The sequence below is a fragment of the Rhodanobacter terrae genome, from assembly GCF_042657005.1.
Taxonomy (GTDB): domain Bacteria; phylum Pseudomonadota; class Gammaproteobacteria; order Xanthomonadales; family Rhodanobacteraceae; genus Rhodanobacter; species Rhodanobacter terrae.
This window is the reverse complement of the sequence record NZ_JBHSNG010000028.1, coordinates 1-57,088: the sequence shown is the minus strand read 5'-3', so window position 1 is coordinate 57,088 and position 57,088 is coordinate 1. Positions and strand designations below refer to the sequence as shown.

Below are 57,088 nucleotides of genomic sequence, written 5' to 3'. Positions count from 1 at the left end.
GACGACGACATTCAAGCGATTGAAGACAAGCTCAACCAGCGGCCTCGAAAGCGTTTAGACTTCCGTACGCCACAACACGTTTTCGATGTCTCCCTCAACCGTGGTGCACTTCGTAGTTGAATCCGCCAGGCAAAGATGTAGAAGGTCTTGAGCATTATATTGACCCACAAAGCTGTTATCGCCATGAAAATGGCCTTGTTGGCTGGATACATAGATGCGGAGTTTTGCATGAATGGTATTCGTATCTTATATGTATTTCAGTTCCCGATAGCGACAGAATCAACATACCGGCCTACAGGATATTCCACCCTTTAACTTTAAGACCTTTAACACGTGTGATGTTGAGAAAATCGGTCTTGAAGTCTGACAAATCTCAATTACCATTTGGTAAAGGGTTTCTATTCGCAGAAGCACAGGGGAAAAGGAATGACTATAAATCCCCACCAGCCTTCGTAGACTTTGGTATAGACATAGATTGCACTACGAAGGAAGAACGCAAAGAAGAACGCAAGCAAGAGCCCAAGAAACAAGCATCACAGATTGAAACGCAAAAGACCTCAAGCTGGAAACGTAAGCTTTTTGGCTGGATAGACAATATCTGAGCCTCGCTGATTAATTTACAGGGGGCTACATGCCAGACCTAACTCAAGAAATGTCGCTTTGGTATGGTGGGAACACCCATGCCTGTGTTTCTATCGACGAAACTTTTCCCTCACAGGAATGGTCCTGCGGGCAAATAGTTCCACCCAGCGATGATGCTCTTTATCACCTCAACCATGGGAGCTTATGGGCTTGTGTACGAACTGAGCATGAATCACTTCATATAAGTTGTGACCCGGTGCAGAAGCTCTACACGCCAAACTTTTTCCTAGATAACTGGGTATTTTTTTTGCCGTTGCGCTAGTCATAGCGTACATCGGTTACAAAAAATATTATAAGCGCCTTCCGAGTTAATCAACGAATTTCAATGGCCGAAACTGAACGAGTTGCGTCGTCCCAGTGCGAGCTGTGCTATTACCGCGGCATCGAGCATGCGATCGCGCACCGGTTGACCCGCTTCGAGCCCGGCGCGCAGGGCGAGCACAAGCTGGCGCGTGGTTTCCTGCCGGTACGTACGCACTCGCGGCATTATCTGGCCAACCCCGATTTCCGCGCCGCCGTGGCCGCGGCGCTTGCCAGCGAAGCGCAAGCGGTCGACGCTTATGTCGACGAGCTGCGGAGCCATAGCCCGTACGCTGATCACGGCCTTCATCAAGACAATGCCGAGCAGCACGGCGATACCGCGCGATGATCCGCCTGCCGCTACTGGATCCCGATGCCTGGGATCGCTTCCCTGACCCGCGCGGCGCGCTGACCGAGCCGAACGGCCTGCTGGCGTTCGGCGGCGACCTGTCCCCACGGCGTCTGCTTGCCGCTTATGCCCACGGCATCTTTCCATGGTTCGGCGAGGGCGAACCGATCCTGTGGTGGTCGCCCGATCCGCGTTGCGTGTTCCGTACCGAAGCGGTGCGGATCAATCGCAGCCTGCGCCGCCAGCTGGCCGGCCGGCATTGGCGGCTGACCGCCGATCATGCGTTCGATGCGGTCATCCGCGCCTGCGCCGCGCCGCGCGCCGACGACTCGGGCACCTGGCTGGTGCCGGCGATGATCGACGCCTACGTGCAATTGCATCGACAAGGCCATGCACACAGCGTGGAAGTGTGGGATGGCGAGCGGCTGGTGGGTGGCATCTACGGCGTCGCGGTCGGCCGATTGTTCTGCGGCGAATCGATGTTCAGCGCCGAGAGCGGCGGCTCCAAGCTCGCGCTTGCCGCGCTCGCCCGATTGCTGCACGACATGGATTTCCCGCTGCTCGATGCCCAGGTCAGCAATGCACATACACTCGGCCTGGGCGCGATCGAGATACCGCGCACGCAGTTTCTGCAACAGGTCGCCGAGCTCGGCCAACGTGCCGGACTCGTCGGCAGCTGGAGCGCGTTCACGCCACGCTTGATTCAGCCTTGCGCGTCCGATTGACGACCGTCGGATTCAGTCGGCTGCAGCGCGGCCCAGCGCCTTGATGTCATCGTAGTGCTCCAGGAACAGCGCCACCAGGTCCGGATCGAGCTGGCTGCCGGCGACCTGGCGCAAATAGTCCAGCACTTCATGCTCGGGCCACGCCGGCTTGTAGACCCGCGGCGAGATCAGCGCATCCCATACATCGACCACGCTGAAGATCCGTGCCGCCAGCGGAATGTCCTCGCCGCGCAGGCCTTGCGGATACCCGGCGCCATCCCAACGCTCATGATGGCTGTGCGGAATATCGCCGGCCTCGCGCAGGAAATCGACCTGCTGCAACAGTTCATAACCGAGTTTCGGATGCTGGCGCATCACCGCCATCTCTTCGTCGTCCAGCTTGCCGGGCTTGATCAGCACCGAATCCGGCAACGCCAGCTTGCCGATGTCGTGCAGCAAGGCACCGAACGTGAGATGACGCAGCGCCTCGCCTTCCACGCCGGCCCGCCGGGCGAGGCCGGCGGACATGCGCATCACCCGGTCGGAATGGTCGCCGGTTTCCTTGTGGCGGATGTCCATCGCCGACACCAGCACGCGTAGCGTCTGCTTGTGGCCTTCGCGCAAGGTATGGTTGGCCAGCCGCAAGCGGCGCAGATCACGGCCTATCATCCAGTACAGCAATACACCGGTAATCAGTACGAACAGGCCACCTTTGATGCTCTGCAGGAAGGTGAGCTGGACCTGGCCGCGCACCATCGCGTTCAGTGCACGATCGGAAAACCATATCCATAACCCGGACAGCAGCACGTAGGAAGCGGCCGTGCGGAATTGGGGGCTGATCGTCAAGTCAAGGCTCCGGCGAGAACGTCCCGCGCACGACATGCGCACTCCGCGTCTTGCGTGCAGTCGGCAGCGGGAAACATGAGTCTGCGCGACTGTATGACAGAAACCTCAGCCGGCCCGCGCCACGTACTTGCGCGCCACGTAATCGTCCAGGATGCCGACGAATTCGTTCGCGATATTGTCGCCACGCAAGGTCATCGCCTTCTCGCCGTCGATGAACACCGGCGCTGCCGGCGCCTCGCCGTTGCCGGGAAGCGAAATGCCGATGTTGGCGTGCTTGGATTCACCCGGCCCGTTGACGATGCAGCCCATCACCGCCAGCGTGAGGTTTTCCACGCCGTCGTACTTGATGCGCCAGACCGGCATCTGCTCGCGCACGTGTTCCTGCACGGTCTTCGCCAGCTCCTGGAAGAACTCGCTGGTGGTGCGGCCGCAACCGGGACATGCAGTGACCAGCGGTGTGAACGAGCGCAAGCCCATCGTCTGCAGCAGCTCCTGCGCCACGATAACCTCGCCGGTACGCGACGCGCCCGGCTCGGGCGTGAGCGAGATGCGGATGGTGTCGCCGATGCCTTCCTGCAACAGCACCGCCAGCGCGGCGCTGGAGGCGGTGATGCCCTTGGAACCCATGCCCGCCTCGGTGAGGCCCAGGTGCAAGGCATAGTCGCAGCGCGCGGCGAGGTCGCGATACACCGCGATCAGCTCCTGCACACCGGAGACTTTGCACGACAGGATGATGCGATCGCGCGCCAGCCCGATCTTCTCGGCCAGCGCGGCCGAATCCAGCGCCGAGCGGATCAGCGCCTCGCGCGCCACGTGCGAGGCATCCCAGGGGTCGGCACGCAGCGCGTTCTGGTCCATCAGCGCGGTGACCATGCTCTGGTCCAGCGAGCCCCAGTTCGCACCGATGCGTACCGGCTTGCCGTAGCGCAGCGCCATCTCGATGATCGCGCCGAACTGGCTGTCTTTCTTCTTGCCGAAGCCGACATTGCCGGGATTGATGCGGTACTTCGCCAGCGCCTCGGCGCAGGCCGGCTCGCGCTCCAGCAGCTGGTGGCCGTTGTAGTGGAAGTCGCCGATGATCGGCACGTCCACGCCCATCATCGCCAGTCGCTCGGCAATGCGCGGCACAGCGGCGGCAGCTGCGGGGGTGTTCACCGTGATGCGCACCAGTTCGGAGCCGGCACGGGCCAGCTCGGCGATCTGCCTGGCGGTGCCGGCCGGGTCTTCGGTGTCGGTGTTGGTCATCGATTGCACCACCACCGGCGCCCCCCCGCCCACGCGCACCTTGCCGATCTGCACGGCCACGCTGGGCCGACGTAGCGCCGGCTCGGCCGGGCGCGGTTTGTGCGAAACAAGCTCACTCATGACATCAACCGGAAAACAGGTCGCGACGATGCGCGACGACACCGCCAAGAATACCCGATCGGGCTTGCAGGCCTGTGGCAAATCGGCGCAGTCGCGACCCGGAAGCCGATGACCCGTGGCTGTCGCCGCCGGCCCGACCGGCGCCGGAACTGCGGCGACGCGGTGGCATAGCCGACCGATCACCCAATTCGCACCAACCGTGCCGAACGGGCGAATTGTCGCAGCAAATTGATCGAAGTCATGGCGGAGCATTGGTTTCACGCCAATACTGGGGAGATTGATTCGGGGAACCGCATGCCAAATACCGAGTACTACAACGACAAGGTCGTCCGCCAGTTCCTGCTGGCTGCGGCCGTATGGGGCATCATCGGCATGTCGGTAGGCGTGTACATCGCCGCCGAGCTGATGTGGCCGGCGCTCAATTTCGACCTTCCTTGGATCACGTTCAGCCGGTTGCGTCCCGATCACACGTTCGGCGTGATCTTCGCATTCGGCGGCTCGGCGCTGATGGGCACGTGTTACTACGTGGTGCAGCGCACCGGGCACGCGCGGCTGGCGCTGGGCAAGCTGGCCGGCTTCACGTTCTGGGGCTGGCAGCTGATCTGCGTACTGGCCATGGTGTCGATGCCGCTGGGCATGACCACCAGCAAGGAATACGCCGAGCCGGAATGGTGGATCGCCCTGCTGACCGCCGTGGTGTGGGTGAGCTTCGGCGTGGTGTTCTTCGCCAGCCTCGCACGGCGGCGCATCAAGCACATCTACGTGGCGAACTGGTACTACGGTGCGTTCATCATCGCGGTGGGCCTGCTGCACATCGTCAACCACTTGTCGCTGCCGGTGTCGTGGACCAAGTCGTACCCGATCTATTCGGGCGTGGTCGATGCGATGGTGGAATGGTGGTACGGCCACAATGCGGTGGCGTTCTTCCTCACCGCCGGCTTCCTCGGCATGATGTATTACTTCGTGCCCCGGCAGGCGCAGCAGCCGCTGTGGAGCTACCGCTTCTCCATCGTCAATTTCTGGGCGTTGATCTCGGTCTACATGTGGGCCGGCGCGCACCACCTGATGTACACCGCGCTGCCGGACTGGGTGCAGTCGGTCGGCATGGCGTTCTCGCTGGTGTTGCTGATGCCCAGCCTGGGCTCGGCGGCCAACGGCCTGCTCACCTTCAACGGCTCGTGGTGGCGGCTCAAGACCGACCCCGCCGCCAAGTTCATGGTGATGTCGCTGGTGTTCTACGCGGCCGCCACCTTCGAAGGCTCGATGATGGCGGTCAAGACGGTGAACTCGCTGTCGCACTACACCGACTGGACGATCGCCCACGTGCATTCGGGCTCGCTGGGCTGGGTCGCGATGATCACCATCGGTTCGCTGTACGCGATGGCGCCGCGTGCGCTGGGCCGTCCGGAAATGCACTCGCGCGCGGCGATGGAGTGGCATTTCTGGCTGCACATGGCGGGCACCCTGCTCTATGTGGGCTCGATGTGGACGGCCGGCGTCACCGAAGGTCTGATGTGGCGCGCCACCCAGCCCGACGGCGCGCTCACCTACAGCTTCCTGGACAGCCTGATCGCGATCAAGCCGATGTACCTGATCCGCTGGATGGGTGGCGTGAGCATCCTCTCGGGCATGTGGGTGATGGCGTGGAACCTGTGGCACACCGCCGCGGATGCGCGGGCGCGGCTGATCAAGCCGATTCCGGTGCCCATCCCCGAACCGGTACTGCACCAGGTACCCGCTCCGCTGCCTGCCGGCGTCAGCTGATGCGCTCGTCCATGATCGCCACTCCGGTCAACTTCCTGTTTGGTGGGCGCAACCCGATCCCGCAAATCCAAAGGCGGCCATCCATGGCCGAACTCTTCAAGTAGATCTCATACCATGGCCTACAAGCATTTCGAAGCGATCGAGAAACACGCCGGCCTGCTCGGCATCCTGATCGCGATCATGGTCTCGCTGGGCGGACTGGCCGAGATCACGCCGCTGTTCATGGAGGCGCATTCGCTGAAGGCGCCGCCGGGGGTGCATCCGTACGATCCGCTGCGGCTGATCGGCAAGGACGTCTATGTGCGCGAGGGCTGCTATCTGTGCCACTCGCAGATGATCCGCGCGCTGCGTTTCGAGACCCAGCGCTACGGTCACTTCTCGACGGCGGCCGAGTCGGTCTACGACCGTCCGTTCCAGTGGGGCTCCAAGCGCACCGGGCCGGATCTGGCCCGGGTCGGCGGCAAGTATTCCGACGACTGGCATCGCATGCATCTGATGAACCCGCGCCAGGTCGTGCCGCAGTCGAACATGCCCGGCTACCCCTGGCTGGCGCACGACACTATCGACGCCGCCGACGTGCAGGCGCGCATGCGCACACTGCGCCGGCTGGGCGATCCGTACACCGACGCCGATATCGCCGCGGCACCTGCCGCCTTGGCGGGCAAGACCGAAATGGACGCGCTGATCGCCTATCTGCAAGGCCTGGGTATCCGCAACGAGCCCAATCCGCCGGCCGGCGCGCCCACCGCTCCAAGCGATGCGCCGGCCAGCACCGGAGGCACGCCATGACGCCGATGAATCCGATCTGGGGTTACATCGCCGGCGGGTTCATCCTGCTGATGATGTTCAGCTTCATCGGCATCTGGATCTGGGCCTGGCGCAAACGGCACAAGCCCACCTTCAACCGCATGGCGCGGCTGCCACTGGAAGACGAGCCCGATACGGAAGCAGACACGAAGGAGAACCGCCCATGAGCAGCGGATGGTCGTTATGGGTGATGTTCCTGGTGGTGCTCAACATGAGCATCACGCTGTTCCTGTTCTTGTGGGGGCCGCGCGCGAAGATACCTACCTTGCCCGACGGCACCAGCGGTCACGTATGGGCCCACGGCGTGCTGCGCGAGGGCGTGCGCAAGTTGCCGCGCTGGTGGCTGCTGTTCTCGGCCAGCATGTTCGCGGCTGCGTTCGTCTATCTGTTCCTGTTCCCAGGCTTCGGCAATCACAAGGGTGCGCTGGGCTGGACTTCGCACGGCGAACTGGCCAAAGCGGTCGCCGCGAACCAGGAGAAGCTCGATCCACTGGTGGCGCGCTTCCGGCTGTACCCGGTCGAGCAACTGGCCGGCGATCCGCAAGCCCTGCAGATGGGCAAGGTCCTGTTCCAGGACAACTGCGCCGCCTGCCACCAGCGCAGCGGCAAGGGCAACATGGTGCTGGGCGCGCCCGATCTCACCGACAACGACTGGCTGTACGGCGGCAGCGGCAAGGACATCGTCACCTCGATCCACGACGGCCGTGCCGGCGTGATGCCGCCGTGGGCCAGCCTGGGCGAGGACAACGTCGACAACCTTGTGCAGTACGTGCTGAGCCTGTCCGGCTCGCCGCACGACCGGGCCAAGGCGGTCGCCGGCAAGCCATTGTTCGCCACCTGCGCGGCCTGCCACGGCACCGACGGCAAGGGCAGCCATGCGATCGGCGCACCGAACCTCACGGATCACATCTGGCTGCATGGCGGTACCGTGGCGGATATCCACAAGACAGTTCACGACGGTCGCCAAGGCCACATGCCGGCGTGGAGCCCGCGGCTGACCGACGACCAGATCCGCATCGTCGCCGCTTACGTCTATCACCTGTCGCATCCCGCCGATGCCAGCAGCCAGTGACATCGCCGCCCGCACCGCATCGGCCTGGTATCGCCAGCCGGTGCTGTGGCTGGGCATCGCGGTCTTCGTCGGGTCGATAGCCGGTTGCGTGTGGATGATCGTGCTCGGCGTGCGCTACGCCGACACGCCCGTGCAAACCTCGCATACCGTCTTCGGCGTCCCGGCCAGCGCACACAGCAGTCCGCAGCGTCCGCCAGACGGTCCGCCGCGATGAGCGTCTACGGGGCCAGCTCCTATGCGGCCAGCACCTATGCAGCATGGGCCCATCCGCAACTCGCGGCGCAGGTATTGCGCAGCCGCCGCGACGGTTGCAGCGAGATCGCCTTGCGCGTCGAATCGCTGGACGACCCCCGCCTGCTGCTGTGGCTGGAGCAGCGGATTCGCGCGCTGCCCGGCGTGCGGCGCGTCGCCGTCGATCGTGCGGCCCGGCGCGTGAGGGTAGTGTGGGACGTGCAGCGCACGTCGCTGCCCAGCCTGCTGGACAACTTCGCCGCTGCGCACTGCCCGGCGCAGCCACTGCAGCACGACAGCATCGACGATGCCCGCTCGCACGAGCAGCACGATGCGCTGAAGCGGCTGCTGGTCGCCGGCATGTGCGCGATGCAAGTGATGACATACGCATTCGTGATCTACATCGGCGTTGTCGATTTCGTCGACTTCAGCACGCGCGACCTGTTCCGCTGGCTCGGCCTGATCACCACCGTGCCCGTGGTGTTCTACTCGGCCCAGCCATTTTTCGCCGGCGCCTTGCGCGAACTGCGCGAACGCCGGCTCGGCATCCACCTGCCGGTGGCGCTGGCGGTAGCTCTGGTGTTTCTCGCCAGCGCGTTCAACACGCTGCGCGGCAGCGGCGAGATCTATTTCGATTCGGTGAGCATGTTCGTGTTCCTGCTGCTCGGCAGCCGCTATCTGGAACTGCGCTCGCGCCATCGCAGCGGCGCGCTGGGCGATGCGGTGATCGACGCATCGCCCCTGCTGGCCGAACGTCGTCGCGCCGACGGCGAACTGGAAACGGTCCCTGCGATCGCGTTGCTGCCCGGCGACCTGGTGCATATCGCCGAAGGCGGCACCGTGCCGGCGGACGGCGTGCTGGAAAGCGCGCGCGTGCAAGTGGACGAGGCGCTGCTGTCGGGCGAGTCGCGCCTGCTGTGCCGCGTACGCGGCGAGCGGCTGGTCGCCGGCAGCGTGCTGTTGTCCGGCCCGGTCGAGCTATGCGTGGAGCGAAGCGGCGCGGCCACCACCGTGGCGCGACTGGGCGCGCTGGCCACGCGCGCCCGACAGGCCCGCAGCCTGCTGGGCGGCAACGATCGCGAGATCGGCCGGTTCGTCGGCCGCGTGTTGCTGCTGACCGCACTCACCGCGCTGGGCTGGCTGCTGGTCGATCCCGCGCGCGCGTTCGAGGCCGCCGTGGCGGTGCTGGTGGTGGCCTGTCCTTGCGCGTTCGCGCTGACCCGCCCGGCCACGCTGACCCGCGCACTCGGCGTGCTCGCCGGTCGCGGCGTACTGGTCACCGACGGCGCCGCACTCGCCATACTGGCGCAGGTCGACTACGCGTTGTTCGACAAGACCGGCACGCTGAGCGTGCCGCAACTGGACCGTCGCGCCGTCGAGCCCCTGCGTGGCGACACACCGGACAACCTGCTGCAGCTGGCTGCCGCGCTGGCCCACGAAAGCTCGCATCCGCTGGCCCGCGCCCTCGCCGATGCCGCCCGCCAGAACGCGCTGCCGCTGCGTGCGCAGTCGGTGCAGGTCAGCGCCGGCGCCGGCATCAGTGGCGAGGTCGACGGTCGCTCGCTGCGTCTGGGCCGCGCCGACTTCGCGCTCGCACCCAGCGGCCAGCCTGTGCCGGCAAACGCAGCGGGCGCGCTGCTGCTGGCCGACGCGCAAGGCGCCATCGCGGCGTTCCATCTGGACGAGCAACCGCGCGCCGATGCCCGCCGTGTGCTCGATGCGCTTCGCGCCGACGGCGTCATGCCCGCGATCGCCAGCGGCGACGATGAAGCACGCGTGGCCGCTATCGCCAGCCGCCTCGGCATCGACGACTGGCATGCACGCCAGTCGCCAGTCGACAAGCTCGAACGGCTGCAGGCTGCGCGCTGCGACGGCCACCTCACGCTGGCCGTCGGCGACGGCAGCAACGACGCGCCACTGCTGGCCGGCGCCGACGTCTCCGCGGCGCTGACCTCCGGCACCGAACTGGCGCAGGCGCACGCCGACCTGCTGTTGCTCGATGGACGTCTGGACGGTCTGATCGATGCCCGCGCGATCGCCCGCCAAGTACAGCGAGTGATGGCGCAGAGCCGACGCTGGTCGTTGCTGTACAACCTGTGCGCCGTGCCGTTTGCCGCGTTTGGCTTCGTGCCGCCATGGCTGGCCGGCATCGGCATGTCGCTGAGCTCGCTGGTAGTGGTGCTGAACGCGCTGCGAGTCGGTCGCCACGAGACATCCGGCCGCCCCGATCCGGCCAGCCCCGCAAAACGGGCACGCGAGCTGCGCGCATGAACATCCTGCTGATGCTGATCCCGGTCACCGCTTTGCTGCTGCTGGTCGCGGTGGCGCTGTTCTTCTGGGCCGTCAACCACCAGCAGTTCGACGACCTGGACAGCCCCGCGATCCTGCCGCTGCTGGATGATCCGCCGCCGGAAGAGTCCGCCCCGAAGCCCCCCGAAGAAACCGCCCCACCCGCGCAGGACATCGTATAGGCCACCGCGCACGTAGGAGCCCGCTCGCGGGCGATGCTCTTGCCTTGATGTCCCGTTGGCTAGGGAGATTCATAGCAACGGCATCGCCCGCGAGCGGGCTCCTACCTGATTACCTGGCAGCAGTTCGACGACCTGGACAGCCCCGCGATCCTGCCGCTGCTGGATGATCCGCCGCCGGAAGAGTCCGCCCCGAAGCCCCCCGAAGAAACCGCCCCACCCGCGCAGGACATCGTATAGGCCGCCGCGCACGTAGGAGCCCGCTCGCGGGCGATGCTCTTGCCTTGATGTCCCGTTGGCTAGGGAGATTCATAGCAAAAGCATCGCCCGCGAGCGGGCTCCTACATTTGCTTGCGGCGCAGCGCGGCCTGCAGCAGGCGGCGCTGCAGGCGATCGGCCAGCTTGGTCGGGTGCGCCAGCCCCATCCGCGCCTGCGCCTCGGCTTCGTCGGCGGCCATCGCACCGGGTCGGCAAATCGCCCGCAACAGCCGCCATCGGCCGCGCCAGTGGCTGCTGCAGGCTTTCAGCCAGTTCAGCGCCGGCAGCAGGCGCTGCTCGATCTCGGTGAAATCGCTGCCGAACGGAAATTGCGGCAGCAGGCCTTTCTGCTGGAACGGCGCCAGCGCCTCGTGCAGGTAGCGCGGAGCATGCCGGCGCCAGGCGTCGGGTATCACGAAGTCCGCGGCCAGCTTGCCGTGCGCCTTCGCCTCCGCGCACAGCGCGTCGAGAAAACGCGCGTCGCTGATCGACAGCATCGCCTCGACGCACTCGCTGTCGCTCTTGCCGCGCAGGTCGGCGACACCGTATTCCGTCACGTAGATGTCGCGCAGGTGGCGCGGAATGGTGGTCTGGCCGTAGTTCCAGCGGATATTGCTTTCTATGCCGCCGCGCACCTGCCGGGTCGCGCGCAGCAGTAGTACCGAGCGGCCTTCCGGGAGCTCGTGCGCCATGGCCACGAAGTTGTACTGGCCGCCGACACCGCTGACGACTTCACCATCGTCCAGCGTGTCGGACACCGCGGCACCGAGCAGGGTCGCCATCATGCAGGTGTTGAAGAAACGCGCGCCGCGCCGCTGCAACGTCGCCAGCACCTGATGATCGCCGTACAGATGGTTGACGTTGGAGACCGGGCCCATGTCGATCGCATCCGGATCGGCTGCTTCGGTGGCGTCCAGCCACGCATACAGTTCGCGCGAACCTAGAAAGAACGCGCCGCGCAGGTAATGTCCGCCGGGCACGTCGGCGGCCAGCCGGCCGGCCGCCGAGGCGCGTTCCAGCGCGAGATTGTCCCAGCTGCGTCGCTTCAGGATGCCGGCGCGCTGCAGGTGCATGAAGCCGTCCATCACCATCTCGCTGGCGCCATACAAGCCGGCCTGGAACGCGGTCAGGCCACCCAGCCATCCGGCCAGCGCATGCGTCGCGCCGCGCCGATCCAGCGCCACCAGCGCGCGCCGCCACACGGTGTTGTCCTGCTGGCGCAACAGCAGCGCCTTGACCAGTGCATCGGACAACGCGCCGATGCCGATCTGCAGGCAGCCGCCGTCCCTGACCAGCGCACTGGCATGCAGGCCCAGCGCGTATTCGGCAAGATCGATCGGCTGCCGCGGCAGCGCGAACAGCGGGGGCGTGGTTTCCGGACACAGCTCCACGTCGAAATAGTCTTCGGCAACTTCGGCGTGGCCGCTCAGGTACGGCAGGTCCGGATGCACCACCGCTACGCACAACGGCCGCTGCTTGCCGGCGAGCTGTACCTGGCGCAGGAAATCCAGGGTCAGGTCCGGATTGCACGACAAGCTGTAGTGCGCCCCGTCCGGCCCCTCGCGGCGCGCCACCAGTTGCACCAGCAGGTTGATGTCCTGCACCACCAGATCACGGGCGACGTGGGTGTAGTTCTGGCTGATGTAACTGCGCTGCGCACAGGCCGAATGCAGCAGCGCGCCTGACTGCAGGTAGAACTCGTGCACTTCGACGTTCGAGGGCAACGCTCCGCGCGCCTGATCCAGCGCGTACTGCGGATCGACCTGATCGGCGCCGAAGTGGCGCTCGAGGAACGGCCCGAGAAATCGCCACTCCAGTCCCGGCGCCGGTTGCGGCCGGGTCAGCGACAGCGCGGTGTACAGGCGCATCGAACGGAGCGGGTCGGCCGCGGTGTTCCGGTACAGCGCATTGAGCAGCCCATGCGGCTTGCCCAGCCCCAGCGGGGCGGCAACGCGCAGATCCGCTCCCAGTTCGTCGGCGAGGTAGCGCGCGCATGCATCGGTATCGGTGTAGCGGTGCTCGATCTGCATGTGCCGGATCATGCCAGAAGCTTGCCAACGACAACGCACACACGATGTCATCGCCTAAACTGGCGACATGCCCATGCCACCGATCCATTCCACGCCGATCCGCCTGCTGGCGGAGCAGGCGTTGAGCCGTGCCGCCGGCGCACCCCTGCTCAACGGCAACGCGGTGGAACTGATGATCGACGCGGCCGCGCATTACGACGCCTGGCTGACGGCGATCCGGGGTGCGCGGCAGCGCGTGCTGCTGGAGAACTACATCATCCGCAACGACGAGGTCGGCCTCGCCTTCCGCGATGCCCTGGTCGAGCGAGCGCAAAGCGGCGTGTTTGTGGCCGTGGTGGTGGACTGGGTCGGCTGCCTGGGCCAGTCGCGCAACTCCTTCTGGGCACCATTGCGCGCGGCCGGCGGAGAAGTGCGCGTATTCAATCCACCGTCGCTGGGGCAACCGTTCGGCTGGATCAGCCGCGACCATCGCAAGCTGTTGGTGGTCGATGGCGTACACGGCTTCCTGTCCGGCGTATGCATCAGCGCGAAATGGCTGGGCGACCCCACCCGCAACGTGCCGCCGTGGCGCGACACCGGCGTGGCGCTGCACGGTCCCGTGGTGGCGGAGCTGGAGGCGGCGTTCGCGCAAAGCTGGCACGAGACCGGTGCCGCGCTGCGGCAGTTTGTACCCCCGCCGGAACCCGTCACGACCGCCGGCGACGTCTCCCTGCGCCTGATCGCCACCCAGCCGGCCACGGCCGGCATGTACCGGCTCGATCAGTTGATCGCATCGATGGCACGCAAGACGCTGTGGCTGACCGACGCCTATTTCGTGGGCCTCATGCCATACGTGCAGGCACTGGTGGCGGCCGCCCGCGACGGCGTGGACGTGCGCCTGCTGGTGCCCGGCAGCAACGACATCCCCGCAGTGGCCAGCATGTCGCGTTCGGGCTATCGGCCGCTGCTGAAAGCCGGCATCCGCGTGTTCGAGTGGAACGGCTCGATGCTGCACGCCAAGACCGCGGTCGCCGATGGGCAGTGGGCGCGAGTCGGTTCGTCCAACCTCAACATCGCCAGTTGGTTGAGCAATCGCGAACTCGACGTGGCGGTCGAGGACGCCGGCTTCGCCGGCCAGCTTGCCGCGCAGTACGAACGCGATCTGGGCAACGCCACCGAAATCGTGCTGGCGGCACCCCGCCGCCGTGGCAGCAGCGAGCGCGTACGCAGCAGCGAAGCCCGCCCGCCCCGGATTCACCGCGCCGGCGGCAGCTCCGGCCGTGCCGCCGCCGGCGCCTTGCGCATCGCCAACAGAGTCGGCGCGGCATTGACCAACCGACGCGTGCTCGGCGACAGCTCCAGCAGCCCGCTGTTCGTCGGCACGCTGGTGCTGCTCGCGCTGGCGGTCGTCGCGATCCTGTGGCCGGCGTGGGTGGGCTGGCCGTTGGGGGTGCTGTGCGGCTGGTTCGCACTCAATCTCGGCATCCGTGCCTGGCGCCTGCGCAAACGACCCGCCGACGACGGCGACTGAGCGCGAAGCCCGCTTGAAGTGCTCCCTGCATTCCCTGCCTCAAGCGGATGTTTTTTCACGACTTGATACTTTCGCCATGCTAGGCTCGCTCCCCTTATGCATGCGCCATTCGACGACACGCCACGCCACGTCCTGACCCCCAGCTCGCTCAACCGGCTGGTGCGCGACCTGCTGGGCGACGCGCTGCCGCAGGTATGGATCGAGGGCGAGTTGTCGAACGTGGCGAAGCCCGCCTCCGGCCATCTGTACTTCACCTTGAAGGACAGCGGCGCCCAGGTGCGCTGCGCGATGTTCAAGCTGAAGGCCTCCGCGTTGCGCTTCCGCCCGGTCGACGGCATGCAGGTGCTGTTGCGCGCCAAGGTCGGCCTGTACGAGCCGCGCGGCGAATTCCAGCTGGTCACCGAATACATGGAGCCGGCCGGCGAAGGTGCACTGCAGCGCGAGTTCGAACAACTCAAGGCAAGGCTCGATGCCGAAGGCCTGTTCGCGCAGGCCCGCAAGCGCGCCCTGCCCCGTTACGCGCGCCGCATCGGAGTGATCACCTCGGCCACCGGCGCCGCCGTGCGCGACGTGCTGAGCGTGCTGGCGCGGCGCTGGCCGCTGGCCGATGTCGAGGTGTTGCCGGTGCCGGTGCAGGGCCGCGAAGCGCCGCCGGCGATCGTCGCCATGTTACGCAAGGCTTCGTCCAGTGGCCGCTACGACGCGCTGCTGCTGACCCGCGGCGGCGGCTCGCTGGAAGATTTGTGGGCGTTCAACGACGAAGCGGTGGCGCGGGCGATCCATGCCAGCACCGTGCCGGTGGTCTCGGCCGTCGGCCACGAAATCGACTTCAGCATCGCCGACTTCGTCGCCGACCTGCGCGCGCCGACGCCATCGGCCGCGGCCGAATTGCTGGTGCCCGATGCGGTGGCGATCGACCGTCATCTGCAGCAGCTGCAGCAGCGCATGCTGACCTTGCAGCAGCGGTTGCTGCAGGCGCACGCCCAACGCGTCGATCATCTGCTGGCGCGGCTGCAGACACAGCGGCCGCAGGCGCGCTTGCAACGTGACCGCGAACGGCTGATGCATCTGCAGCGGCGCCTCACTGCGGTGCTGCGCGAACAGAGCCAGCTCCGCCATGTCCGCCTGGAACGGTTGCATGCACGCCTGCTGGCGCAGCATCCGCGGGCGCGCCTGCCACTGCTGGCGCGCAGGCTGGCCGAACAGGATCAGCGCCTGCGCCGTGCCCTTGCGCACATCCTGGAACGGCGGCAGACCCGTCTGCGCCATACCGGCCACGCGCTGCATGCGGTGAGCCCGCTGGCCACGCTCGAACGCGGCTACGCCATCCTGCTCGATGTCGAGGGCAAGGTCGTGCGTTCGGTCAGGGACGTAGCGGTCAACATGAAGTTGCGCGCGCGTCTCGCCGATGGCGAACTCGCCTTGCGTGTCGAGGCGAATGGAAGCAAGTCGCCCCCAGATTGAGAGACCAGCCTGGCGCAGAACAGCGCTTCGGGTCAGGCAACCTCCGTGAGCTGGACACCCGCGCGTTACAATCTTCCCCCGCAACCCTGCCCGTCTTTCCCTCATCCCATGCGCAATCCCCTGCAAGAACAACTGCTCAAGGCCGGCCTGGTCAACAAGGCCAAGGCGGCGCAGGCAGTGCGCGAGCAGGCGAAGCAGCGCAAGGGCAACGCGCCTGCGCCGCCGGCTGCCGGGCAGGTGGACGCACAGCGGTTGCAGGCCGAGAAAGCGGAGCGGGATCGCGCGCTGGCCGCCGAACGCAACGCCCAGCTGCGCGCGAACGAGCAGCATGCCCAGATTCGCCAGATCGTCGAGGCACACAAGGTGAAGCGCGAGGGCGAGATCGCCTATCGCTTCACCGACGGCGACACGATCCGCGACGTGCTGGTCAACCAGGCGCTGCGCGTCCAACTGGCCAGCGGCACGCTGGTGATCGTGCGTCACGACCAGGGTTACGAATTGCTGCCGCGCGGCGCGGCCGACAAGGTCTACGAACGCGACGCGGCGATGATCGTGCTCGATCACGGCCGCGCAAAAACCGGCAGCGGCAACGACGCAGACGACGAGTACTACAAGCAGTTCGAAGTGCCTGACGACCTGATCTGGTAGCGCGTCAGCGTTTCAATTCCAGCAAGTCCCAACCATTGCCGTACAGATCCTCGAACACGGCGACCGTGCCGTAGGCCTCGTGGCGCGGTTGCTCGCGGAAGTTCACGCCGTGGGCGCGCAAGCGCTCCCAGTCGCGCTGGAAGTCGTCGGTATGGAGCAGCAGGAATACACGGCCGCCGGTCTGGTTGCCGATGCGCGAGGCCTGCTCGTCGCCCTTCGCCTTGGCCAGCAGCAGGCGGGTTTCGGTCGAACCAGGCGGCGCCAGCCAGACCCAGCGCTTACCGCCGCCCATGTCGGCGTCCTCGATCGATTCGAAGCCGAGTGCGCGCCGTGCCAACGGCGGCACGGCGATTCCAACTGGGCGGCGGTGAGGCCGCTGGCTTGTTTGCAGGTCATGCCGCGCTCTGGAAGATTCGGCCCGTATTGTCTGGCATGCCGTCACGGCTGTCTGCCCTTGACAGCATCCCGTGCTGCAACATGGTTTCAAACCCGCAGGGACATCATGCCGCAGCCCGTCGTACAGTTTGTTATTGCAAATGGATGCTGCATTGCACACAATACGCAAAAGTACGGAGGTCTTCATGATTCCCGCCATCGACTTCTACGCCCCGTCCCGCTTTGCCCCGTTGCCGCCGCGCAGCAGCGAGCGTTTTGCGCGCCCCCGCGTGGCGCCGGCGGCCAACGGCGAACAAGTGCGTACACAGAACGATCGCGAGTTGCTGCTGCGCCCGATCGAGCCCGGTGACGTGGCCGCCATGCAACGCTGCTTCATCCGACTGTCGCCGGAAGACATCCGCCGTCGCTTCCTGCACGCCATGTCCGAACTGCCCGCGCCGATGGCGCAGCGGCTGTGCCGGATCGACCCGGCATTCGAAACCGCCTATGTGCTGATGGATGAGTCGGTGCAGCCGGCGGAGATGCGCGGTGTAGGCCGGATCTATGTCGACGAGGCTGCCGACGCGGCCGAGTTTTCGGTATTGGTGGAACATGACTGGTGCCGCCTCGGCCTCGGCGCACTGCTGATGCAGCGGCTGGTCGAAGACTGCCGCCGACGCGGCCTGGCCGAACTGTGGGGCTACGTGCTGCAGGAGAACCGGCCGATGCTGGACTTTTGCCACGAGCTGGGCTTCGTCCAGCGGACGATACGGGACGATCCGGGCACCGCGCTGATCACGCTGAAGCTCTGATCGCGCCGCTTGTAACGCTACAGCCCCAGCCTGCCGGGGCTGCCGCGTTACACTTGCCCGCTTTCCCCGGCGCGGCTCGATTGGCGGCGCCCTGAACACGCGTCCCTATGCCCAGCCTGATCAAGCACCCGCCCCTGCCGACCACCCCCAAGCAACGCCGTTACTGGACGCCGCCCCACGGCTCCGCACGGGCACTGCTGATCGCGGAAGCAGCGCGCACGCACGATGGCCTGCTGGTGGCGGTGGCCCGCGATACCCAGCGTGCGCAGGCGCTGGAGGCCGAGCTGAATATCTTCGGCGGCAACCTGCCCGTACTGCATTTCCCGGACTGGGAAACGCTGCCCTACGACGTATTCAGTCCGCATCCGGAAATCGTCTCGCAACGCATCGCCACGCTGTACCAGTTGCCCGGCGTGAAACGGGGCGTTCTGGTAGTGCCGGTGGCGACGCTGATGCAGCGGATCGCACCGCGCTCGCACATCACCGGCTCCGGCCTGGTGCTGGCCAGGCGCCAGAAGCTGGATCTGCTCGCCGAACAACGCCGACTCGAGGCCTCCGGTTATCGCCACGTACCGCAGGTGGCCGAGCCGGGCGACTTCGCGGTGCGCGGCGCGTTGCTCGACATCTTTCCGATGGGCACCGCCGAGCCGTACCGCATCGAGCTGTTCGACGACGAAGTGGAATCGATCCGCAGCTTCGATCCGGAAACCCAGCGCTCGCAGCAGCAGGTGGAGAAGATCGAGCTGCTGCCCGCACGCGAGTTCCCGCTCACCGACGAGGCGGCGAAAGAGTTTCGCGGCAACCTGCGCGAGCGCTTCCCGATCGACGTGCGCCGCTGCCCGTTGTATCAGGACATGAAGGAAGGCGTCACGCCTGGCGGCATCGAGTATTACCTGCCGCTGTTCTTCCGGCAAACGGCCACCTTGTTCGACTACCTCGCCGACAACGCGCTGTTCGTGCTCGGCGAGGGTGCCGGCGATGCAGCCGACCAGTTCTGGACGCAGACCGCCGAACGCTACGACCAGCGCGCGCACGACATCGAACGCCCGGTGCTGCCGCCGGCCGAGCTGTACCTGCCGCCCGAACATTTGCGCGAACAGCTCAACAAGCGGCTGCGCGTGGAAGTGGTCGATGCCGGCCATGAGCACGCGGTCGCCGCCGGTACCCAGCCGGCGCCGGAACTGCCGCTCAACCGCAAGGGCGAGGAGCCGGGTACGTCGTTGCGGCATTTCCTCGCCAGCTATCCAGGGCGCGTGCTGATTGCGGCAGATTCGGCGGGACGACGCGAGGCGTTGATCGAAACGCTGGCCGGTGGCGGGATGAAACCGGACAACGTGGACGGCTGGACCGCCTTCCTCGCTGCGGATGCGCAACGCTTCGCCATCACCATCGCTGGCCTTGAACAGGGCTTCGCACTCACCAAACCTGCCATCACCGTGCTCACCGAGCGCGAGCTCTACGGTGAGCGCGTGCGCAGCGAACGCGACCGCAAGCGTCGTCGCGGCACCGCACGCGACCCGGAAGCGATCATCCGCGATCTCACCGAGCTCACCCCCGGTGCGCCTATCGTGCATGTCGATCACGGCGTGGGCCGCTACCAGGGCCTGGTCTCGATGGACGTGGGCGGCATGGACGGCGAGTTCCTCGTCATCGAATACGCCAAGGGCGACAAGCTGTACGTACCGGTGGCCCAGCTCGGCCTGGTCGGCCGCTACTCGGGCACCGCGCCGGAACTGGCGCCGCTGCATTCGCTCGGCGGCGATGCGTGGGAACGTGCGCGCAAGAAAGCTGCCGAAAAAGTGCGCGACGTCGCCGCCGAATTGCTGGCGATCTATGCACAGCGTCAGGCGCGCGGCGGCGAGTCGATGCCGATCGATCGGCAATTGGTGGAGGAGTTCGGCAGCACCTTCCCGTTCGAGGAAACACCCGACCAGGAAACCGCGATCGAAGCCGTGCTCGCCGACCTGGCCGCACCGCGGGCGATGGACCGGGTGATCTGCGGTGACGTCGGCTTCGGCAAGACCGAAGTCGCGCTGCGCGCCGCGTTTGCCACCGCCACCGCGGGCAAGCAGGTCGCCGTGCTGGTACCGACCACCTTGCTGGCCCAGCAGCATTACCGCAATTTCGCCGACCGTTTCGCCGACTGGCCGGTGCGCGTCGACGTGCTGTCGCGCTTCAAGTCGGCCAAGGAAGTGAACGAGGCGCTGAAGCGGCTCGCCGACGGCCAGATCGACGTGATCGTGGGCACCCACAAGCTGCTGCAGCCGGATATCAAGTTCAAGAACCTCGGCCTGGTCATCGTCGACGAGGAGCAGCGCTTCGGCGTGCGTCAGAAGGAGCAGCTGAAGAAACTGCGGGCCGAAGTCGACCTGCTGACCATGACCGCCACGCCGATCCCGCGCACGTTGAACATGGCGATGGCCGGCCTGCGCGACCTGTCGCTGATCGCCACGCCGCCGGCGCACCGCACCGCCGTGCGCACCTTCATCTCGGCGTGGGATCCGGCGACGATCCGCGAAGCCTTGCAGCGCGAGCTGTCGCGCGGTGGCCAGGTGTACTTCCTGCACAACGAGGTGCAGAGCATCGAGCGCACCGTGCGCGAGCTGGAGGAACTGGTGCCCGGCGCGCGCATCCGCATCGCCCACGGCCAGATGCCGGAGCGCGAGCTGGAAGGCGTGATGGCGGATTTCCACCGCCAGCGCTTCAACGTGCTGGTGTGCACGACCATCATCGAAACTGGCATCGACATCCCGACCGCCAACACCATCATCATCAACCGCGCCGACCGTTTCGGGCTGGCGCAGCTGCATCAGCTGCGCGGCCGCGTGGGCCGCTCGCATCACCGCGCCTATGCGTATCTCGTCGTGCCCGATCGCAGGTCGATCACCGCCGATGCGCAGAAACGCCTGGAAGCGCTCGCTTCACTGGAAGAACTCGGCGCCGGATTCACCCTGGCCACGCACGACCTGGAAATCCGCGGCGCGGGCGAGCTGCTGGGCGACGAGCAGTCCGGCCAGATCCAGGAGATCGGTTTCGGCCTCTATACCGAACTGCTGGATCGCGCGGTGCGCGCACTGAAATCCGGCAAGATCCCGGATTTCGACCTCAGCACCGAACACGAGACCGAAGTCGAACTGCACCTACCCGCGCTGATCCCCGACGACTACCTTCCCGACGTGCACGCGCGTCTGACCTTGTACAAGCGCATCGCCAGCGCGCGCAGCGAGGACGACCTGCGCGACCTGCAGGTGGAAATGATCGACCGATTCGGCCTGCTTCCGGACAGCGCCAAGCACTTGTTTGCCGTGGCCGGCCTGAAACTGATGGCCACTCCGCTGGGCATCCGCAAACTCGACTTCGGCGCCAACGGCGGCCGCATCCTGTTCCGCGCGACTTACCAGGGAAATCCGCCCGACGTCGACCCGATGCTGATCATCAAGCTGATCCAGCAGCTGCCGCGCGTCTACAAGCTCGACGGCCAGGACAAGCTGAAGATCACGCTGGACCTGCCCGGCGCGACCGAACGCATCCGCAGCGCGCAGGAAGTGCTGATACTGCTGGGTGCCCGCCGGCCTGGCTGAGTCGGCCGGGCCCGGCCGGCATGGGCGAGCCGTCGCGAGTGACCTTCCGCGTCCGGATTGAACCACCCCGGCCGCACCGGGCGAGCAGGAACCTACATTCATCGGATGCAGTACCGGCCATAGGATGCAGTACCGGCTTCACGAATGAGCAACGCCGGGGCTTCGACGCCGCGCGCGTCGGCGCTGGCACGTCGCGTGCTTGACATGATTGCAAGAGATGGGGCAGGTTTGGAAGTTGCCATCCAACCCTGCACGGACTCCCTGGCCCGATGCCGCGCAGGCATGAAGCCATCTGTTCGTGGATGCGGATGATCCAGCAAAAAGTGCGCGTCATTCATTTGCAATCTCGACCGAGGTTGACAGAACGGAGCGATGCAGATGAGGAAGCTGATCACATTACCGGGATCGGACCGCCGCTGGCGGTCATGGTGCGGTCTTGTGCTCGGCCTGCTGTGGCTGGGCCCGGGTGTGGCCCATGCGGCTACTCCGCTGAACGGCGCCTGGCGCGAAGTCCGCGCCGATGACACCCCGCAAGCCGTGCTGGCCGAATACCGGGCAGGCCGGCTGAAGAGTTTCGACCCGTCCCTGTTGCAGCGGTTTCCGCGCAGCATTGCCGGCAGCTGGGTGGTCATCGCATCACAGCCGCCCTGGGACAATGGCGAGCGGGTGCTGACGATCTACCCGCCTCCGTTGAGTACCGCCACCGTCATCGCCAACGGCGAAACGCAGTCGCTGGCGCTGGATGATTTCAGTGTGGCGGCCCACGGCCACGGCCGGCTGGCCTGGCGGGTGCCGGCCACCTTGCCGGGATCGGCACCGATCCTGCTCCGGTTCGAACCGTCCCCCAGGCTGAGTGCGCCGGTGCGGTTCCAACTGCAGCCCTGGAACGAATATCTGCAGCAGGATGCGCAATGGCTGGTGTTCGCCAGCGCCTGCTTCGCGGTGATGCTGGCGATGGTGCTGATGGCGCTGTGCTTCGCGTTGATGCTGCGCGACGTCACCTACGCGTGGTACGCCGGTTACATCTTCTGCTACATGTTCATTCAGGGCATCCAGACCGGCTTCCTGTTCCACCCGCTGGAATGGAGCTGGCTGTCCGGCATGGCGCCGCTGGCTGGGCCGGTGGCCGTGGCGCTGTCGGTGGCGTTTGCCTCGTTGTTCATGATGCGGTTCTGCGAACTGCAGCGTTACGCGCCGCTGCTGCGGGTGCCGATCGTGGCGCTGGCGGTCGGCATGATCCAGCTGGTGCTGATGCGCTGCAGCCAGATCGCACTGCTGGTAGAGGTGGCGCAAATCCTGCTCAACCCGCTGCTGATGATCGGTGCGGTGCTGCTGCTGGTGGCCGCCATTGTCGCCGCCGCGCGCGGTTCGCGCCAGGCGTGGTTCTTTCTGGCCGGCTGGACGCCGCTGCTGCTGCTGACCGCGATGACCAGCGCCCAGGTCAACGGCGCGCTGCCACAGCTGGACTGGCTCAACGACGCGAGCCTCGCTGGCGGCGCGTTCGAGGCGATCGTGCTGTCGCTGGGCCTCGCCGATCGTGCGCTGGTGCTGCGTCACGACCGTGACATCGTGCAGGCGCTGGCCGATCACGATGCACTAACCAACGTGCTCAACCGCCGCGCCTGGACCGAACGTGCCAGCAGCTTGCTGGCAAACGGCACGCCGCGGCCGATCACGTTGCTGTTTCTCGACCTGGATCATTTCAAGCTGCTGAACGATCGCCAGGGCCACAACGCCGGCGACCGCGCGCTGGTCGCGGTGGCGCAGGCCCTGGCCACCGAGTTGCGGCCGTCCGACCTGCTCGGCCGTTACGGCGGCGAGGAGTTCGTCGCCCTGCTCGATGGCACCACGCCGCAGCAGGCCATGCCAGTGGCGACCCGCCTGTGCCGGCGCGTACACCGGCTGGAGATTCCGGCCGGCGACGAATCGATGCTGCTCAGCGTCAGCATCGGCGTCGCCGCCTGCCAGGACGGCGACGATGTGGAGTCGCTGGTCGAGCGCGCCGACCAGGCCATGTACGAGGCAAAGCTCAACGGCCGCAACCGGGTTTGCCTGTACGCCGAAACCGTGCCGCCGAGCGCGCCTATCGGGCCACGGCTGCACATCGTGAAAAAGCGCGAATAGGGACTCAGCGCTTCGCCAGCTCCCTCGCCGCAGCCACCACGTCGGCTTCACCCGGCAATACCAGCAAGGCCGCACCGGCCAGCGGCGTGAACGTGTCGGCGCCGACCACGCGCCGCATCGGCGTGGCGCCGCAGCCGCCTTCGACGATGGCGGTGATCACGCCTTCGCCCACGCCCGCGCTCTTGCGCCCTTCGTCCAGCACCAGGATGTGTTTGGCGGTCGTTGCCTGCGCCGCGATGAAGGGATCGTTGAGCGGCGCCAGCCAGCGCAGGTCGACCACGCGCACCTGCCAACCCAGTTCCTGCTCGATCGTGCGCGCCGCGCGCAAGGCCATGGTGACACCGTTGCCGAAGGTGAAGATCGCCAGGTCGTTCGCCGCCGCGTTGTAGATCCGCCCCTCGCCCAGAGTCATCGCCTGATCCGGCGCCGGATAGTCGTACTGCCACAGGCCGTCGCCGGCTTCGTACAGATCCTTGGTCATGTACAAGGCGATGGGTTCGAGGAACGCGCAGACGCGGCCGTCGACCCTGGCCAGCGCCATCATCGTGCGCAGCATCGTCGCCGCATCGTCGCCGCGGCTGGCGCAACCGACGACCAGGCCGGGAATGTCGCGCAGCGCGGTGATCGAATTGTCGTTGTGGAAGTGACCGCCGAAACCCTTCTGGTAGCCGAGCGAAGCGACGCGCATCACCATCGGATTGCGGTACTGGTCATTGGAGAAGAACTGCAGCGACGCCGCCTCGCCGCGGATCTGGTCGCAGGCGTTGTGGAAATATGCCAGGTACTGGATCTCCGGCATCGGCAGCATGCCCATGTTGGCGTAGCCCTGGGCCAGGCCGAGGATCATCGTCTCGTCCAGCAGCGTGTTGAACACGCGGCTGCCCTTGAAGATCTTGTTGAGGCCCTTGGTGACGGTATACACGCCGCCCTTCTGCGCCACGTCCTCGCCGAACAGCAGCGCCTGCGGGTACTTCGCCAGCAGGTCGTGCAAGGCCTGGCCGATCTGGATCGCCAGGTGCCGCGGCGGCAGCTTCTCCGGCAGCTTGTCCTCGCCGCCGAATACGGCGAGACGCTTCGCGGCGTAGTCGCAGCGCGTGGCTTCCGCCTGTACAGCAGCCGGTGTAAAGGGCGCCAGCGGCTTCATCACGTCGGCGAGCGAGGTCAGCCGGGGCCGCGAATCCGCATCCTCGGCGGCGGCGAAGCAGCGCTTGCGGGTGGCTTCGTAAAGATTCAGCAGTGCGTCCTTCGAGTACAGACCGGACGCCAGCGCGATGCCGGCCGAGCGCAGCAGCGGATCGGCCGCCTCGACCGCGAACAGCTCCTCGACGCTGCGCCATTCGATCTCGAAATCGGTGCCGGCATGCCCCATCACGCGGGTCGTCTTCAGATGCAGGAAAGTCGGCCGGCGCGTGCTGCGGCAATGTTCCACCGCACGCTGCACCTGCGCGTAGCCTTCGACCAGATCGAGTCCGTCGGCGAAGAAATAATCGAGGTTGGAACGATGCTGGAAGTTGCTGGCGACCCAGCCGGCGGGCGTCTTCACCGAAATGCCGATGCCGTTGTCCTCGCACACGAACAGCACCGGCGCGGGCAGCTTCTGGTACGCCGTCCATGCCGCCGCGTTGAACGCGGTCTGCGCGGTGGCGTGGTTGCTGGAGGCATCGCCGAACGAGCAGACCGTGATGCTGTCGTCGGGAATCGGCAGCTGGTGGCCGATGCGGCGCGCCTGTTCGATCGCCACCGCCGTGCCCAGCGCCTTGGGCAGGTGCGAAGCGATCGTGGACGTCTGCGGCAACACCCACAACGGCTTGCTGCCCCACACCTTGTGACGGCCGCCGGAGGCCGGATCGTCCTTGCTGGCGGCGAAGCTCAACGCCGAATCCGTGACCGGGTCCATGCCCGGCAATTTGCGGAAACGCTCGGCCATGAAGCCGCCCGAACGGTAATGCAGGAACGCCGGATCGGTATGCCGGGTCAGCCGCGCGACCATCGCGTTGCCTTCATGGCCGGACGAGCCGATCGTGTAGAACACCTTGTTCTGCACGCGCAGCACGCGCGCCATCAGGTCGAGGTGGCGCGAGATCAGCTGCGATTCGAGCAGCTCGCGGAAACCGCGCGCATCGAGCGCACTGCCCGGCCATACCGCTTCGCCGTCGCGCGGCGCAGCGCGCACGTCACCTTGCCACAACTGCACGAACTCGATGAAATTCTGATCGACGATCTCGGCGCGATTGAAACCCTTGTGGCGGGCGCTGATGGCAAACGGCATGGACATGATGGTTATCGGCAATGAGTGAGGGGTTTTCGTAGGAGCCCGCTTGCGGGCGATGCTTTTGCTTTGATTATTCCTATGCGACCGTCACAGCAAGAGCATCGCCCGCAAGCGGGCTCCTACAGAGACGTTGCATCGGTGGAGTCGCCCTTTCTGTGGGAGCGATTTCAGTCGCGATCGCTCTTGCCTCGGCATCGGGCTTCGCCCCGATCGCGGCTGAAGCCGCTCCCACAAAATCAAATCCGCCGTCACCGGCCGAGTCGATGCCGACGGATGCATTCATGGCTGTGCGCGGCGTCTGCGCCATTGCTCGCGCGTCTGTGCCCAGACTTGGGTGGGCGAATCCTCGTACGGCGCCGGCAGCTTGCCGGGACCGCGGCAGGTCGAGCCGAGTCGCCTGGCCAGCATCTGCGAAGCGCGGTTTTCCGGATGGATCGAATGGATCATCTCGCTCCAGTTCAGCCGATCGAACGCCCAGTCGATCGCCGCGACGCAGCCTTCCAGGGCATAGCCGTTGCCCCAGGCGGCGCGCGCCAGCCCCCAGCCCACCTCGGTGCCGGGCCAGTCGACCGGATGCCATGGCCCCAGCCTGCCTATCCATTGTCCGCTGCTCTTCTCGATCACCGAGAACATCGAAAAACCCTGGATCGACCAGGCACCCGCCAGGGTCAGGAAGCCGCGCCAGGCAACGGCCCGCGACTGCTGGCCGCCGATGAACTTCGCCGCCTCGGCATCGGCCATGTTGGCCGCATAGGCGTCGAAGTCCTCCGTCCGGGGCGGACGCAGGATCAGCCGCTCGGTTTCGATGCGCAGCGAATCGAAATCCATGTGCATCCGCCCGTTTCAGAATGCGTTGATGCCGGTCAGCTCGCGACCGACCACCAGCTCGTGCACGGTCTCGGTGCCTTCATAGGTGATCACCGATTCCAGGTTCAGCGCGTGACGGATCGCACCGTGTTCGGTGGTGATGCCGGCGCCGCCCAGGATGTCGCGGCACTGGCGAGCGATGTCGATCGCCATGCGGCAGTTGTTCCACTTGGCCAGCGACACTTGGGTGGGCTGCATCTTGCCGGCGTCCTTCAGGCGACCGAGTTGCAACGACAGCAACTGCGCGGTGGTGATGCGGCGCGCCATGTCGGCCAGCTTCAGCTGCACCGCCTGATTGGAAGCCAGTGGGCGGTTGAACAGGATGCGCTCACTGGTGTAATCGAGCACCTCCTTGAGGCAGGCCTGGGCGGCACCGATCGGGCCCCAGGTGATGCCGTAGCGGGCCTGGGTGAGGCAACCCAGCGGCCCCTTCAAGCCCTTCACGTTCGGCAGCCGCGCACTGTCGGGCACGCGCACGTTGTCGAAGAACAGCGCCGAGGTGACCGAGGCGCGCAAGCTCATCTTCTTGTGGATTTCCTGCGCCTTGAAACCGGCCGTGTCGGTGGGCACGACGAAGCCCTGGATGCCGTCCTCGGTCTGCGCCCATACGATGGCGATATGCGCGAGGTTGCCGTTGGTGATCCACATCTTGGCGCCGTTGATGATCCAGTCGCCGCCGTCCTTTTTCGCGTGCGTCTTCATGTTGGCCGGATCGGAGCCGCCGTGCGGCTCGGTCAGGCCGAAGCAGCCGATCACTTCGCCGGCCGACATCCGCGGCAGATACTGGCGCTTCTGCTCCTCGCTGCCGTAGGCGAAGATCGGATACATGCACAACGAACTCTGCACCGAGGCGAAGCTGCGCAGGCCGGAATCGCCGCGCTCCAGCTCCTGGCAGATCAGGCCATAGCTGACGCCGTTCATGCCGGCGCCGCCGTATTCCTCGGGAATGGTTGCGCCGAGCAGGCCGAGCGCGGCGATCTCCGGAATCAGCTCCTTCGGAAAGCGGGCCTGATCGAAGCAGTCGCCAATGATGGGCAGCACGCGCTCGTCGACGAAGCGGCCGACGGTGTCCTGCACCATGCGTTCCTCGTCGGTTAGCAGCGAGCGGACATCGTACAGATCGAGCGGATCGAGGCGAGCAGCCATGCGGGGTTCCGTAGTAGTCGGGCAAGGCTGTCAATTGTAGCCGGGACGGGGATGACGGTCACCGACGGGGATGCCGACGCAAAACGATGGCTTACCCCGCTGCCCGCGACAGGGGAAGCGGCCTAGAAAGTGGGTGTCGGCAACATCAGCACCATGTGGGCCGACGAAACACCACCCTGCCCTCAGGAAACCCTTGCAAAGGAGATCCCCATGCGCCTTATCGCCTCAGTTCCGCTTGCCCTGTCATTTTTCATGGCATCCGGCATCGCCAGTTCACGATCCGCCCCCCCGACACCTGCCGCGCCCCCAGGCGGCGAATACGTCGAAGTCGGCGCATACCTCACCCGCGATGCAGATATCGAAACCTGGTACACCGCGGTCAGCCGGCTGAAGCAGAATTTCGACGATATCTGCGGCGATACGTTCTGCGAAGGCGACTACAGCAATATCCAGTCGCTGAGTTTTCGCTGTTCGGTGGAGAAACTCACCGGAGTCGTTGGTCGCTGCGTCTGGATATTCGCGGCCAGCAATGAGGAGGTCAGCCCAAGCGACGGCCGCATTCTCGTCGACACGCATCACTGGCGCTGCCGCAGTCCGCTTGCGCGGTTCACCCGGATCGATGACCTGCTGACGGCACTATCCGGCCCGCAACCCATGCGCGCCATGCTCCCCGGCACCAGCAAATCCATCTATGACGGGCTGGCAGACTGCCTGTAACGCCAGTTGACGAGTCAGCCGCAAGGCGAGCCCGCTTGATGCTGGTTCGTCTTGCAGTGGTGACTGTCGTCATGCGCATTGCGGCGGCACTGAATTGCCGGCGCACCGCTCATTCCCGAATGGGTCTTCGAGGTCAAGACGCTATCGACGTTGCCGGCTTGGATATACGTCGTCGTGAGGGTGTGTGACCATGACTGGATCGGTTGCTTACCGTCGCGCCCCGCGAAACCTGCGGCTGCGAACCGATACAGACATTCTCCTTGCACAGAAAATCGTGAATCCGAAAGCCGCCAATCCCGCTGTCACAGGTGTCCTGCTCGGCTTCATGGCGTTTGCCGCGTATGCGCTCAGCGACGCTTTTGTGAAGTCGCTGAAGGGCTCGCTGCCCGCCTACGAAGCCGTGTTCTTCGGTGCCGCGCTGGGGCTGACTGCACTGCCCTTCATCAAAGGTCGCAATGATCGTTGGCGCGAGGTGCTGAAGGTGCAACGTCCGGGTCTGTACCTGGTACGCGCCATTGCCGGCGCTGTCGGCAGCATCGCCGCCGTGATCGCGTTCACTGCCCTACCGATGGCCGAGGCGTTTGCGCTGATCTTTCTGCTGCCGATCTTCGTGACCATCCTGTCGGTCGTATGGCTGAAGGAACACGTCGGCTGGCGTCGCTGGTCAGCAGTGGTGGCCGGCTTCGTCGGCGTGCTGGTGGTGTTGCGCCCGGGTTTCCGCGCGCTCGGCATCGGCCATCTGGCCGGCGCTATCTGCGCGCTCGCCGGCGCTGTCTCGATGATCGCCCTGCGCGTGGCCGGTCCGCATGAAAAACGCATCACGCTGTATAGCGCCGGCGTGATCGGCCCGATACTGCTCACCGGCGTGCTGATGCTGGCGGATTTTCGCTGGCCCGGCCTTGCGCAAATGGGACTCCTGCTCGGCTACGGCCTACTCGCGGCGCTCGCCGCGGTGCTATTGATGCTGGCCACACAGATAACCCCCGCCAACCACGTCGCGCCCACCCAGTACAGCCAGATGCTGTGGGCGGTACTGCTCGGCTACGTGCTGTTCCACGACGAGCTGGACTGGCCGATGGCCGTGGGTATCGCGATCATTCTGGGCGCCGGGCTGTTCACCTTCGTGCGCGAGGAGAAGGTCACTCGTTGGTGGAAGCGCGTGCGAATGGTGTGACTGCATGTCCGCGCGACAAGCCTTCGAATGCGCCAGACCGTAGTTCCGCCAACACCGCTGAAGAAACGTGGCCACCAGAAGGAGGCCACGTTTCTTGTCGCGCCCGCCCAGCCCGATGGGCTGGACGGCACGTCTCGCTTACTGACAGCCCGGGAACTTGAACGACCCGATGCGGGTGTTCCAGTTGAACGAGCCGGTGGTCTTCAGATACTCGCTGGTGTACCAGAACGTGCAGTCGTCGACGGGGTCGACGGTCATCGCGCTGTAATCGCCCCAACGCGACAGGTTGTTGCCGCTCTGCGAACCGAGTCCCTCGATGATGCTGCTCTCGGACTGCATCGTACTCAGCGCGTCGGTCGCCAGACGACCGGTGTAACGGATCGCGGGATGGAGCGCGCTGCTGGATACGCTGTAGCCGAGCGCCATGTCGCCCAGCTTGTCCATCGCCACCGACCCCATCCAGCGATAGCTGGTGTCCGGCGTGAAGGTGGACTGCTGGTAGACCACCGGCGTGCCGCGAGGGCTGCGGATCTCGTACCAGCGCACGCCGGTGTACGGGTTCTTGTGCGTGGTGCCGACCTTCACCGAATGGGTGACTACCAGCGATTCATGGTCGGTGAAGTTGCGATAGGCCAGACGGAACATCAGACGGTCGGCCAGCGAATCGAGCTTCTGGCTGACGCCGGACTGCGGGATGCAGGTACCGCCGCCGCAGGCTGCAGCGAACGAGGCAACCGGGATGTTGAGCGGACCTGTCAGCGTGGTGTTGGCTGTATTGGTCCAGTCGACATGGAACTTCCACAGGTTCAGCGAACTGCTGCCGAAGTTCATCAGATAGTTCGGCGAGCCGGCCGGCGGCGCGGTGGCACCGTCGAGATCCGCCGGCAGCACGCCGCCGTAGCTCGACGACAACTGGAAGCACTGCTGGGTGGCCGCGGCGCCGCTCAACATCGCATTGCGGTCGTAGGCGCACAGCTTGGCGCCGGCGAACGTATTGCCGTTGAACATGTTGAACGTTTCGTAATAGGCATCCGGCCAGACGCCCATCTTCGGGTAGTCCGGGAAGATGCTGCCGTACGGGAAGGCATAGCGGTAGTAGGCGCCGGTGGCGTCGCTGGTCGCCGATACCGCCACGCACTGGTAGTACGGCGCCGCCGTTACCGCGAACTGGGCGATGATCCAGCGGCCGGCCGCCTTGTCGTACACCACGGTGGCATCGCCATCATTGTCGGCCTCGCAGGGGCCGCCGAAGCCGGACCACAGCGTGTTGGTCGCCACCGGACCGTAGCTCACCGCCTTGGTCGACTTGTCGAACACCGCGAATGCGCTGTTGACGATCTGCACGTACTGGGTCGCACCGACGGCACCGTTGGTATCCGGTGGGGCGCTGTTGACGGTGAACGTGCCCTGCGGCCCGCTGAAGCCCTGGCCCACGCCGTCGAAGCCGGCGCCGAGCGAGGGGGCGAAGCTGCCGGTACCGAAGCCCTGCACGGCACCATCGGTCTGGTTGCCCGGACCATCGATGAACGGCAGCGGGTGAGCCGGGTGGGCATGCGAGTTCTTGACGAAGTCATCCGGTCGCGGCATCACGCCGCGCAACGAGTGCAACGTATCGTGCTGTACGGCCGGAGTGACCTCGGGCCCGGTGGTATCGGCGGCATTCACGCTGCTGGCAGCAACGAGGCCGATGGCGGCGCACAGCGCGAGGCTGAGGCCGTTGGTTTTGGACAATGACATGTATTCCCCTCCAGAAAGATCGTTGGACTTTCTCGAACCGGGTGTACATACGACGAGCCAGTCCTTGTCGCGACCGGATCGCAATGTTCACCGGGGTGCCTCTCCGGATCGCAACACGCCTTGTCGCGACTCCCCTCGGAGAGGGCCCGAGCATATGGGTCCATGACGTTTTCGGCAATTTTTTTCAGCTCATCGCAATTTCACGCGAACGTCACCTGTCGTCGCCTATGGCGCCGGAACTGCGGCCTGGACGAAGCTGACGGACCGCCGCCGCGCGATCAATCCCCGGTCATTGCGTGCAGCCGCGCCGCGCAGATCCTGAGCTCGGTGCGCAGATGCGCCGGCGTGCGGATCTCGAAGTCGAACGGCAGGCCGGCGAGCTGGCGCGCAAACCAGGCCAGGTCGTCCGCGCCGGTGCGCAGAAGCACACCACCGTCGACCGGCTCCAGCAAACCGAACGCCAGCGAAAACGCGCGGCGCGCTCCCTGCAGATCCGTGTGCAGCAGAACCTCGATCGCATTCGCATGCGGAATCGCCGCAATGCTGCGCACCAGCTGATCCAGCGGGTCGAAACCGGCAGGCCTGCGGAACGGCCGATCGAGCTGGATCACCTCGTCGATGCGATCCAGCCGGAATGTGCGCAGGCCGTGACGCAGATGGCACATCCCCACCGCGTACCACGCACCGGCCCGGTACGCGAGCCCGTATGGATCGAACTCGCGCTCGGTGCGCACGCCCTGGGCCGATTCGTAACTCATGTTCACGCGCCGCTCTGCCTGCGCCGCACCGGTCAGCGCGATCAGCGCCGCATTGCTGTCCGGCGTGCTGGCGGATGGCAGCAGATCGACCTTGACCGTATCGGCAATCGCACGTACATGTCGCTTCAAACTGTCCGGCATCACGCGGGCGAGCTTGGCCTGCGCGCTCTCCACCGCCGGTGCGGCCTCGGCCAGACCCAGACCGCGCGCGGCCACCATGCCCACCGACAGCGCCACCGCCTCATCGTTGGTGAACATCATCGGCGGCAGCTTGAATCCGGCGACCAGCATGTAGGCACCGTGGCGGCCGCGCTCGGCGGTCAGCGGAATGCCGAGATCCTCCAGCATCACGATGTAGCGCCGCAGCGTGCGCACGTCGACGCCGACCCGCCGCGCCAGCTCCGGGCCGCTCATCCGGCCGTGGCTTTGCAGCAGTTCGAGTACAGCCAGTACGCGCGTGGTGGGCTGGGCCATGGCGGCGATTGTATCGGCCAATCAGGGCGAAATTTGACCTGTATGGGCTTTAACGTGCCGGCACACTCTTCGACAAACCAGGGATCTCTCGTGAAACCTTTCGAACGATTGCTGCGCGGCGTCGTCCTGCTCGGCGCATTCGGCGCCGCGATTTCGGCACACGGCAAACCCACCAACGGAACCACCACCATGGAAAGCGTGCAGCACCTGCAGGACTACCAGGTCATCGAATTTCGCCGCTACGTCACCAAGGACGGCGAGCGGGCGCACTTCGTCAAGTATTTCGATACGTATTTTCCCGAGACCTTCGAGCAACTGGGTGCGATGGTGTTCGGGCAATTCACGGAACGCGGCCATCCTGATAGCTTCACCTGGCTGCGCGGCTTCCACGACATCAGTGCGCGCCCCGTCGTCAACGCGGCGTTCTACTACGGGCCGGTGTGGAAGGAGCATCGGGTCAAGGTTAACGCGATCCTGCCGGACAGCGACAACGTGATGCTGCTGCGTCCGCTGCGCGCCGAGCAGGGCGTCATGGTGCTACCGGCGGTCGATCCGGTGACCGAGGAACACGGTGCACAAGGCATCGTGGTGGCGCAGATTTTCGCGGTAAAGAAAGGCAGCGAGGACGCATTTGCGCGTCGGGCGGAGGCCACCTTTTCCGCCTACCGCATCGAAGGCGTGCACCCGGCCGGCGTGCTGGTGACGCTGGATGTGCCGAACAACTTTCCGCAGCTGCCGATACGCACGGACGGCCCGTTCCTGGTCTGGCTCGGTGTGGTCAGGGACAATGCCACGCTGGACGGGCGGCTGGCGCCGCTGCTGACCTCGGCGGAAAAATCGCTGGCGGACTCCGGTCTGCTGCGTGGCGCGCCCGAACGCCTGGTGATGGACCCGACCCGGCGTTCGCGCCTGCGCTGGCTGCCCGACGCGACCGCCGGAGCGTCGCCATGACCCATTACGGGCAGTTGTGGCTGTTCTTCGTCCTGGTCTTCGGCATCATCGTGCTGCCGGGCCTGGACATGGCCTTCGTCATGGGCAGCGCACTGACCGGCGGACGCAGCCGCGGCTTCGCTGCCGTAGCCGGCATCATCGCGGGCGGGATCTGCCACGTGCTGATGACGGCACTGGGCATCAGTGTGCTGATCAAGCTGATCCCCGGCGCCTTCAACGCCCTGCTGCTGGCCGGTGCGCTGTATATCGGCTGGATCGGCATGTCGCTGATGCGCAGCGAATCCTCGTTCGGCCTGCACCCCGACAGCAGGCCGCGCTCGCGTGCGGCGACCTTCCGCCAGGGCATGCTGACCAGCCTGCTCAACCCCAAGGCCTACCTGTTCATGCTGGCGATCTTCCCGCAGTTCCTGCGCCCGGACTACGGCCTGATCTGGCTGCAGGCGCTGGTCATGTGGCTGATCATCGCGCTCAACCAGTTGTGCGTTTATGGCGGCGTGGCGTTGATGGCCGATCGCGCGCGGCGATGGCTGCATGGCAAGCCCGCCGCCGGGATGATGGCGACGCGCTGCGTGGGCGCCCTGCTGGTCGCGGCGGCGATGTTCACCGGATTCGAAGGTTGGCTCGGCCTGCATTAAGCCCGTCGCGCGGTGCAGGCACGAACGACGACTGGCATGTTTCGCTGGTCGCCAAAACGTTCCTTGCCGTGCTCTAGCCATGATGGCAGCCCCACCCACACGAGCCACAAACATGTCGGGACTACTGGCACTCGGGCTGATTTCCGTGCTTTCCGCGAACACCATCGACCTGCCCGTCCCGCATGCTCCCGGGCAGCGGCTCGCCCTGCACTGCATCGCGCCGGAGCACGCCAACGGCCGCAGCGTGCTGTTCGTACACGGCGCCAGCTTCCCGACCATGCTGGCGTTCGGGTTCGAATTCGCGCCCGGAGACTCCTGGATGAGCCACATGGCGCAACAGGGTTTTCTCGCCTGCGGCCTGGACTTCCTGGGCTTCGGCGCGTCCAGCCGCCCCGCGGCGATGGGCCGGCCTGCCGAAGGCGCCGCCCCGGTAACCCGTGCGACCGAGGCCGCGCAGGAAATCGCCGTGGCCGTCGACTACCTTCGGCAGACCCGCGGGATGAGCCACGTCCACCTGGTCGCCCATTCCTGGGGCACCATTCCGGCGGCCACTTTCGCCGCAGAACATCCCGGCGCCCTGGCTTCGCTCACCTTGTTCGGCCCCGTCGTGGCGAAACCGGGTGCATCGGCCGAGGCCGTTCCCGGCGCCTGGTGGACCATCACCGCCGAAACGCGCTACCAGCAATTGCGTTTCAAAGGCGTCCTGCCCGCAGGCATGACGCTGCTGGAGCCGGCCATGGCGCAGCGATGGGCTGCTGCCTTCGATGCTTCGGTGCCCCACGTCGAGGGAGACGAGCCGGGCGAACTGCGCATTCCCGCCGGCCCCGCAGCGGATATCGACCGGGTGACAGCTACCGGCGCCTATCCCTACGACCCGGCATCCATCAAGGTACCGGTCTTCGTGGTGTACGGCGATTACGACCGCGTGACGGACGATGACGGAGCGGCCACTCTGCTGGCGAAGTTCAGCAGCAGCCCGCTGAGGTGGCGCATGCGCATCGACCACGGCACTCACGTGATGCACCTGGAGCGGAACCGCCATTCGCTGTATCGGGGTGTAGACGCCTTCATCCTGGCGGCCGAGGCGCAGCAGCGATGATCGCCGTGATCTTCGAACTCACCCCGGCCGGCGGGCACCGCCAGGAATACCTCGACATCGCCGTTCAGCTGCGCCCGTTGCTGGATGGCATCGATGGCTTCGTTTCGATCGAACGCTTCGAGAGCCTGACGACGCCCGGGAAAATCCTCTCGCTGTCGTTCTGGCGCGACGAAGATGCGGTGGCGCACTGGCGGAACATGGAATGGCACCGTATCGCCCAGGCCCGCGGCCGCGCCGCCGTCTTCGAGGATTACCGGTTGCGCGTGGCCAGCGTGAGCCGCGACTACGGCATGCACGAACGCGAACAAGCTCCGGCGGACAGCCGGCTTTTCCACGCCTGAGTCCCGCCGACCTGTGCTGGCGTCGCCGGCCCACGCAAATACTTGCGCGCCAAGGCGGCCTGGGGCCCGTTCCACGCAAGAGCGAACCGCTTCGCGGAGGGCGCTGATCGATCGTATTCGCCGGCATTGAAAGCGCTAAAATGGAACCCGGAACCCGCCACGCAAGGATGCATTCCTCGCAGTCGGAGGTACCACCATGTCCCGCCTGATTCTCATCGCCCTGCTCGCGACCCTGGCGCTCGATGCGCGAGCGGCATCCGACACCTGCCGCATCAGCGGCACCGCTTACGACTACACCGGACATCCGCTGCCCACGGCAGTGATCCGCCTGATCGACCGGCAAACGCGACAGACCGCCTACGAGGCGACCGATGCGAATGCCGCGTTCGCTTTCGCCGATCTACCCGTGGACGCCAGTGGGCAACGTTACCGGCTCGATGTGCTGAGCCCGCCCACCTTGGTCACCGGCGCCCTCATCCCCACGCGCTCAGTGCTCGGAATCGCGCCCGCGTTTGCATGCGGCGCGGGCCAGAGCGTGCGTGCCGACGTAAGGGTCGAAGTGCGCTGACGCACGGCGGACATTCGAGCAACGTCTCCTTGGCCGAGTGTCACCGGTTGCTCACACCATGCGGCACGTGGCCGGTAGCCACGTGCTTGCGCGCGGACTCCACGTTTGCCGGTGAGTCGTCGAAAAAGATGTCGGCGCCGAACGCATCGAGGAACGGGCCCTTGTCGCGGCCGCCGAGGAACAGCGCCTCGTCGATGCGCACGCCCCACTTGCGCAAAGTGAGGATCACGCGCTTGTGCGCGGGTGCGGAACGCGCGGTGACCAGCGCGGTGCGGATCGGCGAGTTCTCGGCCGGGAACGCCGCCTGCAGGCGATGCAACGCGGTGAGGAAGCCGCGAAACGGTCCGACCGACAGAGGTTCGGAGGCGTGCTCGCTTTCGCTGCGATGGAAAGCTTCGAGGCCTTCCTCGCGCGATACGCGTTCGCCTTCGTCGCCGAAGATCACGGCGTCGCCGTCGAAGGCGATGCGCAGCTGCTCGCTGGCGCGCGGCGCCGCGGTGCTGGGCAGGATGGTCGCCGAAGCCACGCCGGCGGCCAGCGCGCGTCCGACATCTTCCGCATTGGCTGAAAGAAACAGGTCGGCCTTGAACGGCGCGATGTAGTCGGAGGTCGGCGCGCCGCTGGTGAATGCGGCGCGGCTGATTTCCAGGCCGTAGTGCTGGATCGCGTTGAAGATGCGCAAGCCGGTGTCGCCGGAGTTGCGCGACAGCAGGATCACCTCGACCGGCGGGACGTCGCCGGCCAGCTTGTTGAGGCCCAGCAGCTTCTGCACCAGCGGAAACGCCACGCCGGGCTTCAAAATCTCGTTTTCGTGTTCGATCTGGAACGAGCGGTAGGCGTCCAGCCCTTCGCGCTCGAACAGCGCATGACTGTCACCCAGATCGAACAGCGCGCGCGATGAAATCGCCACGACCAGGCGGTTGTCGGTGGGCGAGTCGGGGGCGTGGACGGTTGGCTTGGTCATGACGCGAATCTAGCGCATAGAGCGAGGAATGAGTGAAGAGGAGCGAGCAACGAGAGGAGCTTCTCTCTCCACTCACTCCTGAATTTTTTCATTCCGCCGCGAACTGCTCGTCGAGAATGCGCTGTTCGAGGTTGTGTTCCGGATCGAACAGCAGGCGCACGCCCTGCCCGCCGGATTGCCTGATCGAGACCGTGCGCACATCGCGCACCTCGTGGAAATCGGCGGTGGCACTGACCGGACGCTTGGCCGGATCGAGCACGCGCAGGAGCACTTCCGTGCGATGCGGCAGGATCGCGCCGCGCCAGCGGCGCGGGCGGAACGGACTGATCGGGGTGAGTGCCAGCACGTTCGCATCCAGCGGCAGAATGGGGCCATGCGCGGACAGGTTGTAAGCGGTGGAGCCTGCCGGGGTGGAAACCAGGATGCCATCGCAAATCAATGTCGCCAGTTTCACGATGTCGTTGAGTTGCACTTCCAGGTGCGCGGCCTGGTTGCTCTGGCGCAACAGTGAAACTTCGTTGAACGCCAACGCCGAGTGTTCATTGCCTGCCGCATCGGTGACCTGCATCTGCAGCGGGAACAGCGACGCCGTATGCGTGCGCGCGATTCGCTCCGGCAAGCCGTCCAGCTTGTGCTTGTTCATCAGGAAGCCGACCCGGCCCAGCTTCATGCCATAGACCGGCACTTCCAGCTCGCGGTACGCATGCAAGGTGCGCAGCATGAAACCGTCGCCGCCCAGCGCCACGATCAACTCGGCCTTTTCGGGCGGCACATCGCCGTAACGATCGACCAGTTTGCGCCACGCCTGCTGGGCGACGCTGGTATCGCTGGCGACGAAGGCAAAACGCATGGGCATCGGCACGTAGTGGCAGTCGCACGAGCTTACCGTAGGAGCCCGCTCGCGGGCGATGCCTTTGCTCTGGGTTGATGGATTCGGAGCGAAGAGCTTTCGTGCGCCTCTGGCGCTCGAGTCACTCACCTTGCGGATTTCTTGTAGGAGCCCGCTGGCGGGCGATGCCCTCGCTCTGGGTCTTGGTTGGTTGGTTTGAAGCGAAGAGCGATCGTCCTTCTGCGGAGGGCGAGTCACTTTTTTCTTGCGTGGCCCAGTGCTGTCTGGGGAAAGTGCCCGGCGATCTCAGCAAGCCGCTGATTGAGCGTCAAAAAATGACAGTTCCGGGGGTGTTAGCGATTTCAACCGTGCAGGCCTCAGGCTGGACGACCTCACCGGGAGGGCGTCGCCATGCACGAAGGCCAGTTTGTATGCACGCAGCTCATGTGGCATCTGCCGATGCATACGTTCCGACGCCTCGTCGCGAAGTACGACGGCGATCGCTACGTGAAACGCTTTACCTGTCTCGACCAGTTTTTGTGCATGGCCTTCGCTCAGCTCAGCGGGCACGAAAGCTTGCGCGATATCGAGATCTGCCTGCGCGCGCACCAAGCCAAGCTCTATCACCTGGGCATCCGCGGTCGCGTGGCACGCAGTACGTTGGCCGATGCCAACGAACAGCGTGACTGGCGTATCTATGCCGAGTTTGCACAAGGCCTGATCACGACGGCTCGACGACTCTATGTCAACGATCCGCTCGATATCGAGCTGGCCCATACGGCCTATGCACTCGACTCGACCACGATCGAGCTTTGCCTATCGGTGTTCCCGTGGGCACGTGCCATGCAGCCTGGTCGTGGTGGCCTCAAGCTGCATACGCTGCTCTACATAAGCGGCGCCATCCCCACGGTGATCAGCTTTTCCGAGTCGCGCCAGCACGATGTGCACATGCTCGACGAGCTGGATCCCGAGCCCGGCGCGATCCATGTGATGGATCGCGCCTACCTCGACTTCGAGCGTCTGTACCACTTCCACTGCGAGGGCGCGTTCTTCCTCATGCGCACCAAGAAGAACCTACGCGTGCGTCGACGTTATTTCCAGCCGGTGGCGGATCGCCGCCTGATCGGTTGCGATCAGACCGTGGTGCTGCTGCGTGATGTGATTCGCGCGAAGTATCCCAGTGTCCTGCGCCGCGTGCGTGTGCGCGATCCTGACAGCGGTCAATCCATCGTTCTGTTGACCAACCACTTCGCACTACCAGCAACGACGATCAGCGCCTTGTATCGCCATCGCTGGCAGATCGAAATCTTCTTCAAATGGATCAAGCAGCACCTGCATATCAAGGCCTTCTTCGGCACCTCACTCAATGCCGTGAAGACCCAGGTGTGGATTGCCGTTGCGGTCTACGTGCTCATCGCCATCGTGAGCAAGCGCCTTCACCTGAAGGCTTCACTCTACGAAATTCTACAGATCCTGAGCGTGACGCTATTCGAACAAACCCCTTTGGAATGCGCTCTGCGGCAGCAAGAACTACAGAATTCTACCGATGACCCCGCCAACCAATTGACTCTTTACTCTTTGGTTACTTCCTCTTTGAGCACGCAAAGAGAAAGTGACTCGGGCGCCAATGGCGCACGAAAGCTCTTCGCTTCAAACAACCACCAAGAGCCAAAGCATCGCCCACCAGCGGGCTCCTACAAATACTGCATGTTGGAACGCCCGGAGACTTTGCAGGCACCGGGCGTTCTGAACCGCATGACGGCGGGCGGTTGCTCAGCCCACCGGCACCTGCGCCAGCTGGGCCAGCCGGCGTACCGCGACCGAGGCGATCGGGTAGTCCGCGTTCTGGGTGAGGATTTCCGCCAGCATGCTGCGGGTGTACTGCAACGAGGGATCGTCGCGCTGCAGCCAGGCCTGCACCGGCGAAATGTCCTTGCGCGCGCCGGTCAGGCTCAGCACCTGCAGTGCCAGTGCACGGTGCTGGTGGTTGAGCTCGTCCAGCAGCGAGCCGCGCGCCTGTGCATGCCAGTGGCCTTCGACCGGCAACGCCTCGATCTGGTCGCGCAGCCATTCCAGGTCCAGTGCCTCGCCGAGTTCGAAGAACACGCCGGCCACCTTCTCCATCGGCTGACCGCTCTGCTGCGCCACCTCGGCCATGTCCAGCGCCGCGCGCAGCTCCGGCGTGCGGGCCAGCCGCAGCGCCAGATCGGCGGGCAGGCCGAGGCCTTCCCATTTTTCCTGGGTGCAGGAGAAATCGCCCTTGCCGGTCGGCGTCAGCACCTCCGGCAACGCCTTGCGCAGGGCCGACACGCCGTCCTGATAACGCTCGACATTGGCGGCGATATCCAGCGAGCCGCCCGGACGATTCAGCAGCCAGCGGGTCAGGTGGCGCAGCAGCGACCAGATCTGTTTGATCGCGTCGATCTGGGTGTCCTCGGCGACCTGGCTGTCGAGCGCTTCGATCTGCGCCCACAGTTCGCGCGCCTCGATGATTTCGCGCGCCGCGGTATACGCCTTGGCGATCGCGGCCGGACGCTGGCCGGTGTCTTCCTGCATGCGCATCATGAAGGTGGCGCCCATGCGGTTGATCGTCGAGTTGGTCACCGCGGTGGCGATGATCTCGCGCTTCAGGCGATGGCGCTGCATGTGCTCGGCGTACTTCACGTGCAGCGGCTCGGGGAAGTAGCGCATCAGTTCCTTGGACAGGTACGGATCTTCCGGCACGTCGGAATCGAGCAGTTGCTGGTACAGGCGGATCTTGTCGTACGACAGCAGCACCGCGAGCTCCGGCCGGGTCAGGCCCAGGCCGCGGCTCTTGCGCTCGGTCAGGTCGGCGTCGGACGGCAGGTTCTCGACCTGGCGATCCAGCGTGCCCTCGGCTTCCAGCGTGCGGATGAAATGCGCCATCGATCCGAGACGGCTCACCGACTGGTGCTCCATCAAGGTGATCGCCTGGTTCTGCCGGTAGTTGTCCCACAACACCAGCTGGCCGACCTCGTCGGTCATCGCGGCGAGCTGCGCGTTGCGCGCATCGAAACTCAGCTCGCCGCGCTGGACCGCGTCGTTGAGCAGGATCTTGATGTTCACCTCGTGATCGGAGGTGTCCACGCCGGCGGAGTTGTCGATGAAGTCGGTGTTGAGCAGGACGCCGTGCTGTGCCGCCTCGATGCGGCCTTTTTGGGTCATGCCCAGGTTGCCGCCCTCGCCCACGATCTTGCAGCGCAGCTCGCCGCCGTTGACGCGCAGCGCGTTGTTGGCGCGGTCGCCCACGTCGGTATGCGTCTCCGCGGACGACTTCACGTAGGTACCGATGCCGCCGTTCCACAGCAGGTCGACCGGCGCCTTGAGGATCGCGCTGAGCAGATCGGCCGGCGCCAGCTGCGTCACGTCGGGCTTGAGCCCCAGCACGGCGCGCATTTCCGGCGAAACCGGAATCGACTTGGCGCTGCGCGGGTACACGCCGCCGCCGGCCGAGATCAAGGACTTGTCATAGTCGTCCCAGCTCGAACGCGGCAGCTTGAACATGCGCTGGCGCTCGGCGAACGAGCGCACGGTATCCGGGTTCGGATCGAGAAATACATGACGGTGATCGAACGCCGCCAGCAGGCGGGTGCGCTCGGACAGCAGCATGCCGTTGCCGAACACGTCGCCGGACATGTCGCCGATGCCGACGCAGGTGAAGTCCTGCGTCTGGCAGTCGCGGTTGAGCGAACGGAAGTGGCGCTTGACCGATTCCCATGCACCCTTCGCGGTGATGCCCATGCCCTTGTGGTCGTAACCGTTGGAGCCGCCCGAGGCGAATGCATCGCCCAGCCAGTAGTCGTGTTCGATCGAGATCGCGTTGGCGATGTCGGAGAACGTGGCGGTGCCCTTGTCGGCCGCCACCACCAGGTAGGGATCGTCCGCGTCGTGGCGCACCACGTCGTGCGGATTCGCCACCTTGCCTTCGATCAGGTTGTCGGTGATGTCGAGCAGGCCGTTGATGAACAGGCGGTAGCAGGCGATGCCTTCAGCCAGCTGCGCGTCGCGGTCGCCCGGCCCTCCGGTGGCCACCGGCGGCTTCTTGACGAAGAAGCCGCCCTTGGAACCGACCGGGACGATCACCGTGTTCTTCACCATCTGCGCCTTGACCAGGCCCAGCACCTCGGTACGGAAATCCTCACGCCGGTCCGACCAGCGCAGGCCGCCGCGAGCTACCGCGCCGAAGCGCAGGTGGATGCCCTCGACACGCGGTGCGCATACCCAGATCTCGCGATACGGCACCGGCTTGGGCAGCTCGGGTATCTTGTGCGAGTCGATCTTGTAGCTGATGTAGTCGCGGTACGCGCCGCCCCATTGCTGGAAAAAGCTGGTGCGCAAGGTGCCGCGGATCAACCCCACGAAGCTGCGCAGGATGCGGTCCTCGTCGAGGCTGGCGACGTTCTCCAGCAGCACGGCGATCGCGCTTTCGACGACCTGGATCTGCTCGTCGCGCGGGCGTGACAGCGCCGTGCTCAAGCCGTCGATCAACGCCGGATGCGCGGTTTGCACGTTGGCCGGAATCAAGGCCTGCATCTCGGTCGTGAGCGTGGCACCCGCGGCCTTCAACTCGTCGGCGGAAAGCGCCTCGCGGCGAGGGTCGAACTTGGCCAGGAACAGTTCCACCAGCAGGCCGGCAACCGCCGGATAGCGGTTGAGGGTGTCTTCCATGTAGGCCTGCGAGAACGTGGCGGCGGTCTGCAGCAGGTATTTGCTATAGCCGCGCAGCATCGCCACCTGGCGCCAGCTGAGCTTGGCGCCCAGCACCAGCCGGTTGAAACCGTCGTTCTCGGCATTGCCGCGCCAGATCTGCTCGAACGCATTCTCGAACAACGTACCGACCTGCTCGACGCCGAAGGTCAGTTTGCCGACCGGCTGCACTTCGAAGTCCTGGATCGATCGTGGCGCATCGCCGGGGATGTCGTAGACATGCTCGGTGAGCACGCGCAGGCCGAGATTCTCCAGCTGGGGCAACACTTCGGACAAGGCGATGTCGCCGCCCGAGCGGTACACCTTGAAGCGCAGCGATTCCGGTGCCCTCGGCGGGTGATAGAACGACATCCGCAACGCATTGTCGCCTTCCAGCAGCGACAGTTGATACACATCTTCGGCGGCTACGGCAGGACTCACCTCTTCCACGTAACCGGCCGGCAGCGCCTTCGCGAAACGGTTGGCCAGCACCACGCCTTCATGGTCGCCGCGCTGCCGCACCAGCGCGTCGCGCACCTCGTCGTGCCAGTTGCGCACGATGCTGGCGACGCCTCGCTCCAGTTCCGCCAGATCATAGACGGGCCGGTCGCCGATCTTCGGGCGTACCACGATGGTCAGCCGCGCCAGCGCGGCCTCGCCCATCTGCACCGACGAATCGCTCTGCTCGGCGTGCAGCGCCGTACCCAGCAGGTTCTCGATGCGCTCGCGCACCGAGGTGTTGAAGCGGTCGCGCGGCACGAACACCATGCAGCTGAAGAAGCGGCCGTAGCGATCGCGCCGCATGAACAACCGCGTATGCGCACGCTGGCGCAGTTCGAGTATGCCCATCGCGGTGGCGAACAATTCGTCCTCGCTGCTCTGCAGCAGCTCTTCGCGCGGCAGCGTTTCCAGCGTGTGGCGCAGCGACTTGCCGGAATACGAGTCGCGCTTGAGCCCCGAACGCGCCAGCACCGCCTCGACCTTGTGCCGCACCAGCGGCACGTCCTGCGGACGCGCCATGTAGGCATTGGACGAGAACAGGCCGAGGAAACGCTGCTCGGCCACGGCCCGGCCGTCGGCGCCGAACTGCAGCACGCCGATGTAATCCATGTAGCCGGCGCGGTGCACGTGCGAACGCGCGTTGGTCTTGGTCAGGATGATCGCGTCGGTCGAACCGGACTGCGGCAGCTCGCTGGCGGCCAGGGTGCGCAGCGAACGCGGCGCCAGCGAGCGTTCGCGTCCGCGCAGGATGCCCAGACCCGAGGACTCGACCGCGCGCAGCACGCGATCGCCGTCGGCGTCGGTGACTTCGTACTCGCGGTAACCGAGGAAGGTGAAGTTGTCGTCGGCCAGCCAGCGCATGAATTCGCTGGCTTCCTGCACGGACGCCGCATCCAGCGGCAACTGGCGCCGCGGCAGTTCGTTGGCGATCGCCAACGCCTTGTCGCGGATCGCCGCCCAGTCGTTCACGGCCAGCCGCACATCTTCCAGCGCGGCCTCGATTTGCGCCTTCAGCTGCGCCTGCTCGGCGGCGTCGGCGACCCGGTCGATCTCGAAGTGCATGATGGATTCGGGCGCACCCGCCTCGTCGCTGAGGCTTTGCAGCTGACCGGACGCATCGCGCACCACCTTCACAACCGGATGGATCACTGCGTGGATCTGCAGCCCGGTCGACACGATCATGCTGACCGTGTCGACCAGGAACGGCATGTCGTCGGTGACGATCTGCAGCAGGCTGCGCCCGGCATGCACGTCCGCCGGACTGAGCACACGCACCGTGGCGCGGGCGGCCTGGCGCTGCTGCATGAACTCCAGCAGCCCGCCGACCAGCGCCGCCCATTGCACCGTCGTGTGCAAGGTCACGTCGCCGGCCCCGACGCGGGCGAAAAACGCCCGGCAGAAAACTTGCGCCTCATTCAGTCGCTGGGGCGACAAACCGCCTTTTTCCAGCTCTGCAAGCACTACCGACGGAAGGGAGGAATCGTTCGCCGCATGGGTCGCATTCATGGCATCTGCTAGTCAGTGGAGACAGGATTTGAGAATGGGGAGAAAAAGCCTTGGAAGGATACGCTGCGCGGCAGGGCGAATCCACCCGCGCAGCGGAGTTCGCACCCTGCCCAACCGGATGGATCGAGTGAATTGCGACATCACTCGCGGATGACGAGACAGGTCATCGACGTGCTCATGCCGGCATGCTTCGTGATGTCTTCGGCGCATCGTCACCATCGCAATGACACCCACGCGCCATGGGTCTCGATCACCGGCGACAACTCCGATGCAGCATCGGAAAAATGCAGTGGACGCGTGTGTCCACAGCTTCAGCATGCATGTCAACGGCTGGATTCCTGCGGCCGTTAAATTGTAAACTGGCCGGTATAGCCTGATGGTCGAGACGAAGACAGCGTGCTTTGAATGACGGCACCGACATCGAATCCCGCAGGTTCCACGATCCGACCAAACCTATGACACGGGACAGTACGGTCGCGATGCGGTATCTGATTCCCTCGATTTGCCGCAGCGCCTCCCGCCTCCCCCCCTATCCCCGATCAAGCAAGTTCCGGAGCTCCCATGAAGTCCCCATTACTGCGCACGCCCTCGTTGTGCCTGAGCCTGCTGGCACTGGCCGCCTGCGGCAAGGTGCAAGGTCCGCCGCAGATGCCGCCGCCGGAAGTGGGCGTGATCACCGCACAACCGCAAAACTCGCCGCTGACCCGCGACCTGGTCGGTCGGCTGTCGTCGTATCGCAGCGCCGATGTGCGTGCCCGCGTGCCGGGCGTGCTGCTCAAGCGCGTGTACGACGAAGGCACCGACGTGAAGAAGGGCCAGTTGTTGTTCCAGATCGATCCGGCCCCGCTGAAGGCGGCGCTGGCCGCCAGTTCGGCCGCGCTGGCGCAGGCGCAGGCGACCTACACCAATGACAGGATCGCCGCGCAGCGCGTGCGCGAGCTGGCACCCAAGGGTTACGTGTCCAAGTCGGACCTGGACAATGCGCTGGCCGCCGAACGCACCTCGGCCGCCGCGGTGCAGGCGGCCCAGGCCAATGTGCAGAGCGCCCGCATCAACCTGGGCTATGCCGACGTGACTGCGCCGATCGACGGCCGTGCCGGCCAGCAGCAGGTCACCGAAGGCGCGCTGGTCGGCAGCGGCGAGGCGACCTTGCTCACCACCGTCGACCAGATCGACCCGCTGTACGTGAACTTCACCATGAGCGTGGCCTCCATGGAGCAGATGCGTCGCGCGCAGAGCAGCGGCAACGTCACCCTCGCCGAACCGGACAAGGCCAGCGTGCAGATCACCCTTCCCGACGGCAGCGCCTACGGCGAGCCGGGTGTGCTGAATTTCTCCGACACCACGGTCAACCCGGCCACCGGCTCGGTCAACCTGCGCGCGACGATTCCCAATCCGAAGCGCAGCTTGTTGCCCGGCATGTATGTGACGCTGAAGGCCAACCTCGGCCAGCAGAACAAGGTGTTCCTGATCCCGCAGCAATCGGTGCAGCGCGACACCGTGGGCGCCTATGTGATGACCGTCGGCACCGACGGCAGGGCGGCGCGCAAGGGTGTCACCACGGCCGACATGAGCGGCGGCAACTGGGTGGTTACCAACGGCCTTGCCGCGGGTGACCGGGTGGTGGTGTCGGGCATCCAGAACGTGAAGGCCGGTGCACCGGCCAAGGCCAGCCCATGGCATGCGGCGCCCGTTGGCGGGTCGCCCTCGGCGAGCGCCCCGGGCACCGCCGCAAGCCCGTCCTCTGGCGGCAAGTAACGGAGCCCAGACCATGCCGAGTTTCTTCATCGATCGCCCGATCTTCGCCTGGGTGGTCGCCATCCTGATTTCGCTGGGTGGCGTACTGGCCATCCTCAACCTGGGCGTGGAGTCGTATCCGACGATCGCCCCGCCGTCGGTGACGGTGTCCGCCAGTTATCCCGGCGCCAGCACCGACACCACCGAAAAGACCGTCACCCAGGTGATCGAGCAGCAGCTCACCGGCATCGACCATCTGCTGTACTTCAGCTCGTCGTCCAGCTCCAACGGTCGCTCCAACATCACGCTCACCTTCGAGAACGGCACCAATCCCGACATCGCCCAGGTGCAGGTGCAGAACAAGGTCGCCCTGGCCACGCCGCGCCTGCCGTCCGATGTGACCCAGCAAGGCGTGGTGGTGGCCAAGGCCAACGCCGGATTCCTGATGGTGGTGGCGCTGAAATCGGACAACCCGAACATCGACCGCGATCGCCTCAACGACATCGTCGGCTCGCAGGTGCTCGACCAGATCTCGCGCGTGCCCGGTGTCGGCAGCACCCAGCAGTTCGGCGCCGAATATGCGATGCGGATCTGGTTGAACCCGGACAAGCTGCAGGGTTACGGCTTGTCGGCCAGCCAGGTACTGGCTGCGGTCAAGGCGCAGAACGTGCAGTTCGCCGCCGGTTCGCTGGGCGCCGATCCGGCGCTGCCCGGCCAGGGCTTCAGCGCCACCGTTTCGACCGAAGGCCGCTTCACCACGCCCGCCCAGTTCGAAGGGATCATCCTGCGCGCGAATCCGGACGGCACCACCGTCACCCTCGGCGACGTGGCGCGGATCAGCTTCGGCCCGAACAACTACGGATTCGATACCCAGTGGGACGGCAAACCGATCGGCGCGTTCGCGATCCAGCTGCTGCCCGGCGCGAACGCGCTGGACGTGGCCACGGCGGTGCGCGCGAAAATGGATGAACTGGCGCCCAGCTTCCCGCAGGGCGTGAGCTGGTTCAGCCCGTACGACAGCACCAGTTTCGTCAAGATCTCGATCAGCGAGGTGATGCACACGCTGGTCGAGGCAATCTTCCTGGTGTTCCTGGTGATGCTGCTGTTCCTGCAGAACTTCCGCGCCACGATCATCCCGACCCTGGTGATTCCGGTCGCCTTGCTCGGCACGTTCCTGGGCATGCTGGTGCTCGGCTTCACCATCAACCAGCTGACCTTGTTCGGCATGGTGCTGGCGATCGGCATCGTGGTGGACGACGCCATCGTGGTGATCGAGAACGTCGAACGCATCATGACCGAGGAAAACCTGTCGCCCAAGGACGCCACGCGCAAGGCGATGGGCCAGATCACCGGCGCGGTCGTGGCGATCACCGTGGTGCTGGCGGCCGTGTTCGTGCCGTCGTCGCTGCAACCCGGCGCCACCGGCGTGATCTACAAGCAGTTCGCGCTGACCATCGCGGTGTCGATGGGCTTCTCGGCGTTCCTCGCGCTGTCGTTCACGCCGGCACTGTGCGCCAGCTTCCTGCAGCCGGAGCACGACAGGAAAAAGAACATCGTGTTCCGCAAGTTCAACGAGCTCTTCGCCTGGACCACGCACACCTACACCGGCCACATCGGCGGTGCCGTGCGCCACGCGCCGCGCTGGATGCTGGCCTTCGTGCTGATCGCGGCGCTCGGCGGCTTCCTGTTCACGCGACTGCCCGGCAGCTTCCTGCCGGAAGAAGACCAGGGTTATGCGCTGTCGGTGATCCAGTTGCCTCCGGGCGCCACCAAGCAGCGCACCAGCGCCGTGATGGCCCAGATGCGCGACATCCTCAACAAGGACAGCGCGGTGGAAGGCGTGCTGCAGGTCACCGGCTTCAGCTTCATCGGCTCGGGCGAGAATGCCGGCATGGCCTTCATCAAGCTCAAGGACTGGGCCAAGCGCGACGTGACCGCCGCGCAGTTCATCCAGCGCGCGAACGGCGAACTGCAGCAGGTGCACGACGCCCGCATCTTCGTGGCCAACATCCCCACGGTACAGGGACTGGGCCAGTTCGGCGGCTTCGACATGTATCTGCAGGACCGTGGCGGTGCAGGCCGCGACGCGCTCACCCAGGCTCGCAACACGCTGCTGGGCAAGGCCGGCCAGGATGCGCTGCTGACCGGCGTGCGCCCGAACTCGCTGGAAGACTCGCCGCAGGTGCATCTCGATGTGGATCGCGTGCAGGCGCAGGCGATGGGCCTGCAGGTCGGCGACATCTACAACGCGATCGGCCTGATGCTGGCGCCGGTCTACGTCAACGACTTCACCTACGGCGGCCGCGTCAAACGCGTCATCATGCAGGCCGATGCGCCCTACCGGATGGGACCGGAAGCCTTGCAGCACATCTTCACGCCCGCTCCGGCCGCCAGCGGCAGCACGACGCCGCAGATGATCCCGCTGTCCAACGTGGTGCGCACCAGCTGGAACGTCGCGTCGCCCTCGCTGACCCGCTACAACGGCTACTCGGCGGTGGAAATCGTCGGCTCGCCGGCGCCGGGGCACGCCTCGGGCGAAGCGATGAACGAGATGGAGAAGATCGTCACCAATGATCTGCCAAAAGGCTTCGGTTTCGACTGGACCGGCCAGTCCTACCAGGAAATCCTTTCCGGCAATGCCGCCACGCTGCTGATGGTGCTGTCGATCATGATCGTGTTCCTGGCGCTGGCGGCGCTGTACGAGAGCTGGTCGATCCCGGTCTCGGTGCTGCTGGTAGTGCCGCTGGGCCTGCTCGGCACGGTGCTGTTCACCTTGCTGCGCGGCCTGCCCGACGACATCTACTTCAAGATCGGCCTGATCACGGTGATCGGGCTGGCTGCGAAGAACGCGATCCTGATCGTGGAGTTCGCAGTGACCGAGCAGCAGGCCGGACGCACGCTGCGCGAAGCCACCGTCGACGCAGCCCGACTGCGACTGCGGCCGATCCTGATGACCTCGCTGGCCTTCATTCTCGGCGTGTTCCCGTTGTTCATCTCCAGCGGCGCCGGCGCCAACGCGCGCCATGCGATCGGCACCGGCGTGATCGGCGGCATGCTGTTCGCTACCTTTCTCGGCGTGCTGCTGATCCCGGTGTTCTACGTGGTGGTGCGGCGCCTGCTCGGCGACAAGATGGACGGCGATGTACCGCCGGCCGCGCAAAGCCGCAACGGCATGCAGTCGTTCGACTCGGATCCGCACCGCGGAAGTTGAAATAAAATAAACGTAGGAGCCCGCTAGCGGGCGATGCTCTTGCTCTGATGTTGGGTAGGAAAAATCAGAGCAAGAGCATCGCCCGCTAGCGGGCTCCTACCACGGTACTGTCAGCGCAAGCCGGTTTCCGCGCGTGCGATCACCATCCGCTGGATCTCGCTGGTGCCTTCGTAGATCTCGGTGATCTTGGCGTCGCGGAAATAGCGCTCCAGCGGCATCTCTTTCGAATAGCCCATGCCGCCGTGGATCTGCACGGCCTGGTGGCTGATCCACATCGCCGCCTCCGATGCGGTGAGCTTGGCCACCGCCGCCTCGGTGCCGAAGCGGCCACCGTGCTTTTCGGTTTCGCCCTTGGTCCACGCGGCACGCAAGGTCAGCAGGGTCGCCGCATCCAGCTTGCACTTCATGTCGGCGATCTTCGACTGGGTCATCTGGAAGGTGCCGATCGGCGCGCCGAACGCCTTGCGGTCACGCGACCACTGCAATGTCGCCTCGTACGCGGCGCGGGCAATGCCGACTGCCTGGGAAGCAATGCCGATGCGGCCGGCGTCGAGCACGCCCATCGCAATCGAGAACCCTTTGCCTTCCGCGCCCAGCAGGTTTTCCTTCGGCAGGACGTACTCGGTGAACTCGATCTCGCAGGTGGCCGAGGCGCGGATGCCCAGCTTCGGCTCGATCTTGCCAGTGTGGAAGCCGGGCAGCTGGGTGTCGACGATGAAGGCCGACACGCCCTTGGCGCCGATACCCGGCGTAGTGATGGCGAACAGAATGATGTAGCGCGCCACCGGGCCGGAGGTGATCCAGCTCTTCTTGCCGTTGATCACCCAGTCGCCGTCCGCGTTCTTGCTGGCGCGGGTGTGCATGGCCGAAGCGTCCGAGCCGGACTGCGGCTCGGTCAGCGCATACGCACCGATCGCCTCGCCGGTGGCGATCGCACGCACGTACTTTTGCTTCTGCGCCTCGTTGCCATGCTTGAGGATGCCGTTGCAGAACAGCGAGTTGTTCACCGACATGATGGTGGCGGTGGCGGCATCGGCCGCAGCGATCTCGATCATCGCCAGCACGTAGGCGATCGGATCCATGCCGGCACCGCCGTACTCGTGCGGCACTTCGATGCCCATCAGGCCGAGCTGGCCCATCTCGCGGATGTTGTCCAGCGGAAACTCGCCCCGAGCATCCAGTTCCGCCGCCACCGGCATGATGCGCTTCTGCGCGAAATCGCGGGCGATCGACTGGATCGACAGCTGGTCTTCAGTGAAACGGAAATCCATGTACTACTCCCGGCGCCGCGTACGGTCGGCTGATCAAGACGGAAACTGGTGGAGGCTGCAGGCCAGCCGACTATTCTAGCGGTCCGCGCAACCGGCGTCGTGCCTGCTGGTGGTGGCTGCTGATCCGTGTAGGAGCGCACCCTGTGCGCGAAAGCTCTCAAGCAGCAACCGTGAGGCATTCGCGCACAGGGTGCGCTCCTACAAATGCAAAACCCCGCTTCGCTTGACGCCCCGGCAAACCAAGGCCAGACTTGTTATCTCTTTATCGCGATACAAGGATGGCAGGGCGTGCCCTCACATACCAAGCAGTCCGCGTTGCTCCGCTGTGGCCGCCATGCGGCAGTGCGTGGCGCCGGTCAGGGTGCCCCCCCGACCAAGCTGCGCGCTGCCGCATGGCAGCCACAACGGAGCAACCCGAAGGGCCGGGTCTGTTTGCCCACAGGCCGGCGTCATCACTCGGTCGTGTATCGACATACACTCCTTCGTTCTTCCTGGTCCTGCGGGCAAACAGCTCCCGGCGCGGGCTGCTTGGCATGTGAGGGCACGCCCTAATGGATCTGGCCACCGCCTCCAGCGTGCTCCGGCTACTGGCCGACCCTACCCGGGTGCGCCTGCTGGCGCTGCTCGAACACGAGGAGCTCACCGTGGCCGAGCTGGCCGCGGTGCTGCACCTGGCGCAGCCGCGCGTGTCCACTCACCTGGCCAAGCTGAAGGAAGCCGGCCTGGTGCGCGACCGCCGCGCCGGCGTGTCGGCTTATTACCGCGCCAACAACGAGGGCGACGCCGCCCAGCACAGCCTGCTCGGCTCGCTGCGCGAGAGCATCGACGACGCCTTGCTGCGCGAAGACAGCGCACGCCTGCCCGGCGTGCTGGCGAACCGAGCGCGCGAAGAAGGCTGGGCCGATACCGTGGCCGGCGACATGGAGCGCCACTATTCGCCCGGCCGCACCTGGGAGACGCTGGCGCGTTCGCTGCTGCAGTTGCTGGGCACCGGCGATGTGCTGGACATCGCCTCCGGCGACGGCATCACGGCCGAACTGCTGGCGCCACACGCGCACTCCATCGTCTGCGTCGATTCAAGCGATCGCGTGGTCGAGGCCGCGACCAAGCGGCTCAAGCCATTCGCCAACGTGCAGGTGCGTCAGGGCGACATGCATGTACTGGATTTGGGCGCGCAGCGCTTCGACCTGGTGCTGATGCTGCACGCGCTGACCTACGCCGAGCATCCCGCCAAAGCAGTGGCCGAGGCGGCGCGACTGCTGCGCCCCGGCGGCCGTCTGCTCGCGGTGACGCTGGGCCAGCACGATCACCGTGCCGTGGTCGAGCCGTTCGACCATCGCAATCTCGGCTTCAGCGGCGAACAGCTCGACGGCTACGCGCGCGCCGCGGGACTCGAGGTATTGAGTTGCAACCGGCTCAGCCGCGAACGCAAGGCTCCGCACTTCGAAGTGATCAGCCTGCTGGCGCGCAAGCCCGCTTGAACACCGCTCTCCCCCCGGAGAGATGCTTAACCGAAGGAAGTGAAATGAGTACCCTGCCCTGGCTCCACCCCGAACGCGTCGCCCTGCTGGAACAGGCGCTGCACCGGCGCATCCTGATCCTCGACGGCGGCATGGGCACCATGCTGCAGGCGCATGAACTGGACGAACACGGTTTTCGCGGCGAGCGTTTCGAACACGGCCACGACGGCCATGCGCACCTCCACGACAACCACGCCCATCCCGGCGGCTGCGACCTCAAGGGCAACAACGACCTGCTCACGCTGACCAAGCCGGAGATCATCCGCGGCGTGCACGATGCGTACCTGGAAGCCGGCGCCGACCTGATCGAGACCAACACGTTCAACTCGACCCGGATCAGCCAGGCCGACTACAAGCTGCAGCACCTGGCGCACGAGTTGAACCTGGAAGGCGCCCGCCTCGCCCGTGCCGCCTGCGACGCGATGACCGCAAAAACGCCGCATCGGCCGCGCTTCGTGATCGGCGTGCTCGGCCCGACCAGCCGCACCGCCTCGCTGTCGCCGGACGTCAACGACCCGGGTTTCCGCAACGTCACGTTCGAGGAGCTGGCGGAGAACTACACCGAATCCGCCAACGGCCTGATCGACGGCGGCGCCGACGTGATCATGGTCGAGACCATCTTCGATACCTTGAATGCCAAGGCCGCGCTGTTCGCGCTGAGCGAGCTGTTCCACCAGCGTGGCGCGCGGATGCCCGTGATGATCTCCGGTACCATCACCGATCGTTCGGGCCGCACCTTGTCGGGACAGACCGCCGAGGCGTTCTATTACTCGGTGCGCCATGCGCGGCCGCTGTCGGTGGGCTTCAACTGCGCGCTCGGCGCCGACGATCTGCGTCCGCATATCCAGACCTTGTCGAACCTCGCCGAGAGTTATGTCAGCACCCATCCGAACGCCGGCCTGCCGAATGCGTTCGGCGATTATGACGAGGCGCCCGAGCACATGGCCGAGGTGATCAGGGGCTTCGCCCGCGACGGCCTGCTGAACCTGGTCGGCGGCTGTTGCGGCACCACGCCGGCCCATATCAAGGCGATCGCCGAGGCAGTGCGCGACTTCGCACCGCGTGCGCTGCCATCCGCCGATCAAGCGGAGGCCGCCTGACATGGCGCGTCACACCCGCCTGTCCGGCCTCGAACCGCTGGTCATCACGCCCGACCTGCTGTTCATCAACGTCGGTGAACGTACCAATGTCACCGGCTCGGCGCAGTTCAAGAAGCTGATCAAGGAAGACCGCTACGACGAAGCCGTCGAAGTCGCCCGCCAGCAGGTCGCCAGCGGCGCGCAGGTGATCGACATCAACATGGACGAGGGCTTGATCGACTCCGAGGCGGCGATGACCCGCTTCATCAACCTGATCTCGTCCGAACCCGATATTGCCCGCGTCCCGTTCATGATCGACTCGTCCAAATGGACGGTGATCGAGGCCGGCCTGCGCTGTCTGCAGGGCAAGGGCATCGTCAACTCGATCTCGATGAAGGAAGGCGAAACCGCATTTCTCGAACAGGCGCGCAAGGTGCAGCAATACGGCGCCGCCGCCGTGGTCATGGCGTTCGACGAACAAGGCCAGGCGGATACCCGCGACCGCAAGGTGGAGATCTGCTCGCGCGCGTACGAGCTGCTTACGAAGAAACTGGACTTCCTGCCCGAAGACATCATCTTCGATCCCAACATCTTCGCCATCGCGACCGGCATCGAGGAGCACAACAACTACGCGGTGGATTTCATCGAAGCCACCCGCGAGCTGAAGAAGCGCTTTCCCGACTGCCACATCTCCGGCGGCGTCTCCAACGTGTCGTTCTCGTTCCGCGGCAACAACATCGTGCGCGAGGCGATCCACTCGGTATTCCTGTACCACGCCATCCGCGCCGGCATGGACATGGGCATCGTCAACGCCGGCGCGCTGACGATCATGGACGATATCGACCCGCCGCTGCGCGAGCGCGTCGAGGACGTGGTGCTGAATCGCCGCGACGATGCCACCGAGCGGCTGCTGGAGATCGCCGACAACTACAAGGGCAAGCGTGGCGAAGCGGTGGTCGAGACGCTGGCGTGGCGCGAGAAGGACGTGCGCGAGCGGCTCAGCCATGCGCTGGTGCACGGCATCGACCAGTACGTGGTCGAGGACACCGAGGAAGCGCGCCAGCTGTCGACGCGCCCGCTCGACGTGATCGAAGGTCCGCTGATGGACGGCATGAACGTGGTCGGCGACCTGTTCGGCGCCGGCAAGATGTTCCTGCCGCAGGTCGTGAAATCCGCCCGCGTGATGAAGAAAGCGGTGGCCTACCTGCTGCCGTACATCGAGGCGGAAAAGCTGCGCACCGGCGACACCGGCAAGAACAACGGCAAGATCATCATGGCCACGGTCAAGGGCGACGTGCACGACATCGGCAAGAACATCGTCGGCGTGGTGCTCCGCTGCAACAACTTCGAGGTGATCGACCTGGGCGTGATGGTGCCGGCACAGAAGATCCTGGAAACCGCCATCGCCGAGAAGGCCGACATGATCGGCCTGTCAGGCCTGATCACGCCGTCGCTTGAGGAAATGAGCCAGGTCGCGCGCGAAATGCAGCGGCAGGACTTCCACATCCCGCTGCTGATCGGCGGCGCCACCACGTCGCGTGCGCACACCGCGCTGAAGATCGAACCGCACTACAAGGCCGGCACGGTGTGGGTGAAGGACGCATCGCGTGCGGTCGGCGTGGCGCAATCGCTGGTCAGCAAGGATCTGGTCGAGGATTTCCTCGCCAAGGTGCGCGCCGACTACGCCGATGTGCGCGAACGTCACCGCAACCGCGGCCCCGGCAAGCAACTGGTGCCGCTGGAAAAAGCCCGCGCGCAGCGCTTTCGCTGCGACTGGGCCGCCTACCAGCCGCCGCAGCCGGACCGGCCCGGCGTCACCGTGTTCGACGACTACGACCTCGCCACGATCCGCCCGTACATCGACTGGACGCCGTTCTTCCAGGCGTGGGAACTGGCCGGCCACTACCCGGCCATCCTCACCGACGAAGTCGTCGGCACCCAGGCCAGCGAGCTGTTCCGTGACGCACAGGCGATGCTGGACAAGATCATCGCCGAGAAGTGGCTGACTGCCCGCGCCGTGATCGGACTGTGGCCTGCTGCCAACGTTGGCGACGACGTGGAGGTTTACACCGATACCACCCGTACGAAGCGGTTGGCCACCCTGCTCAGCCTGCGCCAGCAGGCCGACAAACCAATCGAACGGCCCAACCTGTGCCTGGCCGATTTCATCGCACCGAAGGAGTTCGGCAAGCCCGACTGGATCGGTGGCTTCGCGGTCACCGCCGGCATCGGCATCGAGGAGCACCTGGCCCGCTTCCAGGCCGACTACGACGATTACTCCTCGATCATTCTCAAAGCATTGGCCGACCGTCTCGCCGAGGCATTCGCCGAACACATGCACGAACGCGTGCGCCGCGAGTTCTGGGGCTTCGCACCAGACGAGGTGCTGGGCAACGACGAACTGATCGCCGAAAAATACCGCGGCATCCGCCCCGCACCGGGCTACCCCGCCTGCCCCGACCACACCGAGAAAACCACCTTGTTCGCCCTGCTCGACGCCACCCGCAACACCGGCATCGAACTCACCGAGGGCTTCTCGATGTACCCCGCCGCGGCCGTCTCCGGCTGGTACTACTCGCATCCGGACAGCCAGTATTTCGTGGTCGGCCGACTCGGGAAGGAACAGGTCGAGGACTACGCCAGACGCAAGGACTGGACCCTGGCCGAAGCCGAACGCTGGCTGGCATCCAACCTCGACTACGATCCCGAATAACCCCAGATAAAACCCGCCCGCCTGGAACCAACCACATCATCAACCCGTCAGGCGATCGTGTCGCCGGTGACGCTGTTCTTCTGATGGCGCAGGTGCACGATCAGGTTGTAGACCGAGACGAAGGCCGGGAAGAAGTTCGAGATGATGCCTACCGAATCGTTCTTGCCGACGGTGAAATATGCCAACAACAACGCGCTACCCGTCACCGACAGCCACCAGAACGACAGCGGCATCACCACCCGCTTGTGCTTGCGCGTGTAGTACAGCTGCACGAACCAGCGGCTGGTGAACATCACCGAGCCGAGCAGGCCCACGATCTTCCACGGCGTCAGCTGGAAATTCTGCAGCGCATGCAGGATGTGGGCAAATTGAGTGCTGAGAAAGTCCATGGCGCGGCGTTTCGACGTTGAAAGAGCGGCGAGTTTACAACCCTTCACGCACGCCACCATCCACCAGCCGGCCCTTCCGTTCGGGGGGCCACGCCCGCGCCAGCCATTGACCCGCCCCGCTTCTCCCCCTAGAATCTCGCGCTCACGGCGGGCGGTTAGCTCAGCGGTAGAGCACTGCCTTCACACGGCAGGTGTCACAAGTTCGATCCTTGTACCGCCCACCACAAGTTTCAGAAAAACAAGCAGTTGCAAAAAAGCCCGATTCCCGCTGAATTGGGCTTTTTTGTGCTTTTTTGCGGCACATGTGTTCCGTAGGCGTTCCGCAGTCCATCCACGTCCATTTCAGTCCACCTGCGCACTGTTCCGACGGCGTTCCGTCATCGGCGTGTTGCAGCTTTGATGGCCGGCGCAGCGCGCTACTTCGAGGCGTTCGCCCTTCTTACGGTGTTGAGGCCGATCCAAAACTGACCCACTTTTCGAGCTGATGCCGACCGAAAATTGACCCGGGTACCCCAACCTTCCTGCTGGTTTTTTGACCAGCAGGAATCTGATGAGGTGTACCCCATGTCGAT

42 protein-coding genes, 1 tRNA gene and 2 pseudogenes are annotated in these 57,088 nt (G+C 65.4%); 30 read left to right on the top strand and 15 right to left on the bottom strand.

Annotated features, from left to right (window positions below; translation table 11 throughout):
* Window positions 1-116: 116 nt before the first annotated feature.
* From ACFPPB_RS17880 to aat, 3 genes and pseudogenes are all read left to right on the top strand, one after another.
* The gene (locus ACFPPB_RS17880; protein ID WP_377329593.1) at window positions 117-602 is read left to right on the top strand and encodes a hypothetical protein; all 486 of its coding nucleotides are present in this window, start codon (window positions 117-119) and stop codon (window positions 600-602) included.
* 401 nt (window positions 603-1,003) lie between these two features.
* Window positions 1,004-1,291, top strand: a pseudogene (locus ACFPPB_RS17875) (peptidogalycan biosysnthesis protein); the annotation flags it as partial.
* The gene (aat, locus tag ACFPPB_RS17870; protein ID WP_377329591.1) at window positions 1,288-2,016 is read left to right on the top strand and encodes a leucyl/phenylalanyl-tRNA--protein transferase; all 729 of its coding nucleotides are present in this window, start codon (window positions 1,288-1,290) and stop codon (window positions 2,014-2,016) included. The pseudogene ACFPPB_RS17875 and the gene aat, both read left to right, overlap by 4 nt.
* 12 nt (window positions 2,017-2,028) lie before the next feature.
* Here the strand turns inward: aat and ACFPPB_RS17865 are convergent, their stop codons facing one another.
* Window positions 2,029-2,841: an HD-GYP domain-containing protein gene (locus ACFPPB_RS17865; protein WP_377329589.1), complete on the bottom strand. Its 813-nt coding sequence runs from the start codon at window positions 2,839-2,841 to the stop codon at window positions 2,029-2,031.
* Between the two features lie 105 nt (window positions 2,842-2,946).
* Window positions 2,947-4,206 (bottom strand): flavodoxin-dependent (E)-4-hydroxy-3-methylbut-2-enyl-diphosphate synthase, encoded by a 1,260-nt coding sequence (gene ispG, locus ACFPPB_RS17860; RefSeq protein WP_377329587.1) that lies wholly within the window; start codon window positions 4,204-4,206, stop codon window positions 2,947-2,949.
* 294 nt (window positions 4,207-4,500) lie between these two features.
* Here ispG and ccoN point away from each other — a divergent pair, with 294 nt between their 5' ends.
* The 7 genes from ccoN to ccoS all read left to right on the top strand — a co-directional run bounded on the left by ccoN (window position 4,501) and on the right by ccoS (window position 10,551).
* Window positions 4,501-5,970 (top strand): cytochrome-c oxidase, cbb3-type subunit I, encoded by a 1,470-nt coding sequence (gene ccoN, locus ACFPPB_RS17855; RefSeq protein ID WP_377329585.1) that lies wholly within the window; start codon window positions 4,501-4,503, stop codon window positions 5,968-5,970.
* 114 nt (window positions 5,971-6,084) lie between these two features.
* The gene (gene ccoO / locus ACFPPB_RS17850) at window positions 6,085-6,759 is read left to right on the top strand and encodes a cytochrome-c oxidase, cbb3-type subunit II (RefSeq protein ID WP_377329583.1); all 675 of its coding nucleotides are present in this window, start codon (window positions 6,085-6,087) and stop codon (window positions 6,757-6,759) included.
* Entirely contained in the window at window positions 6,756-6,944 is a 189-nt protein-coding gene (locus tag ACFPPB_RS17845; RefSeq protein ID WP_377329581.1) for a cbb3-type cytochrome oxidase subunit 3, read from the top strand. The genes ccoO and ACFPPB_RS17845 overlap by 4 nt, the downstream gene beginning before the upstream one ends.
* Window positions 6,941-7,849: a cytochrome-c oxidase, cbb3-type subunit III gene (gene ccoP / locus ACFPPB_RS17840; protein WP_377329579.1), complete on the top strand. Its 909-nt coding sequence runs from the start codon at window positions 6,941-6,943 to the stop codon at window positions 7,847-7,849. Before ACFPPB_RS17845 ends, ccoP begins: the two co-directional genes overlap by 4 nt.
* Window positions 7,833-8,063 carry a hypothetical protein gene (locus ACFPPB_RS17835; protein WP_377329577.1) on the top strand — a complete coding sequence of 77 codons (231 nt, stop codon included), beginning with the start codon at window positions 7,833-7,835 and terminating at the stop codon, window positions 8,061-8,063. The genes ccoP and ACFPPB_RS17835 overlap by 17 nt, the downstream gene beginning before the upstream one ends.
* Entirely contained in the window at window positions 8,060-10,351 is a 2,292-nt protein-coding gene (locus tag ACFPPB_RS17830; RefSeq protein WP_377329575.1) for a heavy metal translocating P-type ATPase, read from the top strand. The genes ACFPPB_RS17835 and ACFPPB_RS17830 overlap by 4 nt, the downstream gene beginning before the upstream one ends.
* On the top strand, window positions 10,348-10,551 hold the full coding sequence (ccoS, locus tag ACFPPB_RS17825) for a cbb3-type cytochrome oxidase assembly protein CcoS (protein WP_377329573.1): 204 nt from the start codon (window positions 10,348-10,350) through the stop codon (window positions 10,549-10,551). Before ACFPPB_RS17830 ends, ccoS begins: the two co-directional genes overlap by 4 nt.
* A gap of 338 nt (window positions 10,552-10,889) precedes the next feature.
* Here ccoS and ACFPPB_RS17820 read toward each other — a convergent pair whose 3' ends face one another.
* Entirely contained in the window at window positions 10,890-12,836 is a 1,947-nt protein-coding gene (locus ACFPPB_RS17820; protein WP_377329572.1) for an acetyl-CoA hydrolase/transferase C-terminal domain-containing protein, read from the bottom strand.
* Window positions 12,837-12,903: 67 nt separating this feature from the next.
* Between ACFPPB_RS17820 and ACFPPB_RS17815 the strand changes: the two genes are divergently transcribed.
* From ACFPPB_RS17815 to ACFPPB_RS17805, 3 genes are all read left to right on the top strand, one after another.
* Window positions 12,904-14,346 carry a phospholipase D-like domain-containing protein gene (locus tag ACFPPB_RS17815; protein WP_377329570.1) on the top strand — a complete coding sequence of 481 codons (1,443 nt, stop codon included), beginning with the start codon at window positions 12,904-12,906 and terminating at the stop codon, window positions 14,344-14,346.
* 96 nt (window positions 14,347-14,442) lie between these two features.
* Window positions 14,443-15,810, top strand: a complete 1,368-nt coding sequence (gene xseA, locus ACFPPB_RS17810; protein WP_377329568.1) for an exodeoxyribonuclease VII large subunit — start codon at window positions 14,443-14,445, stop codon at window positions 15,808-15,810.
* Window positions 15,811-15,918: 108 nt separating this feature from the next.
* The gene (locus ACFPPB_RS17805; protein ID WP_377329566.1) at window positions 15,919-16,458 is read left to right on the top strand and encodes a DUF2058 domain-containing protein; all 540 of its coding nucleotides are present in this window, start codon (window positions 15,919-15,921) and stop codon (window positions 16,456-16,458) included.
* Window positions 16,459-16,462: 4 nt separating this feature from the next.
* Here the strand turns inward: ACFPPB_RS17805 and ACFPPB_RS17800 are convergent, their stop codons facing one another.
* On the bottom strand, window positions 16,463-16,804 hold the full coding sequence (locus ACFPPB_RS17800) for a VOC family protein (protein ID WP_377329564.1): 342 nt from the start codon (window positions 16,802-16,804) through the stop codon (window positions 16,463-16,465).
* Between the two features lie 235 nt (window positions 16,805-17,039).
* Between ACFPPB_RS17800 and ACFPPB_RS17795 the strand changes: the two genes are divergently transcribed.
* The 3 genes from ACFPPB_RS17795 (at window position 17,040) to ACFPPB_RS17785 (ending at window position 23,350) form a co-directional block, all read left to right on the top strand.
* A complete protein-coding gene (locus ACFPPB_RS17795; RefSeq protein WP_377329562.1) occupies window positions 17,040-17,645 on the top strand; it encodes a GNAT family N-acetyltransferase in 606 nt (201 codons plus the stop codon).
* Window positions 17,646-17,752: 107 nt separating this feature from the next.
* Window positions 17,753-21,226 carry a transcription-repair coupling factor gene (gene mfd / locus ACFPPB_RS17790; protein WP_377329560.1) on the top strand — a complete coding sequence of 1,158 codons (3,474 nt, stop codon included), beginning with the start codon at window positions 17,753-17,755 and terminating at the stop codon, window positions 21,224-21,226.
* A 378-nt stretch (window positions 21,227-21,604) separates the two neighbouring features.
* A complete protein-coding gene (locus ACFPPB_RS17785; RefSeq protein WP_377329558.1) occupies window positions 21,605-23,350 on the top strand; it encodes a sensor domain-containing diguanylate cyclase in 1,746 nt (581 codons plus the stop codon).
* Between the two features lie 4 nt (window positions 23,351-23,354).
* Here ACFPPB_RS17785 and ACFPPB_RS17780 read toward each other — a convergent pair whose 3' ends face one another.
* The 3 genes from ACFPPB_RS17780 to ACFPPB_RS17770 all read right to left on the bottom strand — a co-directional run bounded on the left by ACFPPB_RS17780 (window position 23,355) and on the right by ACFPPB_RS17770 (window position 27,635).
* The gene (locus tag ACFPPB_RS17780) at window positions 23,355-25,625 is read right to left on the bottom strand and encodes a thiamine pyrophosphate-dependent enzyme (protein ID WP_377329556.1); all 2,271 of its coding nucleotides are present in this window, start codon (window positions 25,623-25,625) and stop codon (window positions 23,355-23,357) included.
* 276 nt (window positions 25,626-25,901) lie between these two features.
* A complete protein-coding gene (locus ACFPPB_RS17775) occupies window positions 25,902-26,450 on the bottom strand; it encodes a GNAT family N-acetyltransferase (protein WP_377329554.1) in 549 nt (182 codons plus the stop codon).
* A 15-nt stretch (window positions 26,451-26,465) separates the two neighbouring features.
* A complete protein-coding gene (locus ACFPPB_RS17770) occupies window positions 26,466-27,635 on the bottom strand; it encodes an acyl-CoA dehydrogenase family protein (RefSeq protein ID WP_377329552.1) in 1,170 nt (389 codons plus the stop codon).
* Window positions 27,636-27,764: 129 nt separating this feature from the next.
* Between ACFPPB_RS17770 and ACFPPB_RS17765 the strand changes: the two genes are divergently transcribed.
* Both ACFPPB_RS17765 and ACFPPB_RS17760 read left to right on the top strand, forming a co-directional pair.
* Entirely contained in the window at window positions 27,765-28,352 is a 588-nt protein-coding gene (locus ACFPPB_RS17765; protein WP_377329550.1) for a hypothetical protein, read from the top strand.
* A 274-nt stretch (window positions 28,353-28,626) separates the two neighbouring features.
* On the top strand, window positions 28,627-29,526 hold the full coding sequence (locus ACFPPB_RS17760) for a DMT family transporter (RefSeq protein ID WP_377329548.1): 900 nt from the start codon (window positions 28,627-28,629) through the stop codon (window positions 29,524-29,526).
* Window positions 29,527-29,664: 138 nt separating this feature from the next.
* Here the strand turns inward: ACFPPB_RS17760 and ACFPPB_RS17755 are convergent, their stop codons facing one another.
* On the bottom strand, window positions 29,665-31,263 hold the full coding sequence (locus ACFPPB_RS17755; protein ID WP_377329546.1) for a hypothetical protein: 1,599 nt from the start codon (window positions 31,261-31,263) through the stop codon (window positions 29,665-29,667).
* A gap of 278 nt (window positions 31,264-31,541) precedes the next feature.
* Window positions 31,542-32,495, bottom strand: coding sequence for a helix-turn-helix transcriptional regulator (locus ACFPPB_RS17750; protein ID WP_377329544.1), 954 nt, complete (start codon window positions 32,493-32,495; stop codon window positions 31,542-31,544).
* 90 nt (window positions 32,496-32,585) lie between these two features.
* On the opposite strand from ACFPPB_RS17750, the gene ACFPPB_RS17745 reads away from it, so the two are divergent.
* The 5 genes from ACFPPB_RS17745 (at window position 32,586) to ACFPPB_RS17725 (ending at window position 36,089) form a co-directional block, all read left to right on the top strand.
* Entirely contained in the window at window positions 32,586-33,446 is an 861-nt protein-coding gene (locus tag ACFPPB_RS17745) for an NIPSNAP family protein (protein ID WP_377329542.1), read from the top strand.
* Window positions 33,443-34,081 (top strand): LysE family translocator, encoded by a 639-nt coding sequence (locus ACFPPB_RS17740; protein WP_377329540.1) that lies wholly within the window; start codon window positions 33,443-33,445, stop codon window positions 34,079-34,081. Before ACFPPB_RS17745 ends, ACFPPB_RS17740 begins: the two co-directional genes overlap by 4 nt.
* 112 nt (window positions 34,082-34,193) lie before the next feature.
* A complete protein-coding gene (locus ACFPPB_RS17735) occupies window positions 34,194-35,180 on the top strand; it encodes an alpha/beta hydrolase (protein ID WP_377329538.1) in 987 nt (328 codons plus the stop codon).
* Entirely contained in the window at window positions 35,177-35,521 is a 345-nt protein-coding gene (locus tag ACFPPB_RS17730; protein ID WP_377329536.1) for an antibiotic biosynthesis monooxygenase family protein, read from the top strand. The genes ACFPPB_RS17735 and ACFPPB_RS17730 overlap by 4 nt, the downstream gene beginning before the upstream one ends.
* Before the next feature lie 196 nt (window positions 35,522-35,717).
* Window positions 35,718-36,089 (top strand): hypothetical protein, encoded by a 372-nt coding sequence (locus tag ACFPPB_RS17725; protein ID WP_377329534.1) that lies wholly within the window; start codon window positions 35,718-35,720, stop codon window positions 36,087-36,089.
* A 40-nt stretch (window positions 36,090-36,129) separates the two neighbouring features.
* Here ACFPPB_RS17725 and ACFPPB_RS17720 read toward each other — a convergent pair whose 3' ends face one another.
* Together ACFPPB_RS17720 and ACFPPB_RS17715 are read right to left on the bottom strand one after the other, a co-directional pair.
* Window positions 36,130-37,053, bottom strand: coding sequence for a 5'-nucleotidase (locus tag ACFPPB_RS17720; protein ID WP_377329532.1), 924 nt, complete (start codon window positions 37,051-37,053; stop codon window positions 36,130-36,132).
* Between the two features lie 88 nt (window positions 37,054-37,141).
* Entirely contained in the window at window positions 37,142-37,903 is a 762-nt protein-coding gene (locus tag ACFPPB_RS17715; RefSeq protein WP_377329530.1) for an NAD kinase, read from the bottom strand.
* 390 nt (window positions 37,904-38,293) lie between these two features.
* On the opposite strand from ACFPPB_RS17715, the pseudogene ACFPPB_RS17710 reads away from it, so the two are divergent.
* Window positions 38,294-39,463 (top strand): annotated as a pseudogene (locus ACFPPB_RS17710) (IS4 family transposase); the annotation flags it as partial.
* Between the two features lie 192 nt (window positions 39,464-39,655).
* Here ACFPPB_RS17710 and ACFPPB_RS17705 read toward each other — a convergent pair.
* The gene (locus ACFPPB_RS17705; RefSeq protein WP_377329528.1) at window positions 39,656-44,596 is read right to left on the bottom strand and encodes an NAD-glutamate dehydrogenase; all 4,941 of its coding nucleotides are present in this window, start codon (window positions 44,594-44,596) and stop codon (window positions 39,656-39,658) included.
* A gap of 561 nt (window positions 44,597-45,157) precedes the next feature.
* Between ACFPPB_RS17705 and ACFPPB_RS17700 the strand changes: the two genes are divergently transcribed.
* A complete protein-coding gene (locus ACFPPB_RS17700) occupies window positions 45,158-46,354 on the top strand; it encodes an efflux RND transporter periplasmic adaptor subunit (protein ID WP_377329526.1) in 1,197 nt (398 codons plus the stop codon).
* A gap of 13 nt (window positions 46,355-46,367) precedes the next feature.
* A complete protein-coding gene (locus ACFPPB_RS17695; RefSeq protein WP_377329524.1) occupies window positions 46,368-49,544 on the top strand; it encodes a multidrug efflux RND transporter permease subunit in 3,177 nt (1,058 codons plus the stop codon).
* Window positions 49,545-49,654: 110 nt separating this feature from the next.
* On the opposite strand, the gene ACFPPB_RS17690 is transcribed toward ACFPPB_RS17695, so the two are convergent.
* Window positions 49,655-50,815: an acyl-CoA dehydrogenase family protein gene (locus ACFPPB_RS17690; protein ID WP_377329522.1), complete on the bottom strand. Its 1,161-nt coding sequence runs from the start codon at window positions 50,813-50,815 to the stop codon at window positions 49,655-49,657.
* A 551-nt stretch (window positions 50,816-51,366) separates the two neighbouring features.
* Between ACFPPB_RS17690 and ACFPPB_RS17685 the strand changes: the two genes are divergently transcribed.
* Genes ACFPPB_RS17685 through metH form a run of 3 tightly spaced genes read left to right on the top strand, consistent with a single transcriptional unit; the run spans window position 51,367 to window position 56,127 of the window.
* Window positions 51,367-52,296, top strand: coding sequence for an ArsR/SmtB family transcription factor (locus ACFPPB_RS17685; RefSeq protein WP_377329520.1), 930 nt, complete (start codon window positions 51,367-51,369; stop codon window positions 52,294-52,296).
* Between the two features lie 44 nt (window positions 52,297-52,340).
* Complete coding sequence (locus tag ACFPPB_RS17680; protein ID WP_377329518.1) at window positions 52,341-53,435, top strand: homocysteine S-methyltransferase family protein; 1,095 nt, start codon at window positions 52,341-52,343, stop codon at window positions 53,433-53,435.
* A gap of 1 nt (window position 53,436) precedes the next feature.
* Window positions 53,437-56,127: a methionine synthase gene (gene metH / locus ACFPPB_RS17675; protein WP_377329516.1), complete on the top strand. Its 2,691-nt coding sequence runs from the start codon at window positions 53,437-53,439 to the stop codon at window positions 56,125-56,127.
* Between the two features lie 47 nt (window positions 56,128-56,174).
* On the opposite strand, the gene ACFPPB_RS17670 is transcribed toward metH, so the two are convergent.
* Window positions 56,175-56,516: a lipid-A-disaccharide synthase N-terminal domain-containing protein gene (locus ACFPPB_RS17670; RefSeq protein WP_377329514.1), complete on the bottom strand. Its 342-nt coding sequence runs from the start codon at window positions 56,514-56,516 to the stop codon at window positions 56,175-56,177.
* A gap of 149 nt (window positions 56,517-56,665) precedes the next feature.
* Between ACFPPB_RS17670 and ACFPPB_RS17665 the strand changes: the two genes are divergently transcribed.
* A tRNA-Val gene (locus ACFPPB_RS17665) sits at window positions 56,666-56,740 on the top strand.
* Window positions 56,741-56,858: 118 nt separating this feature from the next.
* Here the strand turns inward: ACFPPB_RS17665 and ACFPPB_RS17660 are convergent.
* Window positions 56,859-57,088 (bottom strand): hypothetical protein (locus ACFPPB_RS17660; protein WP_377329512.1); only part of this gene is annotated, 230 nt, incomplete at its 5' end.

Coding starts and splice junctions, on each gene's coding strand:
- mfd (WP_377329560.1), top strand. CDS start 17,753: ATGCCCAGCCTGATCAAGCACCCGCCCCTGCCGACCACCCCCAAGCAA.
- ACFPPB_RS17720 (WP_377329532.1), bottom strand. CDS start 37,053: ATGACCAAGCCAACCGTCCACGCCCCCGACTCGCCCACCGACAACCGC.
- ACFPPB_RS17795 (WP_377329562.1), top strand. CDS start 17,040: ATGATTCCCGCCATCGACTTCTACGCCCCGTCCCGCTTTGCCCCGTTG.
- ccoP (WP_377329579.1), top strand. CDS start 6,941: ATGAGCAGCGGATGGTCGTTATGGGTGATGTTCCTGGTGGTGCTCAAC.
- ACFPPB_RS17735 (WP_377329538.1), top strand. CDS start 34,194: ATGTCGGGACTACTGGCACTCGGGCTGATTTCCGTGCTTTCCGCGAAC.
- ACFPPB_RS17725 (WP_377329534.1), top strand. CDS start 35,718: ATGTCCCGCCTGATTCTCATCGCCCTGCTCGCGACCCTGGCGCTCGAT.
- ispG (WP_377329587.1), bottom strand. CDS start 4,206: ATGAGTGAGCTTGTTTCGCACAAACCGCGCCCGGCCGAGCCGGCGCTA.
- ACFPPB_RS17845 (WP_377329581.1), top strand. CDS start 6,756: ATGACGCCGATGAATCCGATCTGGGGTTACATCGCCGGCGGGTTCATC.
- ACFPPB_RS17705 (WP_377329528.1), bottom strand. CDS start 44,596: ATGAATGCGACCCATGCGGCGAACGATTCCTCCCTTCCGTCGGTAGTG.
- ACFPPB_RS17775 (WP_377329554.1), bottom strand. CDS start 26,450: ATGGATTTCGATTCGCTGCGCATCGAAACCGAGCGGCTGATCCTGCGT.
- ACFPPB_RS17835 (WP_377329577.1), top strand. CDS start 7,833: ATGCCAGCAGCCAGTGACATCGCCGCCCGCACCGCATCGGCCTGGTAT.
- ACFPPB_RS17670 (WP_377329514.1), bottom strand. CDS start 56,516: ATGGACTTTCTCAGCACTCAATTTGCCCACATCCTGCATGCGCTGCAG.
- ACFPPB_RS17730 (WP_377329536.1), top strand. CDS start 35,177: ATGATCGCCGTGATCTTCGAACTCACCCCGGCCGGCGGGCACCGCCAG.
- ACFPPB_RS17690 (WP_377329522.1), bottom strand. CDS start 50,815: ATGGATTTCCGTTTCACTGAAGACCAGCTGTCGATCCAGTCGATCGCC.
- ACFPPB_RS17830 (WP_377329575.1), top strand. CDS start 8,060: ATGAGCGTCTACGGGGCCAGCTCCTATGCGGCCAGCACCTATGCAGCA.
- aat (WP_377329591.1), top strand. CDS start 1,288: ATGATCCGCCTGCCGCTACTGGATCCCGATGCCTGGGATCGCTTCCCT.
- ccoS (WP_377329573.1), top strand. CDS start 10,348: ATGAACATCCTGCTGATGCTGATCCCGGTCACCGCTTTGCTGCTGCTG.
- xseA (WP_377329568.1), top strand. CDS start 14,443: ATGCATGCGCCATTCGACGACACGCCACGCCACGTCCTGACCCCCAGC.
- ccoN (WP_377329585.1), top strand. CDS start 4,501: ATGCCAAATACCGAGTACTACAACGACAAGGTCGTCCGCCAGTTCCTG.
- ACFPPB_RS17715 (WP_377329530.1), bottom strand. CDS start 37,903: ATGCGTTTTGCCTTCGTCGCCAGCGATACCAGCGTCGCCCAGCAGGCG.
- metH (WP_377329516.1), top strand. CDS start 53,437: ATGGCGCGTCACACCCGCCTGTCCGGCCTCGAACCGCTGGTCATCACG.
- ACFPPB_RS17755 (WP_377329546.1), bottom strand. CDS start 31,263: ATGTCATTGTCCAAAACCAACGGCCTCAGCCTCGCGCTGTGCGCCGCC.
- ACFPPB_RS17770 (WP_377329552.1), bottom strand. CDS start 27,635: ATGGCTGCTCGCCTCGATCCGCTCGATCTGTACGATGTCCGCTCGCTG.
- ACFPPB_RS17785 (WP_377329558.1), top strand. CDS start 21,605: ATGAGGAAGCTGATCACATTACCGGGATCGGACCGCCGCTGGCGGTCA.
- ACFPPB_RS17695 (WP_377329524.1), top strand. CDS start 46,368: ATGCCGAGTTTCTTCATCGATCGCCCGATCTTCGCCTGGGTGGTCGCC.
- ACFPPB_RS17780 (WP_377329556.1), bottom strand. CDS start 25,625: ATGTCCATGCCGTTTGCCATCAGCGCCCGCCACAAGGGTTTCAATCGC.
- ACFPPB_RS17740 (WP_377329540.1), top strand. CDS start 33,443: ATGACCCATTACGGGCAGTTGTGGCTGTTCTTCGTCCTGGTCTTCGGC.
- ACFPPB_RS17820 (WP_377329572.1), bottom strand. CDS start 12,836: ATGCAGATCGAGCACCGCTACACCGATACCGATGCATGCGCGCGCTAC.
- ACFPPB_RS17700 (WP_377329526.1), top strand. CDS start 45,158: ATGAAGTCCCCATTACTGCGCACGCCCTCGTTGTGCCTGAGCCTGCTG.
- ACFPPB_RS17805 (WP_377329566.1), top strand. CDS start 15,919: ATGCGCAATCCCCTGCAAGAACAACTGCTCAAGGCCGGCCTGGTCAAC.
- ccoO (WP_377329583.1), top strand. CDS start 6,085: ATGGCCTACAAGCATTTCGAAGCGATCGAGAAACACGCCGGCCTGCTC.
- ACFPPB_RS17685 (WP_377329520.1), top strand. CDS start 51,367: ATGGATCTGGCCACCGCCTCCAGCGTGCTCCGGCTACTGGCCGACCCT.
- ACFPPB_RS17680 (WP_377329518.1), top strand. CDS start 52,341: ATGAGTACCCTGCCCTGGCTCCACCCCGAACGCGTCGCCCTGCTGGAA.
- ACFPPB_RS17750 (WP_377329544.1), bottom strand. CDS start 32,495: ATGGCCCAGCCCACCACGCGCGTACTGGCTGTACTCGAACTGCTGCAA.
- ACFPPB_RS17815 (WP_377329570.1), top strand. CDS start 12,904: ATGCCCATGCCACCGATCCATTCCACGCCGATCCGCCTGCTGGCGGAG.